Origin of the sequence: Nocardia suismassiliense, from assembly GCF_900269665.1 — a bacterium.
Lineage (GTDB): Bacteria > Actinomycetota > Actinomycetes > Mycobacteriales > Mycobacteriaceae > Nocardia > Nocardia suismassiliense.
On sequence record NZ_LT985361.1, the window covers coordinates 3,394,994 to 3,452,664 of the forward strand.

Genomic DNA, 57,671 nt, shown 5'->3' on the forward strand with positions numbered 1-57,671 from the left:
GCGAGGGCCGCGAGGTGTGGCCATGCGCCGTCGCCGGTGACCTCGGCGGCAAGGCGGTCGGCCAGGGCATTGGCACCGGTGTCGGCGGAGGCTGCCCCGGTGTGTCCGGCCAGCACTGCCGCGGCTGCCAGTAACACCGCGCCGGTCAGCGCAAAGGGCTTGCGCCGCATGAAAAGTCGGCGGGACAGTTGTGTCATCTGGCAACTCCTGTGTTCTGGTGACTCGGTGTGACAGGCACGGCCGAGGCCGCGCCGAAGGCTTCCGCGAGCGTGAGAATGCGCTCGGGGGTGAACAATTCGCCGCTGTAGCGCCACTGCACCCGGACCCGGTCGGCGACGAGTCTCGGATAGACCTCGATCGCGGCGGGCCTCGGCATATCGGCGGGCCGGTCGCGGCCGACGAGTTCGTTGTCGGCACCGGTCAGCGCACCGTCCCGCTCGTCGGACAGGAAAGCGGGTGTGCCCCAGAAGGAGAACAGCACGTCCGGTGTCGGGATCTGATCCAGTGCGGTGCGCACGGCGGCCTCGGGGTGGAACCTGCGCAGGGGTTCGAAGTCGAAACCGCGTCCGGGCACCGAGCGCAGCTGTGCCGCGACGAAGGCGGCGTGGTCGGCCGGGGTGCGGCGGCCCGGTAGGCCGAGGGCGAAGGGATAGGTCGTGTTGAAGAAGCCGACGGTGCGGCCGAGATCGAGGTCGTCGAACAGCTCTTCGCGGCCGTGGCCGACCAGTTGGACGGCGATCTCGCCGCCGCGCACGTCGAGCCAGTGCTGCATCGCGACGCCGAGTGCGGCCAGCAGGTGTTCCGAGCGGCTGAGGCCGGAAACCGGTCCGGGGGCAGGGAATTCGGTGACCAGCTCGCCGGTGTTGCCCTCGATACCGAACGAGTCGCCGGTCACGGGGCGTAGTTGCATGCCGTCGCCCCAGGTGCGGTCCAGCCAGTAGCCGGCCTCCAGGGTGTCCGGGCGGGTACGGACCAGTTCGGCGAGTCGGCGTGCCCACTCGAAGTAGCTCGCGCTGGGCGTGGGCAGTTCGGCGGTGCTGGTTCCGGCGAGGAGGGCCGAAAGGTCTTCGGTCAGTACGTTCCACGAGTAGAGATCGACCATCGTGTGGTGAATTACCAGCACGAGCTGGTCGTCGTATCCCGCCGGGGTGTGGAACATGCCCGCTCGGCATACCGGGCCGTCGGACAGGCTCAAGGTGCTGTGCAGGTCGGTGGCCGTGTGGTGGATCTGGAGCTCGAGATCGACGGGATCGGCTGCGGTGAGGTCGAATTCGGTGATTGCCGGGGGTGCTCCGGTAGTCAGAAGTTGCCATTTGGCTTCGACCGAGCGCAGTTGGGCGTGGAGGACGGGGTGTCGGTCCGCTAGGGCCTGCACTGCGCGTTCGACGGTGGCGGTGTCGATGTCGCGGCGCAAGGTGTAGCGCACGCCGTGGTTCCAATAGTCCGGGTTGGGCACGCCGCGGCCGAGGAACTCGAGCTGCGGTGGGGTCGGGTCGACCTTGGTGTGCGCTTGCACTTCGGCCGGGGCCGGTGCGGTTGTGACGGAACCGGTTTCGCGCTCGGGGATGGTCTCGGCCACCGCGGCGACCGTTCTGAGCCGGAGAATGGCCCGGGGCCGCAGGGGTATTCCGGTGGTGCCTGCCTCGGCGGCGATGGCGATCGCGGAGATCGAGTCCCCGCCGAGATCGAAGAAGTCGTCCTCGATGCCGACTCGGTCGCGCCGTAGGTAGCGTGACCACAGCTCGCAGAGCTGTTCTTGCAGAGCAGTATTCGGTGCGACGTGTGCGGTGGCCGTCGACGTGTCGGTGCCCTGTGCTGTGGCAGGAAGCTGTCGTGCTGGTGGTGCGATACCGATCGACAGCGTGTGCACCGGCGTGTTCGGATCCAGCGCCGCCAGACGGTCCAGCAGTGCGTGGTACGAGTCGAACCAGGCGTGGATCGTGTCGGCGCGGAACATTGTCGGGTCGTACTGCACCCGGCATCGGAGCTGACTGCCGTACTCCAGCACGGTGACGGCGATGGGGAACGCCGCGCCGCCTTGTCCGACATCGAGTAGCTCCACCGCCGGACCACCGGTGCCCAGCTGTCGCAGTGGCTCGACGCCGCTGGTGACGGTGAACATGGTGGCCGCGAGCGGGTCCGCGGAGTTGGGGCGCGCTATTCGTCGGAGTCGGTCGGTGGGCAGGTCCTGGTGGTCGAGGGCTTGCAGCGAGGCGGTGCGGACCGCGGTGAGCAAGGCGGTGATCGACTGTTCGGGCTGCACTGTCGCCCGTACGACGAGGGTGGTGGCGTAGTTGCCCACCACCGGCTCATCGATCGGCTTGCGCCCGGCTGCGGGCACCGCCACGCAGACATCCTGCTCGCCGGTGAGCTGCCCGAGCAGTGTCATCCAGGCCGTCAGCAGCACCGTGTGCAGGGTGCAGCGCTCGCGTCGGGCGAGTTCGCGCAGCCGGGTGGCGCGGTCGCTGTCGATGGGCAGCGCTGATTCTTTCGTGCCGCCCGAGGTTTCGCCGGCATTCTGATCGACCGGCAAAGGGATGTAGCGCGTGCCGGACAGGTACTCCGACCAGAAGGTGGTGAGCTCGGCTCCGGCCGGACCGTCCAGGAGCGCTTGCTGATCGGTGACGTAATCGAGGTAGCGGCGCTCCGGTATGGGCAATGTGGCTGGCTCGCCGCTCAATTCGGCGAACAGCAGACGCCACGACCAACCGTCGACGAACAGATGATGGAAAGTGAGGAGCAGGATCTGTTGGTCGCCGTCCCGGAACCGGGCTCGCACCAGCTGATATCGGCCAGGTGGACCATCGGGAGGTAGCGGCTCGGCGACCAGCTCTCGTAGTCGGTCCAGCAGTTCCGGCCGGGCCTCGGCCGCGGGGTGATCGGTCAGCTCGAGCACCGTCTCGGCGAGCGTTACGCGGGTTTCGTCCGCAGGAGTGACTATCTGGCGTGGGCCGGTGGGGGAGTTGATGATCCGGGTGCGCAGCATCGGATGCCTTGCCACGACAGCCTGTAGACGCGCGGTAAGCGCTTCGGTGTCGACCGCTCCGTCGAGTAGTAGGGCGGCGGGCACGTTGTAAGCGCCGGTGTCGGGGTCGAGCTGATCGGCGGCCCAGATCGCCAGCTGCTGTCCGGACAGTGGTCCTTCGTCGGGCGGCGGAGCGTTGTCGGTGAGCGGAATGCTGGTTTCGGGGACGGCCGTCGCCTCGTTATCCGTTGGGGTGGAGGCAGTCTCGCCCACCAGCTCAGCGACGGCGGCTGCGGTTCCGGCCAGGTCCGGGTAGTCGTAGAGGTCGAGCACCCCGAGATCCGTGCCGAACCGTTCGTTGATCCGGGCCACCAGCTGTGCCCCGTTGAGCGAAGTGCCGCCGATGTCGAAGAAGTCGTCCGACGAAACCACTTCAGGCTCCTTGAGTACCTCTCTGGCCAGGGCGAGCACGATGTCGGCAACGGATTCGACAGGGGCGGAGTCCAGTGGCGTCGGTGCGGCAGCAATCGAGGTTGCCGATGCGGTGGTTGGGGCTACTGGCGCGGCGGATGTGGTAGTCGTCGATGCGCCTGATACCGCGGCCATCGAGGTGTCGGCAGTCGGCGTGCCGCCAGGGGCGGTAGGTTCGGCGATGGTCGGCCAGCAGTGCACTTCGGACAGCGGTGCGACAGGGAGTTCGAGCCGACGACGCGGCGCTCGCCCGAGCACTCGCCGCCAATCTACTTGGTGCCCCGCAAGGTACAGCTGACAGAGTGCGTGCGCCGGAGTCGATGCGACCGTGGCGGCGGGTTCGGCGGCTAGCAATGCCGACAACGCGCTGCCGGGCGCGAGATCTACGATCACCGGGTCGGTCAGACCGGCCAGGACCGTGCGCAGCGTCTCGGCGTTCGGCGGCGTCGGTGTGCCGGGATCGGCTGCCAGTGCGGCAGACAGGTCGTCGTCACCACGAAGGACCCGAGCTGCTGTCGCACCGGCGCCGTGGGACAGCAGCAGATCGGCCGTGATCCCAGCGTCGGTGAGGATTCGATGCGCACCGAGCAGCCAGACCAGTCCACGCTGCGCGGGCGTCCAATCCTGCGCTGCCACCTGGCTTTCGGCCTCGGTGACGACGTCGGCGAATCCAGGGAACGCGGTGGCGACGGTCAGCAGGTCCTCGGCCGACACGCCAGTTGGGTCGCCGAGCGCGACAACCACCGGAGCCGGGTCCGGCGGTGCCGACCGGTCCTCGGGCGGCGCGGCCAAGCTGTCCGTGAGCCGGTCGAGCAGCTCCTTCGCATCGTGCACCAGCCAGGCGTGCCGGTGCGCGAAATGCGCACGCCCGACCGACAACACCGCCGCGGCGGCGGCCAGATCGAAGCCGGCCGGATCCGCCGCCACCTGATCGTGCAGACGTTGAACCTGAGCACGCAAGCCCGCACTGTCACGTGCCGACAGCACGATGACCTGAGCACCAGGCGCCGCAACGTCCATGTCCGGCAACGAATCCGGGGCCGCGACGATGACATGCGCGTTGGTGCCGCTCAGCCCGAAACTGCTGACGGCGGCGTAGCGCGGGCTCGTCGACGGCCACGGCTCGCGACGATCGGCGAGCCGCAACGGCGCTGAAGCGAGGTCCAGCAACGGATTCGGCTGCTCGAAGTGCGCTGTCGGGAATATCTCTTCTGCCCGGAACTGGGCGATGATGCGGACCAGTCCCGCGAACCCGGCCATACAACCGAGGTGGCCGACGTTCGCCTTGACCGAGGAGACCGCAGGACCACGGCCCTCGATCCCGGCATACGCATCGATCAGCCCCTGGATCTCGATCGGATCCCCGATCTTCGTGCCGGTGCCGTGCGCCTCGACGTAACCGATTGCCCCAGCGGCGATTCCGGCATCGCGCAGTGCCGCGGTGATGACCTCGGTCTGCGCCTGCGGGCTGGGCGCGGTGAGTCCGGCACCGCGTCGCGCGTCCTGGTTGACCGCGCTACCGCGCAGCACCGCATACACGGTGTCTCCGTCACGCAGGGCGTCGTCGAGCCGTTTGAGCAGAACGAACCCGCCGCCCTCGCCGTAGGTGGTGCCATCGGCGCTCGCGTCGAACGGTCGGCACCGATCCACCGCGGACAGCACACCCATGCCGTCGCTACCGTGCTGCGGGAGTGCGCCGAGCACCAGTTCATATCCGCCGACCAGGGCCGAATCGCATTCTCCGCGTGCGATTTTCCAGCGCGCTTCGTGCAGTGCGACCAGGAACGACGAGCAAGCGGTGTCCACCACCTGCGCCGCGCCACGCAGATCCAGGTGGTAGGCGATCCGCCCGGCGGCGTAGGCGTGCAGGCTGCCGGTGGTAGCCGGACCGAGCCTGCGGTCCGCGGCGGGCAGCAGATCGGACAGGCTCGGGTGCGGCCCGCCGTAGCCGCCGACCACCACTGCGGTATTCGTCCCGGCCAGTTCAGCCTGCGCATAACCCGCATGCCCGATGGCGCGGCACGCCAGCTGGAGCATGCGCCGCTGCCTCGGATCTATCAGTTCGGCTTCGGCTTTGGACAGGCCGAAGTAGCGGTAGTCGAATCCGGTGATGTCGTCGAGCCAGCCGCCGTCGCGGTCGGTCGCCGACCGGGTCACGCCGGTGGCCGCGGCCCGCGTCTCCGGGAAGCGGCGCATGGCGTCGCGACCGTGCCGCAGCAGGGCGGTCAGCGATTCCCAGTCGGCGCAGCCGGGTAGCTCGAAGGCGACGCCGATCACGGCGACCGCCGGGGTATCCTCGCCGGTTCTCATAGCCGTGTCACCTCTTTCTCGGTGGTCATCGCCCGGACGTCGGGCAGCGCGATAATCGCCAGGTTCACCACCGCGACCAGGACAGCCATGGTCAGCAGGGGTACGGCGTTGCCGGTCACCGCGGCGATCGGGGCGGCGACGGCCATGCCGAGCGGGCGGGCGGCGAAGGAGAGCAGCGCGTCGTAGGAATCGGCGCGGGCCAGGGCCTCCGGTGGGAACTGTTGCTGCATCGTGGTCTGCCACAGCGTGTTCAGCAGCCCGACCCCGAGCATGGCGGCACCGTAGGCGAGCGCGTCGACCCAGCCCGGCGCCAGCGCGGCGAAACTGATCATCGGCAAGGCGAACAGCGCGCCGCACGCCGAGGTCACCACCAGCGGACGCCGCACCCGCAGCCGCGGCGCGACCAGCGCGCCGATCACCAGCCCGGCCATGCCTGCCTGATAGATCAGCACCCAGGACAACTCGCCGCCCAGTGAATGCACGGCGATCAGCGGGCCGAGCGTCATGAGCACGCCCGCAGTGAGATTCGAGACGCCGTGCCCGATCAGGTTGGACCAGAACCACGGTCGGCTGCGCACCTCGAGCCAGCCGTCGGCGAGCTGCCGGAAGAAGGTCACCGGATGCTCGACCACCGGGCGCGGCGCGATCCGGAGCCGGCCGAGGGTGCAGGCGGCCACCACGAACAACGCGGCCGTGACGACGAATGTCCAACCGGGACCGACGGTTACCGCGAGCACACCGGCTACACCGGGCCCGGCGACCAGGGTGACGCCGCGCACCACGCCGAGGTAACCGTTGGCGCGCAACCGATGTTCCTGCGGAACCGTCGCGATGACGAGCGGCGACATCGTCGGGGTACCGAAGGCGACGCCGATGCCGGTGATCGCCGAGAGAATCACCAGATCGGTGATTCGCACGATCCCGCACAGCAATTCGATGCCGATGACCAGTTGGGCCAGCCCCCGCGTCATGTCCGCGGCGAAGGCCACCTTCTGCGGCGCGAACCGGTCGGCGAGCACTCCGCCGATCGGCAGCAGCAGCAACTGCGGCGCCAGCTCGGCGGCGAGCACGAGGCCGAGATCGCCCGCCCGGCCGGTGGCGTCGAGCACCGCGAGGGTGAGCGCCATCGGCACCAGCGCGGTGGCCAGGAACGACAGCGTGCGCCCGAGCAGTAACCGGCCGAAGCCGGGTATCTGCGCCATGGTCTTCCTCATTCGCACGCTCCGCGCTGCGCCGCGAACGGCTCGGAAAGGTGCCGTAGCAACGCCTCCGGTGCGCTGAGGAAGTCGTAGTGGCCGCCCGCGACCACCGGGAACCGGACATCGGCGCCGTAGTGCTGCCAACCGCGCAGCTCGTCCGGGGTGACCTCGGGGTCGTCGGACCAGTGCAGCACGGTGATGGGGAACGGCACCTCGATGGGTGTCGCTCTGCGATAGACCCGATTGGCCGCCAGGTCCTCGCGCAGAATGGCTAGACCGAGCTCGATCAACTGCGGCTGCACCTGTCCGCCGCGGGTGAGGGTGAGGAACTCCAGTTCCGCGCGCAGTTCGTCATCGGACATGTCCAGGAAGCGATCGTGCGGGCAGTCGTGCGGCGCCACCTGGGCGGAGACGAAGAGCCGCTGCGGAATCGGCAGCCCGCGCTCGGCGAGCAGCCGCGCGGTTTCGAAGGCGGGTAACGCCCCGGCGCAATGCCCGAAGAAGGCGAACGGCCGATCCAGATGCGGCAGTAGCGATTCCGCGAGCGCCTCGGCCAGCGCCGCATAGGTGCCGTAATGCCCTTCGCGCAGCCGGTTTTCCCGGCCCGGTAGCTGGATGGCGCAGATCTCGATGCCACCGATGCGCCGCGGCCACTGGTTGAACATGGATCCGCCGACCCCCGAGTACGGGAAGCAGAAAATTCGCGCCGTCGCGTCCTGGTCGGGTAGGCGGAGCAGCCAGCGGGTCATGGGTGCGGCATCGTGCAGGGTGGTCTCGGACGTCACTGAGTTACATCCCTTCGTCGTGGCACTGAGGGTTTTGTTGTGGCGCTATGGTTTTCGCCGGACCGCTCATCCGGTCCGGATCAGGAAATGCGTCATACCGGCGATGAAAACCGACGCCAGGTGCTGCGGTGGTGCCACCGGCTCGATAGTGGTGAACCGCCCGGCCAGTTCTTCGAACAGCACCCGGAAGGTCAACCGTGCCAACGGTGCGCCGAGACAATAGTGCGGTCCGTGGCCGAACGCGATGTGCCGGTTGTCCGTGCGGGTGATGTCGAACCGGTACGGCTCGGCGAAGACCGATTCGTCCCGGTTGGCCGAGCCGATCCAGACCGCGACGGCCTCACCCGCCTCGACCAGCCCGCCGCTCAGCTCGGTGTCGGCGCTCGCGTACCGCAGGAAGCTGTTGGCGGGCGAGGTCCAGCGCAGCCCCTCCTCGACCAGCCGGGGAACCAGGGCTGAATCGGAACGCACTGCGCGCCATTGGTCTTCGTGTTCGGCGAGCGCGAGCATGGTGCCGCTGACGGTGTGCGGTGTGGTGGCATTGGCGCCGAGCAGCAGGCTGTAGCAGTTGTAGACGACCTCGTTGTCGGTGAGTGGCGCGCCGCCGGCCTGCATGCTCATCAGATGTCCGATGAGGTCGGCGCGCGGCTGGTCGCCGCGGTGGCGTTTGACCAGCGCGCCGAAGTAGTCGAACAGCTGATGATGGGCGATGGCCAGGGTGGCCGATCCGCTGCGGACCCGGAACTCGGGATCCTCGGGTGCGGCGGCCATGGCCGTCCACCGCACCAGGTTGTCCCAGTCGGCCTCCGGAATGCCCAGTAGCGCACCGGCCACCGTCATCGGGAGTTCGTACGCCTGCTGCGCGACATCCCAGCTGCCGCCGTCTAGTGCGGGGGCCAGAAACCGTTGCACCGCAGTGCGAATGGACTCCTGCCATGCGGCGACCGTGCGCACCGACAGCTGCGGTTGGATCGGGCGCCGAAGCTCGGAATGTCGTGGCGGATCGGTGGATACGAGCATCTTGCCCGCGGAGATGTCGCCGTGCCCGAGTTGGGTGAGCACGCTGCCGCGTTCGGAGGTGAAAGCACGATGGTCACCGAGTACCCGGCAGGCGTCCGCGTGCCGGGTGACCGAACGGAAAGACCGTCCATCCGGCAGCATTTGGCGGTGCAGCGGGGCATGGGCACGCATGGCCGCCCAGACCGGATGTGGGTCGCCGGTGGCGAAGAAGTGTGGATCGAAGAGGTCGATTCCGTCCAGATCGGGGGCCGCGCGGACGTCGGTCGTGATCTTCACGCGCTCTGCCGCCCTTGCTCGACGGCGGCGGCCAGGCCTGCCGGAGTGGGATCGAGGTAGAAGGTGACCGGCGAAACGGTCACGCCGTACTCGCGCTCGAGGTCGGCGGTGATGCGCACGCCGAGCAGCGAATGCCCGCCGAGTTCGAAGAAATCGTCGTCGGCGCCGATGCCCGTAATGCCGAAATAATCGGTCCACAAGGTGGTTACGGCTGTCTCCAGCGCGGTGCACGGCTCGCGGTAGGCACTGGTCAGTTGCGGGCGTTCGGTCGGCTGGGCTGCGGCGAGTGCTCGCCGGTCGATCTTGCCGTTGGCGGTCAACGGCAGGGCGTCGACGATTCGGATCAGCGTAGGTACCGCATAGGAGGGCAGGGTTTCGGCGAGCGCGCGCCGGACGTCCAGGGTGGACAGTTCGGCGTTCGATTCGCCGACGAGCCAGGCGGCCAAGCGTTTTCCGCCGCCGCGCTGGTCCTGCGGGACGACCGCGAGGGTCGCGACGCCGGGCAGGGCGGCGATCGCGGCTTCTACCTCGCCGATCTCGATGCGGAATCCGCGGATCTTCACCTGGTGGTCGATCCGGCCCAGATAGTCCAGGGCGCCGCTCTGTTGCCGACGGACGAGATCGCCTGTGCGATACATGCGGTCGCCCGGGAGGTGGGCGGCCGGATCGGCGACGAAGGTTGCTGCGGTCAGGCTCGGGTCGTCCCAATATCCGTGCGCCAGACCGGTTCCCGTCGCATACAGCTCACCGGCCGCATCATCCGGTACCAGAGTGAGCCGGGCATCGAGTACGTGCACGCCGGTGCCGCGGATCGGGTGGCCGATCGGTACCGGCCCGGTCGGGGTAGCGGTCACGGCGTAGCAGCACGTGAAAGTTGTGTTCTCCGTTGGCCCGTAGCCGTTGATCACCGTCGTATCGGTCAGCGTGGTCACGGCCCGGTGCACGTGTGCGGGGGACAGCACGTCGCCGCCGGCCAGCAGATAGCGCAGGCTGCGCAGTTCGTCGAGGCCGCCCTCGGTGACCTGCTGGAACAGGCCCGCGGTCAACCAGAGCACGGTCACCCGATGGTGACCGACGAGTTTGGTCAGCTCGCTGATCGAGAGCTCGGTGTCGGGTGCGAGGACGAGTTGCGCGCCGTTGAGCAGCGCTCCCCAGATTTCCAGGGTCGAGGCGTCGAAGGCGATCGGCGCGAATTGCAGAAAGACGTCATCCGTTGTGACGGAAAGGAAGTCGGAGTCGACCACCAGTCGCGACACCGCGCGGTGCGGCACGCACACACCCTTGGGCGTGCCGGTGGAGCCCGAGGTGTAGGCCAGGTAAGCCGGGTGCAGATCGGTAATGGTGACCGGTGTGGGCGACTGCGCGGAGCGGTCCGCGTCCAGTGATACCGCACGACAGTTCGCGGGCAGTTGCGGTGCTGAATCCTCGTGTACCAACACGATTCGCACGCCCGAGCGGCGCAGCACGAGCTCACGGCGTTGCCTCGGCGATCGCTCGTCGAGCGCGAGGTACCCGGCGCCCGTTTTCAGGATGGCGAGCAGGCCGACAATGGTGGCGATCCGGCGGCGGGCGGCCAATGCCACGATGTCGCCCGGGCGTACGCCGCAGTCCTGCAGATGCCGGGCCAGACCGTCGGATCGACGATCGAGTTCGGAATAGGTCAGTTGTCCACCATCGCCGATCACTGCCACCCGTTCGGGGTGCTGTTTTGCCAGCAGCGTAAATCGTTCGCCGATGACCGACGGGCATGCCAGAGCGTATTCGTCCACAATCAGCCTCACGGTCTCGAGGGTCGCCCGAGACTTTCGTACAGAGAGATCTCACCGGGTCTGGAATTCGGTAATACACCCGGTGCTGGATATTTGCGGAAAGTGTGATCGCGGATGATGATCGCGGCTTTCCGGGAAATGCGCCTCCGCCGGACTCGACTGCTCGAGGACGACGTCAGCGCTGGGTGAGGTCGGTATCGCCGCTGGTCACGCGAGCCGACCCCGAGTTACGGTTCCGACGGTCGCAACCGTGATAGCGCGTGAATGCGCGAAGCGGAAATAGTAGACATATCATGACCCCCTTTGAGTATGTAGCTTCCCCTAGTTCCGGCTGGAATCATTAGAATCGATCCTATGAATATGCGACACAAGAACGATATGTGACCTGTGTCACATAACCCCCAATTCGGGGGTAATCTGTTCCGCCACTGCCGATTTCGAACTAAGCCCTTATAAGAGTTCGTATATCCATTACAAGCCCACAGTTCTTGGGGGAGGTAATGATTATCGTTCCGAATCTTTGAAGACCGGTTGGTTCTTTCGAGGCGCGAGTCATCGGTCGAGCGCGGCGGGAGCGTCCAGGCTCATCGCGCGCCGGGTCTCGTCCGGAACGTACGGGTCGAACTGGATGACGGTGAATCCGACAGTGCGCCAAGCGTTGTCGCGGCGCTCGGCGGCGTCAGCCTGTGGTCACTCGGGACGGTCGGCGGGTTGGAAGAGTTCGATCAGGTTGCCTGCTGGGTCGGCGAGCAGGATCTGGCTGCCGCCGGGGCCGGTGACCACCTCGCTGCGGAATTCGACGCTGCTCGCGCGGAGGCGGGCGATCTCGGCCGCGAGGTCATCGACGGTGAGGTGGATGCGGTTGCCGCCGGGGCCGGTGCCTGCGGGGGTGGCGCGGGCGCCGGAACTCGTTGGGCCGGAGAGTAATAGGCGCAGCGGTCCGCGGACTACATCCGCGAAGGCGGGTGCCGCGCTCATGTTGACGGTGAAGCCCAGGTGGCTGGTGTAGAACTCGATGGCGGCTTGCACGTCATCGACGAGGTAGCGGACGCTGGCGTAATCGCGGGTCATGGTCAATTCCTTTGCGCTGGACTGCCGACGGTGAGGGTCGGTAGCAGGTAGCGGATGCGGGTGTCGATCTCGGCGGCGGTGGCCTGGAAGATCGGGTAGCTGTCGGCGACCTTCGATGCCGCCGGGTCGGGAATGCTCCAGTGGATCGACCGGGGGTTGTTGTCGAACTCGGGGCATACTTCACGGGCCTTGTCGCACAACGTGATCACCGCGTCGAACCGGTGTCCGGCGAGGTCGTCGAGGTGGCGCGGCGACTGGTCGGCGATGTCGAGCCCGTACTCCTCCCGCAGCACCCGCACGGTGTCGGGGTGCATCGCGGGTTTGGGCCGACTACCGGCGCTGGCCACTTCGATGCGGCCGCCGGTGTACCGGCGCAGCAGTGCCTCCGCGATCGCGGAGCGAGCACTGTTGCCGCTGCAGACGAACAGCACCGCCAGCGGTCCGGTCGGATCGAATGTCGGTGCGGCGGTGGATAACCGAAGTGCCGGGTGCAGGGCCGCGCCCGCGCCGGTGAGCGCCTCGGAGCAGCGGTCGAGGTCCAGATGGTAGTAGCTGTCACGGCCGTCGTGGCTACTCCGGGTGGTGGTTACCAGCCCGCCGCCGCGCAGCAATCGCAGATGGTAGGAGACCAGGTTCTGCGGTTCGCCGACCAGCGTCACCAACTCCCGGACCCGGAAATCGCTGCCGGCCAGTTCGTTCAGCAGTCGCCACCGCAGGGGGTGTGCGGCTAGTTGAACAAATGGCGGTACCGCTTGACGTGACAGCGTCATGCATCGAGGATAGCATCAGATTCATCAAATGGATTTGATCGAATTCATTCCGTGACGGGAGCAGAGTGGCCGAGACACCGCTGACGGGTATGCCGGATGAGCTGCGGCGGAGTTTGGGGCTGTCCGATGCGGTGGTTGTCGGACTCGGTGCGATGATCGGGGCCGGGATCTTCGCCGCGCTGGCTCCGGCGGCGCGGGCGGCCGGGTCGGCGGTGCTGCTCGGGCTGGCGATCGCGGCGCTGGTGGCGTACTGCAATGCGACGTCGTCGGCGAAGTTGGCGGCCCGATATCCGGCTTCGGGCGGCACGTATGTGTATGGGCGCGAACGGCTCGGCGAGTTCTGGGGGTATCTGGCGGGGTGGTGTTTCGTGGTCGGTAAGACGGCGTCGTGTGCGGCGATGGCGTTGACCGCGGGTGTCTATGCCTGGCCGGAGCACGCGCACGCGGTCGCCGCGGCGGCGGTGGTCGCGTTGACGGTGGTGAACTATCGCGGCGTCCAGAAGTCCGCGCTGTTGACCAGGGTGATCGTGGCGGTCGTGCTCGCTGTGCTCGCCGCGGTGGTTGTGGCGGCATTCACCGCCGAGACGGCCGACCTGGCGCGACTGGAATTCGGCTCCGACATAACCGTTTTCGGCGTGTTGCAGGCGGCGGGACTGTTGTTCTTCGCGTTCGCCGGATACGCGCGCATCGCCACTCTCGGCGAGGAGGTCCGCGACCCGGCCCGCACCATTCCGCGCGCGATCCCGCTCGCACTCGGCATCACGTTGCTCGTGTATGCGGTCGTCCTGATCGCGGCCCTGACAATCCTTGGGCCGCAAGGCTTGTCCGAGTCGAGCGCGCCGTTGACGGACGTGGTGCGGTCGACAAACGCGGGCTGGTTGGCGCCGGCGGTTCGGGTCGGCGCGGTCGTCGCCGCGCTGGGCGCGCTGCTGGCGTTGATCCTCGGTGTCTCGCGCACCACGCTGGCGATGGCCCGCGACCGGCACCTGCCGCACGCGCTTGCGGCGGTGCATCCCCGGTTCGCGGTGCCGCACCGCGCGGAGATCGCCGTCGGGGCGGTCGTGGCCGTCGCCGCGGCAACCGTCGATGTGCGTGCCGCTATCGGGTTCTCGTCGTTCGGCGTCCTGCTCTACTACGCCGTCGCCAATGCGGCCGCCTGGACATTGACCCCGGCCGAGGGGCGGCCGTGGCGGGTGATTCCCGCGGTCGGCGTGCTCGGCTGCCTGATCCTCGCCTGCACCTTGCCGATGGCATCGGTGCTGACCGGTGCGGCGGTCGTTGCCATCGGCGCGGCGATCTTCGTTGTGCGCAGGCAAGTCCTCCGCCGTCCGCAGCCCGGCAGGAATGAATCAGGCGGTGCGGCGGGAGCGAATCAGGCCGAGCCCGCCCAGGACCGAGCTGGCCAGCCCGACCAGCAAGCCGACGAAGGCGCCGCCCAACCCGTTGCCGGTGCCGAGACCACCGTCCGAGGTGGCCACGACCAGCCCGCCGATGACCATGGCGATCAGCCCCGCCAGTAGGGCGATCAGGGGGGCGCTGCCCAGGCGGAGGCGGCCGGTCAGCGCAAGCCCGCCGATGAGCACGCCGGTCAGTCCGATCAGCGCGGCCACGATGGCGCCGACTCGCCCGGAGCTCATGGTGGTCACGCTGGCGGCCATCGGCTGGGCCGAGGCCTGCGCGACCGCCGGGACAGCGAGCGTCGAAGCGGTGAGGATCGCGGTGGCGAACAGGTGACGGATGGACATGGCGTGCTCCTTCGCAGAAATGATGTCGCTCGATCATGTCCGCTTGCACCACCGCCGAACATCGTGCAGGCGTGGGCAATTCGTGCTGCTGCCGCCGCCGTAACCGACTACCGCGGACGGCGTAGCGGGCCACGGAACTACTGCGTGTGCGGTAGTCCGATGATCATCCGTGCGCGGGAGTCGTGCGCGCGCCGCTCCGGCTAGGGTGCACACATGAGCAGGGAACGGATCGCGGACTGGGCGATCGCTGCCGGCGTGGCGGCAGCCCTGCTGGCCACCGGATTATCCAAGCAGCACACCGCCTCCGATCTCGACCCGATCGGTTACGCGCTGTTGATCGTGAGCGGATTGGCGCTGGCCGCCCGCCGCACCGCTCCGCTCGCGGTCTTGGCCGTGACCGGGTTGTGCGCGCTGGGTTATCAAGCCGTCGGCTTCGACGTGCCGGCGGTCGCGTTTCTGTTCGCCGTGTACGCCGCCGTGCGCGCAGGCCATCGCTGGATCACGGTGGCGGCCTCGGTGACCTTGCTCGCCGCGCTGCCGCTCGCGGCCCTGGCCTCGCTGCACGACACCGGCGCCGCCTTCGCGCAGGCCCGGGACGCGCTCGAGATCGCCTGGTTGATCGCGGCGGGTGCGGCGGGTGAGGCTTTGCGGCAGGCCGAGCAGCGAGCCGACGAAGCCGAGCGCACTCGCGAAGAGACCGCGCGACGCCGGGCCGACGAAGAGCGACTGCATATCGCACGGGAGCTGCATGATTCGCTCACCCACCAGATCTCGGTGATCAAGGTGCAATCCGAGGCCGCCGTGCACGTGGCCCGGAAACGCGGTGAAGAGGTACCCGAAGCGTTGCTCGCGATCCGGCAGGCCGGTCGCGAGGCAGCCAGGGAACTGCGCGCGACCCTGGAGGCGCTGCGCGACGACAGCACCTCGCCGCCACAAGGACTCGCGCACGTCCCAGAACTCGTGGCACGGGCCCGGACTACCGGCTTGGACGCGAGCCTGACGATCGAAGGTCAGCGCCAGGACGTGCCTGCCGCGGTGGACCGGACCGTCTACCGGATCGTTCAGGAGTCGCTCACCAACGTCGCCAGGCACGCCGCGGCCGCGACGGCGTCGGTCCGGATCGACTACCGGCCCGACACTCTGGTCGTCCGAGTCGACGACGACGGCACAGCCACCACGAACACCGCGTCGGCGCCCGGCGTCGGGCTGCTCGGGATGCGCGAACGAGTCACCGCCCTCGGCGGGTACCTGCGCGCGGCACCGCGCAGCGAAGGCGGCTTCTCCGTGCACGCCGAACTCCCCGTGGACCGGACCTCATGATTCGGGTCCTGCTGGTCGACGACCAGCCGCTGATCCGCAGCGGATTCCGCGCACTGCTCGAGCTCGAGGACGACATCGAGGTGGTGGCCGAAGCCGCCGACGGGAGCCAAGGCCTCGTGCTGGCCCGGGAGCACCTGCCCGACATCGCCCTCATCGACATCCAGATGCCGGTGATGGACGGCATCGAGGCGACCAGGCGCATCGCCGCGGACCCGGCCCTGGCCGGGGTGCACGTCGTCATCCTCACCAATTACGGCATGGACGAATACGTTTTCGACGCGCTGCGGGCCGGGGCGGCCGGCTTCCTCGTCAAGGACATCGAGCCGGAAGACTTCCTGCATGCCATCCGCGTCGCCGCGCGCGGTGACGCCCTGCTCGCACCGTCGATCACTCGCCGGCTGATCGACCGGTACGTCAGCCAGCCGCTCGACCCGGGTGTCAGCGCGGCACTGAACGAACTCACCAACCGTGAGCGGGAAGCGGTTGCCCTTGTGGCGCAGGGCCTTTCGAACGACGAGATCGCGGACCGGATGGTGATCAGCCCGCTCACCGCGAAGACCCACATCAATCGAGCGATGACCAAGCTCGATGTCCGGGACCGAGCCCAACTCGTCGTTCTCGCTTATGAATCCGGCTTGGTGGTCCGGCGCAACTCCTGACCGGAGATCAGCGCGGCGGTCGGCTCATGTCCCGATTCATCTGGGGGAGTTCGATACTGATCGGCATGCGCAGTTCGGCCAGGTAGATCAGCGCGGCCTGGCGGAGGAATTCGTCGAAGAGCCAGTACACATCCGGGGCCAGCGGGACGACGGGCAGCAGGCCCTCGCGGACCGCGATGAAGGGGCCCCAGCTCACGCGCAACAGCGGGTCCCAGAGCGGTTCCCTGGGGATGGCCAGGCCGTCGGCGATCTTGTCACCGAGCAGGAAGCGGGTGAACGCGCCGAGGACCGGCTTGCTGAGGATGGCGAGGTCGAGGTTCACGCCGAGCCGCAGCAGCCGGTCGGCCAGCGCGGTGCCCTCGGGCGTCGGCATCAGTATCGGGTCGAGCACCTGTGCGGCTTGGGAATTCGCCTCGGCCCACGAGTTCGGGATGTACTCGTCCCGGACGCCGAGCATGTGCGCGCATACCTGCCAGGAGTGCAGGAACGCGGCCGACTCGTGCGCCGGGATGGGCACCCGCCATGCGGTCAGATGTTTCATGACGGTCGTCGGCAGGCTGTGCCAGGTGACCATGATGTCGTTCTGGCTGATCGGAATGTCCTCCTCGGCGGAGTGCACCCAGTGCGGCGACTGCGGCAGCAGGTGGCGCACGGCGGCATGCACCAGCCGGGTCTTGACGCACGTGACGACCATTTCGCCATCGGGCGCATAGGCATTCGCCGTGCCGATGTCGTAGCCGAGTTTCGCGGTCTTGGAGATGCGGTCCTTCAGATCATGACCGCCCTTGGAGTAGTAGACCGCCCGCGCCTCCTTGGGAATGACGGTGCTCATCATGCCGCTGGCCAAGCCGTACAGCACGCCGAGGTAGAGACCGCGCTTCTTGTTGAACTCGACCGCGGTGCCCAGCTTGCCGTGGTCGGTCCACTGCGGTAGCTGGCGGGCGTACTCCATGAAATCTCTTAGTTCCGTGGGCAATCCGGCGGGCAAGGGCTGGCCGTTTCTGGTCCACGTGCGCAGCAGCGCGTTCACCGCGGGTACTTCGCCCCGGTCGAGCAGCCCGGCGACCACGGGATCCGCCTCGGCATCCCACACGGTCAGCGGGTCGGCTCCGGTGCCGCTGCCCGCCACCGAGCCGTCGGGTGACCAGGTCCACGGTTCCGCTCGGGCGGGCGTCACCATTGCCAAGGCGCCCAACGCGCCCAATGCACCGCTTGCCTTCAGTGCGTTGCGTCTACTGAGTCCATCCATGTCGCCACTCCTCGCCGAGTCCAGCCGCCACCGAGTCGACGCGGCGCACTCGGGTAGCGCTGGTCCGCGCCTTTCAGTGGAAGAATGGTTATTAACTTATCAAGGTTGTGAACGGCTTGTCCCGGCTTTGGAAAACAAGTCGCCGCGCGGGTTGTTGCCTGGGCTGTTGCTCGTCAAAGATGCTATGTGCTGGACACTTTCAGGCATATTTGATCTTGACGGCGCCGCGTTGTCGAGCGGGCTCGGCGGTAACCGCAGTTGCGATACTTCGGTATGTCGAATCGTGAGTATCGATAACCATCAGTCACTTTGTGGTTCTGTTGGTCGATTCCCCAATGGTCCGAGCGGGGTCAACTGGGGACGAAGTGGCATTGTCGCGACGCACCCGTGGCGATAGTGTGCGGCTATGAGCGTCTCTCGGTCCCGCCGTGGTATCGCGCAACCGCTGATCCTGTCCGCCGCCGTGATGTGCGTGCTGTTCCTCGCCTCGGCGGCCTGCGGCGGTGTCGGTGAAACGCAGCCGGGCACAGACTCTTCCGGGGTGGCCAGCGTCGAGGTGAACCAGACCGGCGGCTTCGCCGGGGTCAACGAGTTCTACACCGTCGACGACAAGGTCGAGAGTCCGCGGCGCAGTGAGTTGTTCGACATGGTCGCCGGGCTACCGTTCCGGTCCCTGCAGGAGTTCTACACCGGGCCGAACGGCTGCCGCGACGGGTTCTCCTACACCGTGACCGTGACCTACCGCGACGGCACCAGCAAACGCGTCGACGCCGAGGAATGCGGTGAACCGCCGCGCGAGCTGACCGATGTCATCGCGCTGACCAAGGAGATCGGGTACCGCGGCAACTGACCCTCGACGCCCACCGGCTCGCGCTCAGCGCGCTGGTCGCCCTTCACGCACGGTTCCGCGTGGTTGAATGATGCCCAACCGTACCCAGTGTGTCCCGATGGACTGCTGAGCGAGGCCAAGGACCGGGTTGTTGCCCCGATTCAGGAGGTCGTCGTGGGTGAAAGATTCGAAGTTCTGCTGCACGGGCCCGTCGAGGCCGTTTTCGACTTGATCACGCAGGCGAGATTCTGGCCGCAGTGGCATCCGTACACGCGCTCGGTCGGCGGTGTGACCGAGCGGCCGTTGCGGTTGGGTGACACCGTCTATGAGCACGGTGTCACCGACGGCGTCGACTTCCATTTGTATTGGGAGGTGCGCGAGTACGAGCGTCCCTACCGGATGACGCTGTATGACAGCGGGTACGACGCCACCCTGACCTACACCTTTCAGGAGCGTGACGAGCAGACCCTGTTCAGCCGCGAGCAGTGGATCGACCCCGAGTGGGCCCGTGGCGTCGCCGAGCGACCGGCGTCGTTCAACGATCGCCTCACCGAGGCGTCGGAAGCCGCCGTCAGCTGGCTGGCCGATCACATCAATGGACTGCTCGCGGCTGAACGGACTAGCATTCCGCCGCGTTGAGATCGGTTGGCGCAGTGCGAAGCTCAGGTCAGGTGGTCGAATTCTCCACTGACCCAACCGATGTAGCGGTCGGCGGAGCTGCGGACGACGGCACGGGCGTCACCGTCGATGGTGCGGCCGAAATTGTCGTAGATGCGGTCGAATTCGAACTCCTCGACGGTGTGCGCGATGCGGGCGACGACGTTGGCGGACAACGGGATCCGGTTGGGATAGCTGCGCATGAAGGCGACCGACGTGCGGTCCGGATTCGCCTGCACGGTGTCCGCGCTGAACAGCACACCCTTGCCCCCGGCGCCCGCCGCCCAGTGCAGGACCGCGCTGCCCGGGAAATGCCCGCCCAGCTGGCGCAGGGTGACACCGGGCAGCGGCTCGAGCCGGCCGGACCACGGTCGGATCACCGGATCCGGGCGGGCGATCCACTCCAGGTCGGGCTCGGCGACGAGCACCGGCACCCCGCCGAGCGCCCGGCTCCACTCCACCTGCACGCCGTAATGGTGCGGGTGACTCGGCACGATCGCGACGACCTCGCCGAGCTCACGGACCCGCCGCGCGGCATCCTCGTCGACGTAACCGGTCACGTCCCACAGCAGATTGCCCGCCGGCGTCCGCAGCAGATGGGATTCCTGTCCGATGCCGAACTCCGGTTCGGTCGTCAAGCCGAACAGGTCCGGCTCCAGCTCACGCAGCGCCACCTTGTGGCCGTCCGCGGCGAGCTCGTCGAGGGTGGTCCACTGCTGGCCCTCAGCGGGCACCCACTGTCGCTCGTCGGCGCAGATGCGGCACAGCTGCGCCGCGCCCTCGTGCTCGACCGCGCAGGTCCGACAGATCTTCCACATATTCACCTCGTCTGTTCGGTACACCCATCACTGTTTGTACACGGCGGATCAACCCTGCGCAGTTGAACGGGCCCGAGCGGCGACCGGCCGTCGCCAGCGGACTGGCGACGGCCGGAACGCGGTGCCGCCCTGCGGGATCCGGTCGTCACCGACCGGCTCATGGCCAGCAGCGGCGACAACCTGATGGCCAACCCTGCGCAGCCTCGCGCCGGTGCTTCGAGGTGCGAGCGAACTCGGCACCGCACCTGTCAGGGCGTGCCGAACCAGCCGACGAGTGCTTCGCGCAATGCGGCCGCTGCGGTGTCGGCGGATTCGTCGATCGTTGCGGCCCAGGCGATGTGGGCGTCCGGGCGGATCAGCAGGGCATCGGCCGGGCGGTCGTCGGTCTTGGCCGTGCGGATGTCGATCCGGTCCGCCCACTCTCGGGCGATCTCACGCAGCTCCGCTCGGTCGGCGAGGTCGAGCAGGACCGGTCGTGCGGTGCGCATGAGTTCCGCGACGCTGGTAACACCCTGGTCGGTGTGCAGGGTCAGGTCGGGCGCGAAGGTGCCCGCGAGGGCGTGCGCGTCACCCGGCACCGGATAGCGGATGTCGTTGTGGCCGACCAGGTTTCCCATCCGGCGCAAGGCGGGCTCGTCGGCGAGCAGTTCCCGGAGGACCTGCCGGAGCGCCTCGGCGGCCGCATCGTCGCCGCGGCGCACGGCCACCTGGGCGCGGGTCTGGACCAGTGCCCGCGCGCCGGCGAGGTGGCGCTCGTCGTGGTAGGTGTCCAGCAGTCCGGTCGGTGCCCAGCCGTGGATGTCGGCGCCCAGCTTCCAGGCCAGGTTGACCGTGTCGAGCATGCCGACGTTGAGCGCCGTGCCGGTGGCGGGGAACAGGTGGGCCGCGTCGCCGGCCACCATGATCCGTCCGGCGCGGTACTGCTCGGCCTGCCGATCCTTGAAGGTGTAGCGCGACAGTCGAATCGGCTCTCCCATCGGCAGCTCCCCGCCGAGTACCCGGCGCGCACTGTCGGCGAGTTCGGTCAGGGTCAGCGGCTCGTCGTCGTCGTATTCGGCGGACTCGTCCTCGGTGGTCTGCATGAACAGCACCCCATCGGAGACGGCGAACGCGAACACACCGTTGTCGGTGTGGGTGAAACCCGCGTGGATCGTGCCCAGTCCCGGGACCTCGATGTCGCCGTTGTCGAGCACCGTGACCGAATCGGGCACGGTGACCTGGCCCAGCCGGTTGACCTCCGGATAGGTGGTGCCGGGGAAGGAGATACCCGCCATGTCACGGATTCGGCTGCGTCCGCCGTCGCAACCGACCAGGTAGCGCGCGGTCACCTGATACGTCCCGTCCGGCCCGCGCACCTGCGCGGTCACCGTGGCGTCGTCCTGACTCACGCCGACCACCTCGTGGCCGCGGCGGATCTCGGCGCCTAGTTCGCCCGCGCGATCGTCGAGCAGCCGCTCGATGTCGCGCTGCGGGATCGGCAACGCCCGCATCGGCGGCTCCGCCATCTGGGTGAAGTCCAAATAGATGTTGCCGAACGGGAATCGGGGAGCCAGGTGCGGATCGCTGCTGGCCGCCTCGAATCGGTCCAGCAGGCCGCGGTAGCGCAGCAGGTCCAGGATCCGGCCGCCGATACCGCTGGCCTTCGGGGTGTCACGGATGTGCGGCTGCCGTTCCAGCACCAGCGATCGGACTCCGGCCAGGCGCAGCTCACCGGCCAGCATCAGGCCGCTCGGTCCCGCGCCCACGATGATTACGTCGATGTCCGTCACTCATTACTCCATTTCCGCAGGTTCTAGCTTCGGCCGAGGAGTATGCCGGACAAACGGGGCCTTGCCGCAAGCCCAGGGGTCCGCTATAAGTTAGGAGTGGAAAGGGGTAAGTTCACTTCTTTTCTCGAGTGGTTCAGGCTTTCAGTCCGTGCCTGGTGACGTAGAAGTTGTGGAAGATCATGACGGCGGCCAGGACGACCAGCCATTGCACGGTGCTCACCAGCGGAATCGCATCGATCGGCAGGGTGTAGGCCAGTAACACTCGCACCAGTGCGTCCAGCGCGAAGACCGTGCCCCAGACCGCCGTCAGTACCCGCAGGTGGTGACGGAACCGGGAGTCGCTGTCCCAGCGTGCATCCCACTCCCGATAGCCCTGCTCGCCGATCTTCGCCGTGACGATCGCGCGGGACGCGGTGCGCATGAAGGGGCGCTGGGTCGCCAAGGTGCCCAGTATCCACAGGCCCAGCACGCCGAAAACCCAGCTGTCGCGCACCATGAGCGTGCGGGGGTCGCCGGTCACCAAGGTCATCACCGTGCCGACCACGATCAGCGTGAGGGTGAACAGTGCGATCGTGTCGAGGCGACGCTGCCGTATCGCGCCGTAGGCGAGAAACCCGCCGATGAGTAATGCGGGCGCGATCAATGCCAGCCACGGGTTCACCCCGGCGGCGCGCAGGGCGTAGTAGCCGCCGAGGGGGAGTGCCAGCTCCACGATCAACTGGCGGAAGAGGTGGCGGCGCACGGCAGCTCGTTTGTGCTCCGCGGTGTGGTCGGCGGTGAGCGTCTGCGGTGAGTTCATGTCAGCTCCGGATCACGTTTATGCGCGGGTGGCGCGTTCGAAGAGTTCGGCTAGTTCACGGGCGCAGGCCGCGGCGTCGAAGTCGGGATCGTCGGCCGCGCGGGCGACGGCCGCGTCGCGGGCGGCACGAATGGCGAGTGCCATCACCGCGGGGTCGAAGTCGCGAAACGCCCCCGCCCGCTGCGCTTCCCGGATCCATTCCTCCTGGCCGCGGGCGATGTCGGCGACGTGTTCCAGTAAGCCGAACGCCTGGTTGTCATCGGGGCGGACGTTGGCGACGATGCTGGCCAAAGCCCGCTGATGATGGGGGTACTCGTCGAGCAAGGCGAGGTTGGCTGCGAAGTAGGCACGCAGCCTTGCGTGGTATCCGGCCTCGGGTTCGAGCTTGGCAACGACGAATTCCGTGTTCACCCGCACGATTTCGGCGGTGACCTCACGGATCAGATCGTCCTTGCCTCGGAAGTGGTAAGAGATCATGCCGGTGCTGCTCAACCCCGCCTGCTGCGCGATCTTCGCGAACGAAGTATTCGGTAGGCCGTGCTCCGCGATCACCTCGATCGCGGCATTCACGATCTGTGCCCGCCGAGCGGCCTCGGTGAACGTACGCCCGCCTTGCTTGCCCGAGCCACTGTTTGCTTGCATGAGCAAAACGGTAATCGCTCTTGCTCGCGTAAGCAAGAGTTGAGTTAGGCGAGCAAACTATGCTCGGTCGGGCATCGACTTCGGTGCCAGAAACTCAGGTCCGAGGGCGACGCTCTCGGTCGGTCTGGTCAGGACACGAAAGTGGCGGAGGTGACGGCGACATCGGCGTAGCTGAGGTACCAGCCATTCCAGGTATCGGCGACGTTGATCTGGATTCCGTGGCCGCTGGCCGGACCGTCGGTGATCAACCACAGGCCATTGCCGTAACCGGTTGCCCTGCTGACGCTTCCGTCGGACCAGGCGAATTCGGCCGCACTGACCGCACCGGGTGCGCTCCACGGAATCGTGGCGGTGAACCGGCCGGAGGCGATACCCGGCAGCAGCGGGCTGGCGCACTGGTGCAGCATGGCCTCGCGGCGGATGGACTGTCGCGCGCTGCCGCTGCCGGGTATCAATCGGCCGGTCATCACGCTGCCCTGCTGGCAGGCCGGATAGCTGTCGCTCGACGGCTCCGCCAGACTTTGCGGCGCACTCAGCGCTGGTATCGCGCACAGAACCGCTACCAGCACGCTTCGACGAATAAGCACGACGCCACCTCCTGCGACGGGCAGACCGGCGCGGCCAGGCAAGTCGAATACCGATGGCCTCGCCACGCACAGCACTACTGACTCGATCAGCAGCTTAGCGGCCAGCGTGCTGCGCTCGACCGGTTTCGGCCGCCGGCCTCTCGGCGGGCAGTGGGGGAATCGGTCATATCGGTCGGCTAAGGTGCGACCCTCTGAAGGAGGGGAAATATGAAGACTTGGCGCGACCTGGACTCTGCTACGCGGAAGGCATTGCTGCGTGGTGAGCCCGCTACCGATCCCGAGATCGATCGAATTGCGGTAGCGCATGCGGAGAAGTCATTGAGGCGCTTTCAGCTTCGGCTGGGTTTGATTGCTCTGCCCCTCGGTGTGGTCGGGGGTTGGTTCGCGGGCACTCTTGCCGTCATGTTCGACCTACCGTTGGTGGTGTTCCTATATGTGGTGCTCGTCGTCATCATCGGCGCTGTCTTCGTCGTGAGTCGCCGCAAGCTCGCACTGATCCGGATGTTGAACGTCAGCCGCAGCACGGTTCGCGAGCTCGTTACGCCCGGCTCCGCCGAGGAACTGGAGATCCGGGTAACCGTCGCCGGCGTCGTGCGCGTGATGGGTCCTTACCTGTTCCTCGTGGCTGTCCTGCTCCTCATCGGAGTGATGTGGACGAATCCATTGTTGATCGGAACCGGCGTGGTCGTGTGCGTCCCGGTGCTCGCATACATCGTCTATCTGCTGACGTGGGCGTTGCCGAAACACCCGGCGACCGTTCTCGATGCGAACGGCGTGCACACACCCAGGATGGGACTCAGTGTCGACTGGGCATCCTTCAGCGAGATCAGAGTCGTCCCCGTGCGCGCCTCATCGCGTGACACCCGGCAGGTGATCTCCTTCATGCTGCACGACGATCAGGTCTACCTCCGCCAACTTCCGAGCTGGCAAGCATTCATCGCCAAATTGAACAAGAAGACCTACCTGTCACCTCTGGTCATCACGGAACCCATGGTCGATAAGCCGGTCGCCGAGATCGCCGCCACAGCAGCTGCCCTTTCCGGACTTCCCGTTTCCGAAGTCACCCAAGGTGTTCGACAGGTCGGCTGATCGAAATCCTGACCTATCGGCGAGCCGTAACCAACCAGGCGCGCGAGTCGAACCACACACCATCGGCAGTGTGGTGCTCGGCCATGGTGGTGCGCAGACGGTCGAGTGCGCGCTGGGTTTCGGCGGCGTCGAGTCGATTGAGCAGATCGGTCGTCATGTGCAATACGCGGACGGCGTCGACGCCGGCGTCCGGGTCGGCGCCGTAATAGATGGGCTCGCGCAGGTCGGTGATGGAGATGTCTTTGAATCCGGCAGCGGTAAGAATCTCCTCCACTCGCGCTGGATCACCCAGCGAGAAGGCACCGGTACTGGTGGCGGGCGTGGCATTGCCGGTGAGGGCCTGGTGGATCGCACCCACCCACTCTTGTTGGGCGCTGTCCTGCCACACCAGTTGCACCAGTCGCGCTCCGGGCTGCAATGCGCGCCCGATGTTGATGAACGCCGCGACCGGATCGGCGAAGAACATCGTGCCGAAGCGGCTGGCGGCGCGGGTGAAGTGCTCGGGTGGGAACGGATAGACCTGTGCGTCCGCCTGCTCGAAGCGCAGGTTGGGCAACTCTTCGGCGGCGGTGAGCCGGCGGGCGGGCGCCAGCATCACCGGTGATATGTCGACCCCGAGGGCACTGCCCTGATGTGCGAGCTTGGCACTGTCGCGGGTGAGCTGCCCTGTGCCGCAACCGATGTCGAGCACGTGGTCGCTCGGCCCCACGTCGAGGGCTTCGCTCAGCCACCGGTGGTAGCGGCGCAGCTCGGCGTCGTAGTCGAACATGGTGTTCGATGCCGGTTCCGGTTGATTCCCGTGGTCGATCATGGAGCCATCATGACAGCAGCGGGGCTTCAGTGAACGGTACTCAGGCGTCGCGACGAGCGCGCGGGAATTCGTCGAGCGGAGCTGGACCGTGCGGGATTACGCCGAGGCCGACTGACGCCGTAGCCGCGCCGCCAACCACAGCACGACACCGTAACCGAACGCCGCGTCGGCGTTGGATACGAGCGCGCCGGTCGGAAAGACGATGGCGTGCCGCAATCCCGCATCGGCCAGCGCCCGGATGCGCGCCAAAACCTCTCGGGGCGTGCCGATCACGAGCCAATCGTGCAGCACCTCGTCGGGCACCTCGGCGATCGCCGCCTGCACTTCGGCTTTGGTCAGCTGGTGCGGCATCAGCTCGATCAGACCCCGGAAGCCTTCTCCGAAGGGATGTTTCGCGCCGTGGCGCGCCCACACCGCGTCCGGTGCGAGCAAGCCGAGATAGCGCACAGCGGGCGCGCGCAGCAGGCGCCGGATACCGGACGGTGTTCGTGCGGTGAGCATGGAGATCATTTGGGCGGGCACGATCGCTTCGGGGTCGCGACCTGCGGCGCGAGCGGCGGTGTGTACTACCTTCAGCCGGCGCTGGTATTCGTCCGGTGACAAGGCTTCCCACGGATACCACCCGTCGGCGTAGCGTCCGGTCAGTTCGAGCATCCGTGGTCCGTGCGCGCCGATCCAGATCTGCGGTATCCGGTCGGCGGGTGCGGTCAAATCCATTGGCGCGCTGTCGAGTTTGTAGTGCCGGCCGGTGAACTCGATGGGTTCCGCCGCCAGTGCCGCGCGCAGCACCTGGAGGGCCTCCTCCAGGCGATCGACCGGGCGGTTCCAGCTGAACCCGTACGGATCGAGGTTCTCCCGCTCGCCGGAGCCGAGGCCGAGGATGGGTGGCGCCTTCGTCATGTGCGCCAAGGTGAGAAACGTCTGCGCGAGCAGCACCGGATGCCTGCGATGCGGATCCGTCACCCCGACCCCCAACTGCACCTTTCCCGCCCCGGCGGCCAGATGGGCAAGCAACGGAGCGTAATCGAACTGCTCGTCGGGGCTGCGGACTACTTTCGCCTGCGGGGTGAAGTCGGTATCCCAGATGGCCCGGGGAAAGACGCTGATCAGATGGTCCGGCGCCAGCACCGAGTCCAGCTTGCCCAGCCTGGCTATCCGCACGACAAACCGTGCGGCGCTCAATGGCGGATTCACCCCGGCGAGCGTGCCCACTGCGAACGAATTGTGCGAGTCCGGCACTTCGGTCCCCTCTCGACCAGCATGCCCCCACCAGGCACCCCACCGATTATCCCGGCGCACCCCGCCCGCGTCCGGTGATTCAACCCGGTAGATCGCAACTCCCGCCGGACTTGACTGTGCCGCGACGGCATGGTTTCGACTGGTGTCGATGGCGCGCGCAGGTGCCGGTGGATGCGGTTCCTGCGGCCTCGAACCAGGTGGAAGGACAGATATGGCGTTACCGGAATTGCTCACGGTGGAAGACCTTTTCAGCCCACCCGTTCGGTCGGCGGCGTCGATCTCGCCGGACGGAACTCGGCTCGCCTACCTGGCTCCCTGGCAGAACCGGCTCAATGTGTGGGTGCAGGACCTCGACTCGGCCGAAGAACCGCGGTGCGTGACGGCCGATGGCAACCGCAGCATTCACGATTACCGCTGGACCGACGATCCGCGGTGGCTGCTCTACACCCAGGACGACAATGGCGACGAGAACTGGCATCTGTACCGCGTCGACCTGTCGCATCCGGCGGCCGCGGCGGTCGATCTCACGCCGTTCCCCGGTGCGCGGCTGTTCGGTCTAGAGCTGCCACGGGGGAGGCCCGGCGCCGCGATCGTCACGCTGAACGCCAGGAAGGTCGAAGAGTTCGATGTATACGAACTCGACATCGCCACCGGCGAACTCACGACGCTCGCGCAGAACCCGGGTCGCGTTTCCGGCTGGAAGGTGAGTCATCGCGGTGACCTGTTCGCCACGTCGATGACCGACGATGGTGATGTCGAACTATCCCGATACGACAGTGCCGCAGGCAGATTGAGTCGAGTCGCGGTGTGGGACGGCGCCGACTACCCGGTGGGTGTCTCGCCGATCGAGATCACTGCGGACGGTGCGGGGGCGTGGGTGGGATCCAACCGGGGCACCGATCGGACCCGCCTGGTTCGGCTCGATCTGACCACCGGGCAGGAGACCGAGATCGACAGTCACCCCAGCTTCGATCTCGATACGCGCGCAGGCGCGAGTCCCGGGTTTCCGTCGCCTCTCATCCTCAGCCGGCGGACCGGAAAGCTCATCGGGGCAAGGTATCTCGGTGAACGGCAGGTGATCCACGCCCTCGATTCGCACTTCGCCGAGGTGCTGGCGAACGTGACGAAGTTGTCCGACGGCGACATCAGCGCACTGTCCTCGGATGACAGCGAGCAGCGGTGGGTCGTCGGTTTCGAGCACGATCGGGAGCCCGGTGTCACCTACTTCTACGACCACGCGACGGGCGAGAGTCGGCTGCTGTTCCGGCCGTATCCCCACTTGGATCCGGCAGCGCTCGCGCCGATGACGCCGGTCACTATCACTGCACGCGACGGCCTCAGTCTCCCTTCGTATCTCACGCTGCCGGTCGGTGTGCCGCCGACCGGGTTGCCGTTGGTGCTCCTGGTGCACGGTGGCCCGTGGACGCGGGACAGCTGGGGTTTCGACGGGGCGGCGCAGTTGCTGGCCAATCGGGGATATGCCGTGCTGCAGATGAACTTTCGCGGGTCGACCGGGTACGGCAAGGCGTTCGTCAAGGCCGCCATCGGCGAGTTCGCGGGCAAGATGCACGACGACCTCATCGACGGCGTGACGTGGGCGGTCGAGCAGGGGTATGCCGATCCGGCACGCGTCGCCATCTTCGGCGGTTCCTACGGCGGCTACTCGGCGCTGGTCGGTGTCACCTTCACCCCGGAGGTCTTCGCCGCCGCCGTCGACTACTGCGGTATCTCGAACCTGGCGAACTTCCTGCGGACCATGCCGGTGTTCTCCCGGCCCTTCATGGCCAACAACTGGTATCTGTTCGTCGGGGATCCCGAGGTGCCGGAGCAGGCGGCGGACATGGCGGCACGTTCGCCGATCACCCGGGTGGATCAGATCCGCACGCCGCTGCTGGTTGCCCAGGGGGCCAACGATGTTCGGGTGGTACAAGCCGAATCCGACATCCTCGTCGCGGCGCTGCGTGCGCGCGGGGTCGAGGTCGAGTACATCGTGAAGGACGACGAGGGGCACGGTTTCGTGAACCCGGAGAACACCATCGAACTGTTCCAGGCGATCGACCGTTTCCTGGCGCGGTACCTGGGTGGGCGGACCGAATAACCGGACCATCCGGTGGCCGCTGACCGAGAGCACTGCTTGACTATGCCGTAAGGGCACAGTGTGTAGTGGGGGAGGACGAAAGGAGCGAGGGTCGTGGGGTGGAGCACTCGTGAACTGGCCGAGCTCGCGGGCACGAGCCTGCGCACCGTGCGGCACTACCACGATGTCGGACTGCTCGATGAGCCCGAACGCCGTGCGAATGGCTACAAGAGCTACGGCGTGGCCCATCTGGTCCGGGTGCTGCGGATCAAACGCCTTTCGGGGCTCGGCTTTTCGCTGGCGCAGATCGCCGAGATGGACAATCTCGATGAGCATCCGCAGGAGGCGCTGCGGACGCTGGACGCCGAACTCGCCGAAACCATCGACCGGCTCCAGCGGATCCGCGCCGAGGTCGCCCGGATCCTGGACCACCAGGAGTCGACCGACCTGCCACCCGAATTCGCCGCGGTGGAGCGGCCGGATATGTCCGACGCGGACCGCTCGCTCGCGTTCGTGCTCTCCCGGGTGATCGGTCCGGCGGGGCGGCAGGCGGTGGCACGGATGCTGGAAGACCCCGAGGTCAGCGCCTTTTCGACCGAATTCGACAACCTGCCCGCCGACGCGGATGAGCAGCAGCGCCAAGACGTCGCACAACGCATGATCCAAGGCGGCCGCGAGTTGTATGCCGCGCACCCGCGGGTCCTGAGCTGGTTCGACGATGCGCCGCGCGGCACCCGCTTCGCCGCGAGCACCACCGCGGCAGCCGTGCTGGAGGTGTACAACGCCGCGCAGCTCGACGTGCTTGCTCGCGTCGGCCGGGAGATCTCGCCGCCGAGCTGAACCCGCGGGTCAGTAGTACTGGACCAGGCAGAATTCATGCCCTTCCGGGTCGGCGAGTACGACCACCACGCCCTCGTCGTAGTCGTGCCGTTCGCCGGTGTCGCGGCCGCCGAGGGCGATGACCTGGGCGATGCCCTGATCGATGTCGTCCACCGCGACGTCCAGATGCAGGCGTACCTTGCCGTGCTTCGGCTCGGTCACGGGCTGGAAGACGAGGCGGGGGTGCGGGGCGTCGAGTTCGCCGAGATAGATCCAACCGGGCTGGGACGGGCCTTGCGGACGGTCCAGCAGTGCGCTCCAGAAGTCCGCGACTCGTTGCACGTCGACGCAGTCGATGGTCACGCCGACCCAGCGGTTCGTCATTTCGTCAGGTCTCCTGTGCGGTCGCCGATCTCGCCGGTCAGGCACGCCTCGCTGTTCGCGAACTCCGCCGTGTATGTGAGCATGCCGACCATGTCACCGGGAAACGGTCGCCTCGGCAAGTCGGCGGACACCGTGCCGTTTGCTGGGGCGCGGGCGGCTACGTTTCGACACCGGTGCACCGGGTAGCTCGGACGGCGAGGAGGTTAACGATGACGTTCGAAGAACTGCCTTTACCGGACTACGACCAACTCGCGCTCGGCGACATACGGCACCGCGTGCGCTCGCTCGACGAGGGCCAACTGCGCGCGTTGATCGAGCATGAGCACGCGCACGGTGATCGCGTGCCGGTACTCGAGGTACTACAGGCCCGGCTGAACGAGCTGGAAAACGGAGCCGAACCCTCGCCGGGTGACCCGACTCGGGCCCCCGACGTGTCGGGTGGGCACGGCGGCTCGACGGTGCAGCCGACCACGGCGGCCGAACCCAGCACGCCACTGCGGCACGGAGTCGCCGAGCAGACTCCCGCCCGTGGCCGACCTTGACGTTTGCTCTGCGAAGGAGAAGGCGATGACCGACGCGAAGGACACCTGGGACCCGCCGCAGGACACCGGCGCCCCTGACGCGGTGGAGACCGACCCGGCGGCGCTGAACAGCGCCGAAGACCTGGACGAAGACAGCCTCCGGGTGGATCCGTTCGAGGAAGGCATGGACCCGCCGGAGCACTGGTCCGGGGTGAACAAATACGGCATGACGCCGCGTGAGGAGGCCGAGGCGCGGCCGCTCGCCGAACGCCTCGAAGAGGAGCAGCCCGATCTGGTCCCGGAGCCGCCGCCGGAATCCGGGCCGTCCGAAGCCGCGGCGATCACCGTCGTCGACGAGATCGCGTCCGATGCCGACGACGTTGTCGCGCCGCACAGTTACGAGGAAGATCTGGGCATCGAGGCCGATATCGCGGGCGGGTCCGTCGCGAACGAGATCCGTCGGCCGGAACCGCCGGAGTAAGTGCTGCTCGCCTAGCGGCCTCCCTTGTGATTCGGTCCGAGTTCGGTCGGCGGGGCGCGCTGCCAGATGGGTTGTCTCGGTGATCCTTTCGGTAGCGCGCCTTACGCCTACGGTTGCGCATACGGGACCGATGAGTTTTCGATGCGGGCACCGTCAGTATCGATATGACGACAACACACACCCTCGATACCGCCGACTTCGCCATCGTCTACGACGTGCACGGACCGCTGCCCACTGCGGACGGACGCCCGCCGCTGGTCATGGTCGGCCTGCCCATGGACGCCACCGGCTTCACGACGCTGACGTCGTATTTTCCCGATCGCACCGTGGTCACCTACGACCCGCGCGGTATCGGGCGCAGCACCCGCAAGGACGGTCGGGTCGACAATGTGCCCGAGGTCCACGCCGCCGACCTGCATACCCTGATCGAGGCGCTCGGCGCCGGGCCGGTCGAGATGTTCGCCAGCAGCGGTGGCGCGGTCGTTTCGCTCGCACTCGTGACCGCCTACCCCGACGACGTGAGCACACTGGTGGCGCACGAGCCGCCGCTCATCTCCGTGGTCCCCGACTCCGCCGCAGCCGAGCGCGCCCGCGCCGGTTACCGAGATGCGTACGAGGCCAAGGGATTCGGCGCGGGCATGGCGGGCTTCATCGCCATGACCTCCTGGCAAGGCGAATTCACCGACGAGTACTTCGCCCAGCCCCCAGCCGATCCCGCGATGTTCGGCCTGCCGACCGAAGACGACGGCTCCCGCGACGACCCGCTGCTGACCGACCGCTCCTGGGCCGTCAGCAGCTACCGCCCCGACTTCGCCGCCCTCACCGCAAGCCCCACCCGAATCGTCATCGCCGTCGGCGAGGAGTCCCTCAACACCTTCACCGGCCGCGCCCCCGTAGCCGCCGCCGAACTGCTTGGCCAGCAAGCCACCGTATTCCCCAGCCACCACGGAGGTTTCGCCGGCGACGAATACGGTTACCCCGGCCAGCCCGAAGCTTTCGCCCGGAAACTCCGTGAGGTTCTGGAGAGCGCTGAGTAGTCGCTAGGGAACTCGCGTCGTTTGTATGCTTCGCGCTGTGGCGACGGTCGATCAGGTGATGGCATCGTTCTGGAGTGACTCCGACTACGGTGTGCTCGCGCCGCTGACGGATGCGGCGGTTCGGGATGCCGAAGAGCAGTTGCGGGTAACGCTGCCTCCCTCGTTGGTGCGGCTCTTGCGGGTGCGCAACGGTGGGACCGTCGCCGAACGATGGAATGCGTCGCCACTTCCGGTGCCGTCGTTCGCTCGAAGCGACTATGCACGGTTCGACATGGTCATGGGGGTCGGCCGTTCCGACGACTTCCAGACGATGCTGGACACGCCATACCTGGTGTCGGAGTGGGGTCTTCCGTCGCCGATCGTGCTGCTGGATGGTGACGGGCACAGCTGGGTCGGGCTCGACTATCGCATTTGCGGGCCTCGCGGCGAACCCGCCGTGACGTACTTCGATGCGGACCAAGAGGATTCGTTGATCCTGGCGGCAGACTTCGAGACGTTCCTGGCGGGTTTGGCTGCGGCCGAGTCCTTCTGAAACCGGGCGGGGCATGATGGCCGGATGCAGTCGAATCAGCGTAGTGAACCAGCTCAGGTTGCCGGAGAGTACGAGACGCTTACCGGGTTCCTGCGATTTCAACGGGAGACGTTGGCGTGGAAGTGTTCCGGGCTTACCACGGAACAGCTTCGGCGGCGGGCGGTGCCGCCTTCGACGCTTTCGCTGCTCGGTCTGGTTCGTCATCTGACCGACGTGGAACGGACCTGGTTCACGCGGGTCTTGGAGGGGGAAGACGCGCCGTTTCTGTATTGGGGGGAGGATTCAGCTGACGATACCGACTTCGAGGTCGAGGAGGCTGATGCTGAGGAGTCGATTCGGTTGTGGGAGAAGGAATGTGCTCGGTCCAGTGAGATTGTCGAGGCGAGCGGGTCGCTTGATAGGGTCGGTACGCGTCGGCCATCTGGTGACACCTACAGCTTGCGATGGATTCTTACGCACATGATCGAGGAGTACGCGCGCCACAACGGGCATGCTGATCTGCTTCGTGAAGTCATCGACGGTCAGACCGGGGAATAGCAGCGGGTTGCCGGTCTCTGGAAGCGGCAACAGGACCGCGCGTTCTTGAGCGCCGATCCGCTGAATCCATGGTGGTTGTAAGGTGGCACCGCAACCTTCGCGCACGATTCGCCGTAGCGGCGTGCCGTTATGCCTATAACGCTGGCGCTACTCGCATTTCTCCGCCACCGTGCCCCGCTCGCCCGCGGGTCCCGTGTCGAGTGGGACATGACGCTGGCGCTACTCGGACTTCTCCGCCACTACGTCCCGCTCGCCCCCAGGTCCCGTGTCGAGCGGGACATGGTGCGGGAGAGGGCAACTCGCGCTGGTGTCGTCGGTCGGCGCGCAAGTCTGTCGGTGGTCGGTGGGATGCTCGCGATGTGACTGTTTGGAATCTGCTCGATATCGATCGGGCGCTGCGTGCGAGTTGGGCGGCCGACACCTGCTCAGCTGATGATGTGGCTCGCGCCGGCTGGCAATCCGACAATCCTGCCTGGGGGCATTGCGACATCACGGCCTTGATCGTCTACGACATCTTCGGCGGCGAGTTGATGGTGGGGGAGGTGTGGCTCGGTGCGGAGCAGCAGGGGTTTCACTGTTGGAATCGTTTGCCGAGCGGTATCGAACTCGACCTGACGCGCGAGCAGTTCCGGCTCGGTCAAATCATCACTGCCGCAAGAGTTGTCGAGCGCCCACAGGACCGATTGCCTCGGCGGTGGGACGAGTACCTGCTGCTACGTCAACGCGTCACCACCCATCTCGGCCGTCTGCCCGAACCTGCGGCGTCCGCAATGGTCCAGGAGCGTGATCGATCTGGAGCGTGCCGCGACTGAATCACCCCGGCAACGACCAGTTGGCCAAAGATGTTGTAGCAGTATCGGATCGTTCGATGTCGCGCGCCGAAGGAGTTGCAGCGGACGTTCAGGCGTTGGGTTCGCCGCGGCCGGTCAGGGCGTGGTCCAGTCGATAGCTCAACGAACGGACAACACCTCACGCCGCTTGGCCTGCAACACCTCTCGACGCTTCTCATCCTTGATCCACGTCAACGAACCAGGCTTGCGCGCCTCGTCCGCCAGATGTTTCAGGGCGTGCCGGCACACGAATTCTTTGAGCTTCGCGGCAGGTCCGCCGGCGAGGTGGAACGTGGTGGCGGTGTCGTCGTGGGCGGCGACTTGGAAGAGCCCGGCGCGCCGGCCCAGGCTGAGGCACTGACCTGCGAAACCCAGGTTGATGGGTGCCGGTTGCTGACCGGCGATCCGGCTGAGCACCGTGTCGGCGGCGTGTGCGCCGATCCGCGTGGCGCTCTGGCAGCTCATCCGGAACGGCAGGTTCGACGGTGCCGCCGAATCGCCTGCGGCGATGATGTGCACGTCGTCCACGCTGGTCAGCGTCTCGTCGGTGAGCAGCCTGCCCACCGCGTCGGTGCTCAGCCCGCTGCGTGCGGCCAGGTCTGGGACGCCGAATCCGGCGGTCCAGATGGTCACCGCGCTGCGCAGCGTGTGGCCGCCGCTGAGCCGCACCAAGTCGGGCGTGACGGCGGTAACCGCCGCGGCAGGGCCTTCGAGCACGGTCACCCCGAGCTTCGCCATCCGCTTGGCCACCGAGCGCCGACCTCGCGGATGCAGATACGGGCCGAGCACCGAACCGCACACCAGCGTCACCTTGCGACCTTGCTCGGCCAGTTCGGCTGCGACCTCGAGGCCGGTCGGACCGGCGCCGACCACCGTCACCGCGGCCGTCGCGGGCGCAACATCGAGGACCGGCCGCAACCGCTGCGCCTCTTCCAATGTGCCGACGGGATAGGCGAATTCGGCCGCCCCGGGCACTTGCGGCTCGGCGCTTCCGCTACCCACCGCGTAGATCAGATAGTCGTAGCCGACCATTGCACCGCTGGCCAAACCCACACTGCGCGCGGCAGCGTCGATCTCTGTCACGGTGTCTACGACCAGCTGAACACCCTCGGCCAGGATCTCCCGGTAGTCGACCACCGCGTCGCCGGACCCAGCCACCAACTGATGCAGGCGGATCCGCTCGACAAAGTGCGAACGCGGGTTGATCAGCGTCACGGTCACGTCGTCGCGCTGCGTCAGTCGGTTGGCCGCCAGCACACCGGCGTATCCGCCGCCGATCACGACCACATCGGTGTTCCCAGTCATGGTGTCTCCTTAGTTCCCGGGGTTCGGGAATAGGACACCGTGCGACCGGCTTTTGTGACATGTGTGAGGCAGACCACGCTCGGGAGCGTGGACCGCGACCTGTCGGCATCAGTGCCACGCCGTCGACTCGTACGATGGCGACATGCCCGTCGAGTCGGTTCGTGTTGCTGGGGCCGAGGTGGATGTCGCTGTCCCAGCACGGCCGGGGCGGGTGGCGGGGGTCAGCATGGCCGGGTTTCGTAGTCGGGCAAAGAGTCCGGTTGAGTTGCCGATGGTCCCGTACCCGGCCCTGACGGTGTTCATCGATTTCGGTGACGTGTTTCTCGTTGATGCGGCCAGTGGTGTGCGAATGCCAGGCGGTGGTGTCGTCGGTCTCGGGCCTGCTGGTGTGCGCGGGTGCGGGCAGGAGGTCGACCTGCTGCAGGTGCGGTTGTCGCCGGTGGTCGCGCATGCGGTGCTGGGGGCGTCGTCGGAGTTGGATGGGACGGTGGTCGCCCTCGAGGAGCTCTGGCAACGTGACGCCGCACGCCTTCGGGAGCAACTGCACGCCACCCGATCCTGGGATGAACGATTCGCGATCGCGGAGACCACGCTCGGTCGACGACTGGGGGAGGGGCGGGTGGTTCATCCGGAGGTCGCCTTCGCTTGGGCACGAATCATGAAGAGCCGGGGGCAGATTCGGGTGGAGCGATTGGCGGAGGAGGTGGGCTGGAGCCGCAAACAGTTGTGGTCGCGGTTCCGCTCGCAGATCGGTCTGACGCCCAAGCGCGCCGCACAGCTGGTTCGGTTCGACTATGCGGCGCACCGGCTCGCAAGAGGCGACAGTGCCGCGTCGGTGTCGGCCGAGAGCGGTTATGTCGACCAGTCCCACCTGCATCGAGACGCAAGGAACTTTGCCGGGCTGACACCGACGGCGCTGGCGGTCGCGCCATGGTTCGCAGTCGATCCCGTCGCGTGGGCTGCCCCCGGTCCAAGCGAGGCCTTGACGCCGCGTCGAGTGCGTAACGCCCGACGATAGAACTCCGGGACGGGGAACATTTTTCCAATACAACCGGTCGGATTCCGTCGATGCTGACTCTCATGTCCGCAAACACGCGCTCGACACCGGCTGTCCGGTCGGCCGACGCGGTGCCGTCGAGGAGGAATGACATGAACGCCGTACCTGGCATCGAACGCCCGCCGCTCGGTTTCCGGCTGCTGCACAAGGTGCAGAAGGAACCGGACTGGTCGACGATCACCGACGAAGAGCTGATCACCTACCGCGACGCGGCGAACCGTAAGGCTGCTGCTCGCTTCAGTCGAGTGATCACCGGGTTCCCGGATCGTCGTGCCACGATCCGTTGGCAGGAGGTGACCTTGCCCGATCGGACGATCCGGGTCAGGGTGTACCGCCCCACCGCCGAGCATGCCACCGCGCTGCCGCTCGTCCTGCACGTGCACGGCGGTGGATTCGTGGGTACGGCACCGCAATGTGATTGGGCGAACAGTTATTTCGCCGCACGACTGCCCGCGATCGTCGTCTCGGTCGAGCACCGCCTGCTCGCTCCGGGGAGCCCACTGTCGGCGGCCGTCGACGACGGCTGGGACGTGCTGTGTCACCTGGTGCAGCACGCCGCGGAATGGGGGATCGATCCGGCAAGGATCGCCGTCGCCGGGGAGAGTACCGGCGCATTGATCGCCGCACTCACCGCGATCCGAGCCAAAGCCGCCGGCCTGCCGCTACGGGCCCAGGTATTGACCAATCCTGTTGCCGACGTGACGGATTCGATGTTCGACTACCCGTCCATGGTCGAGCACGCGAACAGTCCGGGCCTGACCGTCGTGAGATTGCGGCTGTTCCGCAAACTGGCAGTCCCCGAGGCAGCGGATGCCCACGCGGTGTCACCCCTGCACACCACCGACCTGAGCGGACTGGCGCCAGCCCTCGTCGTGGTGCCGACCATCGATCCGGTAGCCGACCACGGCCGCCGCTATGCCCAGCGACTGGGCGAGTTCGGCACGCCCGCAAGACGTTCCGAACATCGCGGAGCTCCACACGCCTTCCTAGCCCTGCCCGGCGTGGTCCCACAGGCCAAGGCCGCACGCGCCGAGATCACCGAGTTCCTCGACGGTCACCTCGCCGAATCACAGTCGACCGCGCGTCCATCGAAGGCGACGGCACGATAGTCCCCGACTCCGCGCGACCGGCTGATCGGGGTGGTTCGTCGACCCGGTTCGCCGAAGCCCGTCAGTCGGCGGCGTCCGTCAGTGCGGCTGCGGTCAGCGTGAGGTGATGGGTCAGGGTGGCCGCTGCGGTGTCGGGATCGCGGGCCAAGGCGGCCTCCTCCAGCTTGCGGTGTTCCTCGGCGCCGTCCCGATCGGGGTTGCGGCGGGAGGACCAGCGGCGGGCGAGTTCGCTTGCGGTCCACAGGCGATCGAAGGTTTCCAGGAGGACGGGGTTGCCGCAGCCTTCCAGCAGGGTGCGGTGGAAAACGCGGTGGGCTTCGGACCAGGCGTCGCTGTAGTGCTCGCCCTCGTCCGGCACGTACGGCGGGGTGCGGGACAGGCGGTGGTGGGCCGCTCGCACACGCGACTCCCAGTCGAGGTCGCCGCGCTGGATGGACATGCGCAACAGGACCGGCTCGATGGTCCGGCGGGCCTCCGCGATCTCCTGCCAGCGGCGGTCGGAGAAGGTCGGGACGGCGAAGCCACGGTTGGGGAGCCGGTCGGCGAGGCCTTCGCCGACCAACCGGACGAGCGCCTCGCGCACGACGGCCAGGCTCACGCCCTCTTCCTTGGCCAGGTCTTGCGGTTTGAGCGCATCACCGGGCGCGAACTTTCCGCGCATGATCGCGTCCCGCAGGTGGGTGTAGATCTGCTCGCTGAGCATCTGCTTCCCCGATGAGGTCGAGGAGTGGGCCGTCCGGGTCATTGGCCAAGCATAGACGATCTGAGAGATAATCGATTATCTGTGTTAGGGTCGATCTTGTGGCGGCGTCCCGATCGGGAGATCCCGCCACTCCACAGCACGGCCTGAAAGGAACGACGCGATGAGCGCCAACGACCCCTTCGCTCGCCTCCCCGAGGCGGCCTCCTTCACTGTCACCAGCGCCAACGTCACCGACGGCGCCTCCTGGTCGCTCGAGCAGATGTCCGCCGGCGTCCCCGGCGGCAAGGACCTCTCTCCACACCTGTCTTGGCGCGGCGCACCGGACGGCACCAAGAGCTACGCCGTCACCGTGTACGACCCGGACGCTCCCACCGGGTCCGGGTTCTGGCACTGGGCGGTCGCCGACATCCCCGCCACCGTCACCGAACTGCCCGAGGGTGCGGGCGACGACACCGGCTCGGGCCTGCCCGAGGGCGCGATCCAACTGCCCAACGACGCCCGCGCCGCCCGCTACTTCGGCGCGGCCCCGCCCGCCGGGCACGGCCCACACCGCTACTTCGTCGTAGTGCACGCCCTCGATGTCGAGTCCATCGGCGTCCCCGCCGACGCGACCCCAGCACTGCTCGGCTTCACCATGGCCGGCCACATCCTCGGTCGCGCGGTGTTGACCGCCACAGCGGAGACCCTGCCCGAGGGCGAGACCGCTAGGGCCGTAGGCGAATCCGCCGTGCCCGAGGGGCGAACCGCCAAGTCCGCAGGCGAAAGTACTACGGCCGTAGGTAATTCCACCGAACGAGTCGAAGTCTCCCGCCTCATCCCGGCCCCCGCCGCCACCATCTTCGCGGTCCTCACCGACCCGAAAGGCCACGTGGACATCGACGCCTCCGGAATGCTGCTCGACGCCGAAGGCGAACCGGTCCGACAACCCGGCGACCGCTTCCTCGTCCACATGGACCGCGAAGCCCTCGGCGATTTCCCTTTGGGCAAGTACGACGTCGAAGTCGTCATCACCGAACTCACTCCGGACAAGGAGATTGCCTGGACGGTAGAGGGCCAGATCCGGCCCCCCGTCCGGCACATCTACGGCTACCGACTTGCGCCCGCCGAGGGCGGCACCCTCGTCACCTCGTACTACGACTGGTCACAAATCAGCGAGCAGTGGAAGTCGCGCCTGACTTTCCCGGTGGTCCCCGAGTCCGCCCTCAAAGCCACCCTCGGCATCCTCGAACGCACTGTCCGCCGCCGGACAGCCGCCTGACCAGGGCCTAACTGCCTCGCACGAGACACTGCTCGGGTCGCAACCGGCGTACCGGACCGCGCCCCGAGCATGCTCGACCCGGAACCCGAAGCCCCCAGCAACATCTCGTGGCCGGTTTATCCAAGCATTCCCCACCACCTATGCCGGATCATGAAGGTTGGAGTGGGGAGTACAAATGACCAATAGACATACCGCAGAACAACTGCGGGAGCTGCTCGAACGCGGCACCGACGTAACCAACTCGATCACCGATCGCATAGCGATTCATGTGCTGCACCGTGCCGGCTTGCTCGGAAAACGATTCCTGGACAACCACATCAGCATCGAGACCGTCGCCATGGGCGGCGATCAAGTGCACCTGGCGTTCATCCGCGATTGGTCCGTCCTCGCGCGCCAGGACGAGCGCCTCAGCCGCGCCGAGCGACGCTGCCTGGAGCTGGCCGCCTGCATCGCCCTGAGCGTGCCGCACCCTGCCACCACCGGCAAGGTCGCTCCGGCAACGCCGCTGAAGATGCACGTCTGCACCCAGTACTGAAAATGGCACACCATGATGCGGGAGACCCGCACCATGGTGTGCCACTCGACAATCAGGCGGGCAGCCCAGCTTCGATCGTCTGGATGATGCGCGGGCGCAGCTCAGCGGTGCTGATCACGGCATCGACCGAACCGACCTCGACAGCGCGCTGAATGTTGTGCACGCGGTCGAACTCGGCGGCGACGTTGCCCAGTTTCTCGGTGCGCACCGCGGACCGGGCTTCGTCGAGTTCCGCGGTCAGCGTCGCCCGATCGGTGCCGGAGGCGTTCGCGGCGCGCGCCGCGAGGTCCCGGACCCGAGGATCGGCGGCGGTGCGTGCGTTGACCTCACCGGCGAACACCACCGCAGCGGCCGGCGCACCGCCCAGCACGGAGGCGAACGATCCTTCCAGCGCGAGCACGGTCATATTCGGGTTGAGCGCCTTGGAGAACACCACGAACGCGCCACCGTGATACCGCGAGATCACGCAGAACACAATGGGCCCTTGGAAGTTCACGATGGCCCGGCCGATCTCGGCGCCGTACTCCAGCTGGAGTTTGCGCATCGACTCCGGCGACCCGTCGAAGCCGGACAGGTTCGCCAGCACCACCAGCGGCCGGTTGCCGCTGGCCGCGTTGATCGCCCGCGCGGCCTTCTTCGACGACTGCGGGAACAGGGTGCCCGCGGTGTAGGTGTCCGGGCCGTCGGTGGACGGGTACCCGCGTCGCGGCACGCCGCGGGACTCGATACCGAGCAGGCACACCGGGATTCCGCCGAGGTGCGCGTCCTGCACCACCGCCGTTTCCGCGTCGGCCATGCCGGCCCAGCGTTCCAGCACCGGGTGGTCCTGGTCGGCGAGCGCCCGCATGACGGTCCGGATGTCGAAGGGCTTCTTACGATCCGGATTGGCCGCTGCGGAGAAGATCTGACCGACGGTGGTGAAGTCGCTGTCGGCCAGCAGATGCGGGAAGTCGGAGACGTCGCGGTCCACCGGATCGCTGGTCTGCGAACGCCGCGGCGTCTGCTCACCGGGCGCGATGTAGGTGTGGTCGTAGTGCGACATCAGCACATCGCGGGCCGCGGCCAGGTCCGGCGCCCAGTACTGCGCCTGGCCGTTCGGGCCCATCACCCGGTCGTAGCCGCCGATACCGAAGTTGTCCTCGGCCGACACGCCACCGGAGAAGTCCAGCGCCTGCTTGCCGGTGAGCACCATCGCGGAGTCCGGCGTCATCACCAGGATGCCCTTGGTGTGCATGAGCATCGTGGCTTCGGCGTTCCAGTACGGCTGCGCGCCGACGTTGATGCCGGAGACCACGATGTTGATTTCGCCGCCGTCCTGGGTGAATTCGACGATCCGCTTGAGCGCGGCCGCCACCCAGTCCATGTTCTCGGTACCGGACTCCATCGAGATCCGGGCACCGGAGGACAGCGCGTACCACTCCAGCGGCACCTGCAGCCGGTCGGCCAGATCCAGCGCGGCGATCACTCGGCGGCATTCCGGTTCCGACAGTGCACCAAGGGATTTCGTCGGATCACCGAGCAGGACCACCCGAGTGACACCCTGCGGATGCTGCGGCGTCGGCGTGCTGACCACACCCGCGACGATCGCCGCGGTGTTGCGGCCCTTGGGCCGGTCGACCGGCACCAGCACATGGTCGGCGTCGAGGTCGTACTCGGTGAACTCACCGAGCAGCCCGGTGAGCTCGTACGGGTACACGGTGTTGCGGCTGCTGGCGCGCAGCACCTTCTGCCGGTACGCGTCGAGCGGCTCGATCACGTCGTCGGCCCGCTCGCCGATGGTCACCTCGGTGGCGTCGAAGCCGATGCGCACGGCGACCTTGGTCAGCTCGCCGGTCTTCGGATCACGCTGCCGCGCGATGAGCAGGATCTCTTCGAGTCCGGCACCGGCGGTGGTCGGCCGCACGTGCTTGACGACCGTCTCCAGCTCTTCCGGCGTGACATCGATCGGCGGCCAGATGTACATCACGATGCGGTTGGTATTGAACCGGTTGGCCGACGGCCGCAGCGACTGCGCCCGGCGGATCGAGTCGAGGCAGGTGGCGATGGCGATCTCGGCGGTCGGCAGCGCGAGCAGCCTGCCGTCCTGCTCGCGCAGTGCGGCCAGGTCCCGGACCTGCGCGAACGCCATGAGGCGCTCGTCGGACGGGTTGTCCTTGGCGACACAGCGGAACAGGTACACCTCTTCGTCGTCCGAGGACGGCAGCCGGGTGAGATCGAACTTGCGCAGCCGCTGCATCTGCATCCGCTGTGCGATGTACGGGTGCAGACCGCGGATCAGGCGCTCTTCGGCCATGCCGGTGGCCGACGGGCGGAAGGTGAAGTGGTGGTGCATGACCGCGCCGCCGCTGCCCGCCACCGCGACGGTGATCCGGTGCACCTGGCTGGGCAGCTGATGCGCGCCGAGCACCTCGTGCAGTGCCGCCGCCATCGCGTCGAAGTCGGCGGGCTGCTTCTCCCAGCTGAGGTAGATGTCGGCGTCGATGGACGCGGAGCCGCGGGCCAGTTCGGTGAGCCCGCGCAGCGTGTCCGCCAGCGCGTCGAAGCGCACGGCCGCCGAGACCAGGCTCAGGCCGCGGCGCTCGGCGATCACGAAGGTGCAGCCGCCCACCTCGTGGGTGCGCACCCCCTCGAGACCCTTGTTGCCGTAGTACCGGCGGGTCAGCACCTCCAGCATGACGGTGTTGTCCTGGTTGCCGCGCACCAGCCGCTGGCCGAGCAGCCGCACCAGCGGCTCGGTGCTGCGCACCATGTCGGAGATGCGCTCGGCGCGATCCGGCGAGTCCGGGTGTGCGTCCAAGTGGCGCAGGTGCTTTCGGATGTTGGTGTAGACCCGGGCCCGGTTGCGCCGCAGCAGCGGCTGGCCGTACCAGGCGTACACCACGCCGCGCGCGAGGTCGGCGATCACCGGGAAACGCACCTGTGTCGCGGCTACCAGCCGCTCCAGCGCCAGACCGACGGGCTCACGCAGGGCCCGATCCGGCATCGGCTCGCGCAGCCACTCGCGCAGCAGCGTAGTGATCACGGTGACGGTGTCGGACGGGCGTTGCTGGGCGAGGAAGATCCGGAAGACCGCCGCTTCGAGCTCGGGGGTGCGCTCCAGTTCGGTGACCCCGTAGTGCCCGAGCGCGTTGGCGAGCTTGGCCTGGAACGACTCCGGCAGCCCGGCCCGCTCGACATCGAGGCTCTGCAGGTAGGTGTGGAAGTACTCGCGCGCGCTGTGCACGTGGCTGTACTGGCCGTCCTCACCCGAGGAGCGGTTGTGGCTCAGCTCGGCGAGGTCGGCGAACACCTCCATCAGTTCGAGTTCCTCGGCGAGCGGCCTGCGACCGTCCGCGAGCGCCGCTTGGCGCGTGGTGAGGTAGTCGTCGAGCACACGGCGATCGTCGTGCGGGTCGACGTCGTAGCCGAGCAGCAGGCTGCGCAGATCCTCTTGGCCGCGGGTGGTCAGCTCGTGCGGCTGGATCCGCGCGGACCCGACGGGCAGGTCGAGTTCGACCGTGCCGACCGCGGCTGCCTCCTCCGCCTCGTCCCCGTCGCCGAGCGGCTCGAGCCACAGCAGCGGCGCGCCGGTCTCCACCTGGCTACCGACGGATACGACGCATTCCTTGAGCCGCGCCTTGAACGGCGCGCGCAGCACCGTCTCCATCTTCATGCTCTCCAGCACCAGGACCGGGCCACCGGCCTCGACCTCGGCGCCGACCGCGAGCGGGGTGGCGACGACCAGTGCGGGGGCAGGGGAGCGGACCACGCCGCCCTCGTCCCGGCTGATCCGGTGGGTCACCCCGTCGACGTCGACGAGATGCACCGGACCGTGCGTGCCGGTGGTCAGCCGGTAGCGGGTGCCGTTCACCATGATCTGCCCGGTGTGCCGGTCGAAACGTTCGAGATCGACGTCGGCGGTGCGGATGTCACCGGCCGCCTCGATGCCGATGCGGAACCGGTGGGCGCCGATGCGCGCGACCCGCACGCGGTAGCTCGCGCCACGCAGCTTGAGGTCGAGCGGTCGTCCGCTCTCGTGCTGGACCTGCGGACGCCCGCCGGACGCGGTGGACAGCAGCCGGTGCCGTTCGGCCCGCTCCTCTTCCTCGTACGCGTCGATGGCCGCGGCGGCCAGCGCGATGGCGGAGTGCCGGTGCGAGACGAGGCGGCCCTCGCCGCGGACGCGGTCGATCCAGCCGGTGTCCGCGCTGGCGTCGATCACCTCGGGCTGGTTCAGCAGGTCGAGCACGAAGCTCTTGTTCGTCGCGCCGCCCTCGATGATGACCCTGGTCTGCGCGACGGCCCGGCGCAGCCTGCCGAGCGCTTCTTCGCGGTCCCGGCCGTAGGCGATGATCTTGGCGATCATCGAGTCGAAGTCGGCGGGGATGGTGTCGCCCTCGCTGACGCCGGTGTCGACCCGGATGCCGGGCCCGGCGGGCAGATTCAGCCGCGCGATGCGTCCGGGGGCGGGGGCGAAGTCGCGGTCGGGATCCTCGGCGTTGAGCCGGGCCTCGATGGCGTGGCCGCGCTCGATGGGCATGTCGCCCTCGAGCTTGCCGCCGGAGGCCACATGCAATTGGGCCCGCACGAGGTCGAAACCGGTGGTGTACTCGGTGATCGGGTGCTCGACCTGGAGTCGGGTGTTGACCTCGAGGAAGGCGAACAGCTGGTCGCCGGGGTGGTAGAGGAACTCGACGGTCGCCGCGCCGCGGTAACCGACGGCGATCGCCAGCCGCTCGGCCGACGCCTTGAGCTCGGCCGCCTGCTCGGGGCGCAGCACCGGCGAGGCCGACTCCTCGATCACCTTCTGGTTGCGCCGCTGCACCGAGCAGTCGCGGACGCCGAGCGCCCACGCGGTGCCCTGACCGTCCGCGATCACCTGCACCTCGACGTGCCGGGCACCGGTGACCAGACGCTCCAGGAACACCACGCCACTGCCGAACGCGCGCGCGGCTTCCTGCCGGGTGCGCTCGTAGGCGTCGACGAGGTCGGCGTCGTTGGTGACGACCCGGATGCCGCGCCCGCCGCCACCGGCGGTCGCCTTCAGCATCAACGGGTAGCCGATCTCGGCGGCGGCCGTCATGGCGGCCTCTACGGTCTCGACCGCGCCACGGCTCCACGGCGCGACCGGCACGCCGACCTCCTCGGCGATCAGCTTCGCGCCGATCTTGTCACCGAGCTTGCGCATGGCGTCCGGGCTCGGGCCGATGAAGGTGACACCGATCTGTTCACACAGTTCCGCGAACGCCGGGTCCTCGGCGACGAAACCCCAACCGACCCAAGCGGAGTCGGCCCCGGTCTCCACCAGCGCCTTTTCCAGCGCCTTCAGATCCAGGTAGGGGCGGGCGGCGGCCGGACCGAGGTCGTAGGCGATATCGGCTTCGCGCACGAACGTCGCGTTCCGGTCGACATCGGTGTACAAAGCTACGGTTTCGATCGGTCGCGCGGTCGCCGCGGCCAAGTCTCGGACGGCGTGGATGAGGCGCATGGCGGCCTCTCCCCGGTTCACGATGGCGATGCGGCTGAACACTCGCCGACTCCTTCCTCTCCTGAAAGCTGACCCGTTGAACGGGTGAGGTTTGCAACTCTCGGTCCCGCGTAGTGTGCACCTCTCAGACAAATATGTGCACACCCGATCGGGTGTTACCGGTCCGTAGGTTGTGGGAACCCACCATATTCGGCTCGATCAGGCCGATTCCGGTGTACGGGGCGGCCCGGAATCACCCTCGCACAACGATCATTCACCTCGCTCGGGGATTCGGCGCAACGCTGTGGGATTCCCCTGGATCCGGTGTGCAATTCGCCTCGGATGCCGCCGGCCGGGTTCCGGCACCGGGCCTAGGCTTGGCTGGTGGTGTTCGACTCGCCTGATTTCGATCTCGCGCGGTACGCGGACTTCGACATGCCGGCGTATGTGCGGCGCACCTATTGCAGTTGGCACGACGCGAGCTGGCGGTCGTTGCTGGTGCAGTGCTTCGACCATGTTCGCCAGGCGGACGACCTGCCGATGCCCGGCGCGGCCGATCTGCATCTGGTGCTCTACGTGGCAGGCGACGTGGCGATGCGCACTCGTGCCGACGGGAAACCGGTACGCAGGCGCTGGGTTCCTGGCGATCTGGAGCTCATCGTGCCCGAGTCGCCGAGCTTGCGCGCCTATCGGGCGGCCACGGCGATGCGCACCGTTCAGGTGCACATTCCGTCCGGGACCGTCGAACGGGTGGCCGCCGAGCTCGACGGCGGAAAGCCGGACTTCGAGGCGCTGGCGGCCACGCTGCACGCGGGTGATCCGGTGGTCGAACAGCTGATCTGAGCACTGCCCGCCGCCGACGGCACCAGCGACATGTACGCGGAATCCGCGGCGACGTTCCTCGTGACGCACCTGCTCACCCGAGGTCGGCACGCGCCGCCGCCGGGCCCGGAACACGCGGCGGTCCGCGCGAGCGTCGCGGTCATGCGGGAACGGCTGGCCGAGCCGCTGACCCTGGCCGATATCGCCGCCGAAGTGCATCTGAGCGTCTATCACTTCATCCGGGTCTTCCGGGAAGCGATCGGCGAGACACCGCATCGATTCCTGACTCGTCTGCGCATCGAGCGGGCGCAGCGGCTGCTGACCACCACCGACCTCACCGTCGGGCAGATCGCCGATCGGTGCGGTTTCGCCAGTCCTGGTGCGCTGTCGTCGGCGTTCCTGAGTCAGGTCGGCGTCCGGCCGTCGGTGTACCGCAACATCTGATCGATACGCGGCAATTCGGCGCATCGCTGCGGGGCGGGCCCGTCGTTTAGTTTCGAAGCAGGCCGGCAACCTGTGAGCGAAAGGACGGCGGATCATGCACAGTTACGACGCGACCGCGACCTCGGCGGCATCGCCTGCCATTGTCTGGCGCCTGCTGCTCGATGCCCGGACGTGGCCGGTCTGGTCGACCGTCGACGCCCTGGTGCCGGAACGTTCCAGCGGGCTCGATCCGAACGGCCGCGACGGCGTCGGTGCGGTGCGCGCGTTCCGGACCGGGCGCACGGTGACCGGAGAGCGACTGACCGGACTCGTCGAGGAGAAACAACTCACCTACGAGGACGCGTTCAACTGGAGCCTGCGCAACTACCAGGCGGTCATCGATCTCGTGCCCGCCGCGGGCGGGGGCACGGTCATTCACTGGTACGGAACGTATTCCGCGCGATGGGGGATGGGCTGGCTGATGGAGCGTGTCATGCGGCGCGTCATGCAGCAAATGGCGGATGGCCTTGCCGCGCACGCGGCGGCAGCGGTAGTAAAAGAATGAACTGATTCCGGCGCCGACCAGTGTTTGCCCCTTCGCTGGTGTGTGCGCGAACCCCTATCAACCCCTACCCGTAGGTGTGCGCGCACGCGCACGGCGGCGCCGACCGGCTCTAGCCGACCACGCGCGACCTGCGTGATTCCGCAGATGTGTTCCCGCGCAGTATCTTTCAGTCATGTAGCAACCCCTATCCGACGCCGACGGCCGGCCGAAATCGTGTGGCAGGGTGATCGGGTATGAAGACGATCCTGATCACCGGGGCGACATCGGGTATCGGCCTCGCGGCCGCACAACAGTGCGCCGCGCAGGGGCATCGGCTGGTTCTCGTCGGACGAAATCCGCGGAAACTGGCCGATGCGGCGACCGCCGTCCGGGCCGCCGGTGCGTGCGGCGTGGACACCCTCGAATGTGACTTCGCCTCGCAGGCGTCGATTCGTCAGCTCGCCAAAAGTGTGCTGGCGCAATACGACCGGCTGGATGTGCTCGCCAACAACGCGGGCGGCTACCAGAAGGATCGCGTCGAGACCGAGGACGGCATCGAGGCCACGTTCGCCGTCAACTACCTCGGCGGCTTCCTGCTGACCGAACTGCTCATCGATCTGATGGTGCGCAGCGCTCCCTCGCGCATCCTGTTCACCTCGTCGGTGCTGCACTTCGGCGCCACACTGGATTTCGACGATCTCGGTCTCGCGCGCGGATACTCCGGCGAGCAGGCCTACAGCCGATCGAAACTCGCCGACATCCTGTACGCCAGGGCGCTGGCGCGCCGGGTCGAGGGAACCGGGGTGACGGTCAACGCTTTTCACCCCGGCGCGGTGGCGACCGGCATCTGGGATTCGATGCCGTGGTTCGGGCAGCCGCTGGTCGCGCTGGCCAAGCGGCTGTTCATGATCACCGCCGAGGAGGGCGGTCGCGCGCTCACCTATCTCGCGACCGATCCCGAGGTAGCCGCGATCACCGGCGCTTATTTCCAGAAGAACCGCATCAAGACTCCGTCGCGTCGTGCGCAGGACGACGCGCTCGGACAGCAGTTGTGCGAGGTGAGCGCGACCCTGGTCGAGTCTGCCGACTAGGCGCAGCGGCTGGGCAGTCCACGACAACGTTGTCGAAAGTTCAAGCGACACACGATGTTTGTCATCGACTGATCTGCAGAAAGCAGGGGCAATGCAGCGTACGCGTTTCGAGTCGATCGGCTCGTACACTCCCGAAACCGTCCGTTCCACCGAGGAATTGATCGACAGTCTGGCGGTGCCCAGGTCGCTCGATCTGGAGCGGATCACCGGGATCAAGAATCGGCGGGTCTACGACTCGCGTCCGGATCACTATGAATCGTCGTTCGACTTGGCATTACAGGCCATAGACGATTGTCTGCGACATTCGGATTACCGCGCGGACGAGCTGGACATCATCATCTCCGCCTCCATCACCCGCACCCGCGGTAAGGACGTCTTCTGCTACGCGCCGGCCTTCGCGCTGATGCTCGGCAACGCGATCGGCGCGACGTCGGCCCGGCATTTCGACGTCTCGAACGCCTGCGCGGGCATGATGACCGGGGTGCTGGTGCTGGACCGGATGATCAAGGCCGGGGTGGTGCGCAACGGTCTGGTGGTCAGTGGTGAACAGATCACCCCGATCGCGGAGACCGCGGTGCGGGAGATCAGCAAACCGTACGATCCGCAGTTCGCGGCACTGACCGGGGGGGACGCGGCGGTGGCGGTCGTGCTCGACGATCGCGGCGACGACCACGACGAAATCCACTACGTCGAATTGATGACCGCCGCGGGCGGGGCCGAGCATTGCCTCGGCATGCCCAGCGACCAGTCCGCGGGCATCGCGCTGTACACCGACAACCGCGCGATGCAGAACGAGGGCAGGTATATGCAGGCGATCAACCGCATGGACGCCTTCCTGAAGGAGACCGGGCGCACCTGGGAGAGCGAGAAATACGACTACTGGATCCATCATCAATTCAGCGGACCGGTCATCGAGTATCTCGGGCACCTGACCGAGCAGCACTTCGGTACCCCGATGCCGCAGGCCCTGAATGTATTGCACGAGTACGGCAATACCGCCTCGACCTCGCATTTCCTGGTGCTGCACGAGTATCTCGCGCAGCAGAAGATTCCGAAGGGGTCGAAGGTTCTGATGATTCCCGAGGCGTCCGGCATCGTGTCCGGTCATCTCGCCGCGACTATTTCGCGTCTGGAGGCCTGAGCCATGGGTACCACGATTGTCGCCGCCGCGACGAACACCGATCTCGACACCGGCAGCTATTTCGAACTGGCCACCCGCGCGGCCCGCGCCTGCCTGGCCGGTTCGGATGTCTCGGTCGACGAGATCGGCATGCTGATCAATGTGGGAGTTTTCCGGGACGACAATATTTCCGAGCCCGCCGTGTCCGCGCTCATTCAGAAACGGATCGGCATCGGCCTGGAATACCAGCCCGGACGGGTGCCCGCGTTCTCCTTCGACCTGATGCACGGCGCCACCGGCCTGCTGCATGCCATCAGCACCGCGGAGTGCTTCCTGACCACCGGTGACGTGGAGTATGCGCTGCTGGTGGCGGGGGATACCCATCCGTCGACGCAGCGCTACGTCGCGGGGTTCCCGTACACCACCGGGGCCGCCGCGGTACTGCTCGGAAGCACGCCCACCGCGGGCGGATTCGGCCGCCTGCATACTCAGCAGACCGCCGGGACGGCTGAGCCGTCGGCCTGGGTGTCGCTGGCAGAGGCCGGTGTGCACGGACGTTCGGCCATGCGCGTACGGCACGGCGCGGAGGATCCGATCACGCTCGCGGCGGCGGTCGTTCGTGACTGCGTGGCCGAGGAGGGCCTCGACAGCGACGATTTCGCCGAGGGGCGAGCGGTTCTGCTCGCTCCTGCTCCTGCACTGGGCTTCCGGGCCCGCCTCGCCGAAACGTTGGGGCTGCGACCGGAATCGGTCGTCGGTGTCGCACCGGCGATCGGCGATCCCTACACCGCGGCGCCGGTCCATGCGTATCTGAACGCGCGGGAATCCGGTGCGCTCGGCACCGCGGGCACGGTGCTGTTCCTGGCCGCCGACGACGCCGCGGCGGCCTGTCTCGCCTACCATCCGCAGCCGACGGTGGTGGCGACCGGGCGAGAGGTCAGCGTCGCGGCGAGCGAAAGATGTTGATGTAACTAACATTCCGCCATATTGTTCGACGTCGTTCCGTGATCTTGTTGCCGCGATTCGAGGACAGGTCGCGGTTCGGCGACCTACGCTAGTGGCACCGGCTGGATCAATGGGGCGTCCAGGTATGCCCCCGCTGCGACGATGCCGCGTCTTCAGCGCACCCGAGTTGTCTCTTCGATGGTGCCTCCCCCAGTCGGGCACGCCTCATCGACGAAGGGGACTCGGGTATGTACCGGCAGATTGCGCGCGAAAAGTGGTCGCTACTCCACAGATCCGAGGTGGGTCAGGCCATGGCCGTGCTGGGCAACGCCAGCACGGTCGGCTTGGTCGCCGAACTGCTCGCCGCCGACGAGGCGGCGGTGCGCACGGCCGTGCGCCAGCTTGCCGCGGGCTCGTCCGGGCGGGCGCTGTTCGATCTCGACATCGGTGACCGCATTTTGCGCGACACCCCGGCGGAGGTGCGCCGGGAACTGCATCGCCGTGCCGCGAAGCTTTTGCACGACAAAGGATTTCCGGCGGCGGCCGTGGCCGACCACTTGGTCGCGGCCGGTGCCACCGGGCATCCGTGGGCGGCGGGAGTGCTGCTCATCGCCGCTGCGGAGGCGTTGGCGAACGACCAGATCGACCGCGCGGTGCAGCGACTGGAGTTGGCCTATCGGGTGACTCGGGACGCGGCCGAGCGCGCCACGATCGCGATCCGGCTGGTGCGCGCCGAGTGGCGGCTCAGCCCGTCGAATCGGACGCGCAACTACACCCGGGTGCGCGCGGCCATCCGTGCGGGCCGGGTGCCGATGGCCGGACTGCCCGCCGCCGTCATGTTCCTGCTCTGGCACGGGCAGTCGCAGTACGCCGATCAGGCCCTCGGACAACTGGATTGCAGCAGGCTCGACGAGGCGGCGCCGAAGGTCGACTTCCTGTGCGCCTGGCTGCGGGCCACACATCCGCCGCACGCGCAACGTCACCCGCGGTTGCTCGCGGCCCAGGCCCGGCGACGTCCGGCGGTCGCGGCGCGACCGTCACCGCACCTGCTCGGCGCGCAGTTGCTCACCGGACTGTTCGACGGGTGTACGCCGGAGGAAACCGTCACCCGCGCCCAGCGTTTGCTCACCTGTCATCGGCTCGCCGCCAGCACCGTGGAAACCCTTGCGGCAGCTGTGCATTGCCTGATCTACACCGACCGGCTGGACACCGCGACGGCCTGGTGTGACTCGCTGCTGGCCGAGGCCGAGGCGCGGCGGGCACCGACCTGGCAGTCGATCTTCGCCGGCCTGCGCGCGGAAACGATGCTGCGCAAAGGGAATGCGCGGGCCGCGACCGACGACGCCATGCTCGCGCTGAACGTGGTCCCCGCCGAACACCTCGGGGTCTGGATCGGCATCCCGATCGCGGCGCTCATTCGCGCGCACACCCTGGCGGGCAGGCATGACGACGCCGCGGCGCAGCTGCGCAGACCGGTGCCCCGGGCCCTTTTCGAGTCGCGGTTCGGCCTGCTCTACCTGCATGCCCAGGGTCACCATCAGCTTGCCGTCGGCCAGGCCGACGAGGCGCTGCGCACCTTCCGCCGCTGCGGCCACCTGATGCGGCGCTGGCAGATGGACTTTCCCTGGCTGGTGCCGTGGCGCAACGACATCGCCGCCGCGCACCTCGCGCTGGGCGAACACCGGCACGCCCGCGCCGTCGCGAACCGCCATCTCGATCTGCTCGGTGCCGCGGGCCAGCACCGCACCGGCGGGGTATCGCTGCGCCTGCTCGCCGTGGCCGCGGACCGCTACCAGCGGGTCCGCCTGCTCCGGGACGCCGCCGCGATCGCCCGCTCCGGCGGCTGCGACCTCGAATTGGCTACGGTGCTAGGCGAACTCGGCGCCGCACACCGCGCCGTCGGCGACCACGACAAGTCCCGCACGCTGATCCGCGAGGCCACCCGGCTCGCCGACTCCTGCGGTGCTGACCCGCTGCTGCACGACCTGCGCGGCGACCGCCCGCAGCGCACCGCGCCTATTGCCCGATTACGCAAGCACGCCCATGGTCTCGACGCCCTCAGCCCCGCCGAACGCCGTGTCGCCGAACTCGCCGCGCACGGTAAACGCAACCGCGACATCGCCGCCGCCCTCGACATCACCACCAGCACCGTCGAACAACACCTCACCCGCGTCTACCGCAAACTGGACGTCGCCCGCCGCACCGAACTGACCTTCGTGCTCGGCGCGGGCCGGCGACCGGCCACCGGCTCGTCGGTCCCCGTCACCGGATAGGTGCGCCGCTGATCTTGCGTCCCTCGCGCACTTCTGGCAGTTTCGGTAATTGTCTCGGTGCGTAGCTCGACGTGAGTCACCCTCGCCCCTCGTGCGCACGCGGCGAGGCAGGCCGGTGACAGCGATCGGTTCTGTCGGCGGATTCGATCGAATGGTGAGGACACCATGGACTCTGCACTCATCTCCGTGGGCTTGCCGGTGGTTTTGATAATCATCATGTTCGGGCTCGGGCTTTCCCTCACCGTCGAGGACTTCACCCGAATCGCCAAGAGCCCCAAAGCCGCCGCCATCGCGCTGGTGTGCCAGCTGCTGGTGTTGCCGATCGCCGCGTTCGGTCTGGTCAAACTGTTCGATCTGGCGCCATTGCTCGCGGTCGGCGTCATGCTGCTCGCGGCGTCGCCGGGTGGCACCGCGGCGAACCTGTTCAGTCACCTGTTCCACGGAGACGTCGCGCTCAATGTGTCTCTCACGGCGGTCAATTCGATCATCGCGGTGGTCACCGTCCCGCTGGTCACCAACTTCGCCATCGACCACTTCGACCCCGGCGAGTCGGGCACGGTCGGTTTGCAGTTCGGCAAGGTCGTCCAGGTCTTCTCGATCGTATTGATCCCGGTCGTGCTCGGCATGCTGGTGCGCAGGCTCTCGCCGCACTTCGCCCATCGCATGGATCGGCCGGTGCGCATCGGTTCCGCGCTCACCCTGACCCTCGTCATCCTGGCGACCATCGTCGACCAGCGCGCCGACATCGTCCCCTATGTGCAAGCCGTCGGGATCCCGATGATCCTGTTCTGCTTCATCAATCTGACCGTGGGCTACACCGTCCCCCGGCTCCTCGGTGTGCAAGGCCGCCAGGCGATCTCGAGCTCGATGGAGGTCGGCATCCACAACGGCGTCATCGCCATCACCATCGCCGTCAGCGTGCTCGGCAGCATCGAAATGGCGATCCCCGCAGCCGTTTACGGCGTCGCCATCTTCCCGATCGCGACCGCCTTCGGTTGGCTCGTCACACGGCGCCGGTCACCCGAAACCCCGGCCGAATCCAGCCCAGCAGTAGGGGATTCCGATGCGGCGCTCGGGGATTCTTCCGCACGCTGATCGTCAGCGATGACGGGTGGACGTTTCGTGCGCCTGCGTGTGCACAGTCAGTAGGAGGCGGTCGAAGGTGGTGCGTTGGGGGAGGGGGCCGCCGCCCATCGCGGTGATCGCGGTGACGAGCAGTTCTGCCAGTTGGCGCAGCTTGGTGTTGGTTTCCTGGGAGCGCCATTGCAGGACGCGGAAGGCCTGTTCGGCGTTGATGCCGTACACGAGCATCAGTGCGCCCTTTGCTTGTTCGATCACCTCGCGGGCCTTGATGAGGTCGGGCAGCAGCTCCTCGGCGAATTCCCGCCGTCCCTGTTCGACGGAGTCGCTCACATCGACGTAATACCCGGTGGTACCGACCACCGCGCCGTCCTCGTCGAGCAGCCGGTCACCGACCACGATCACCGAATGCACCTCGCCCGCAGTGTCGATGATCCGGTGTTTACTACAGAACGGCTGGCCGGTACCGATCGCCTCGGCCAGCGTGGCGGCGACCTGCGCCCGATCCTCCGGATGTTCGTGCGAGAGCACCAATTCGGTCGTCAACACCACCGCCCCGGGCTCGTACCCATGCATCACCGCCACTTCGTCCGACCACTCCCACCGCTGGTCCGCAAACCAAAAGCGAAAGCTGCCAACACTTTGCGGCCGACCCGCAACCCGCCCGAGCGCATCCGCACACTCCCGACCGCCCTGCCCGAACTCCGTCACAACGCCAACTATCGAAGCGAACCACCCCCTGCCGCGAGGGTCCAAGGTCACCAACAACCGTTGGCGCGGTGCGTCATCGCGGCGGGTCTACCCGTTCGAGCTTCGTCCAGCCCGTCCAACCGCGCTCGCGCAGTAGCTCGATCAGGCGGTGGGCGGGTGGGGCCGTGTCTAGGGCAAGGGTGTCCAGGAGGGTGGCCAGGGCGGGGTCGATGTTGCCGCCGATGTATTCGTCGCCGTGCTGGTCGGCTAGTTGGGTGAGGTAGGTGGATATTTTGTCGACCAGGTGGATGAGGATTGGGTCGTTGTCGGTGTGGTCGAGGGCCTGGCTGAGGGTCAGGTAGAAGTCGATCAGTGGGGCATCGGCGAGTTGGGTTTGTTTGCGGGCCATCAACTCTGGGATTCGGTCGGGGGAGTGGGCGGATAGGGGGATCCAGCCGTCTCGTTCGACCTCGATTATGCGTTCGTCGACACCGAGTGCCCGGAGGTGGTCGAGAAAGTCGACTACCTCCGGCGGTAGAGCCAGGCTTTCTCCGGCGGTGAGGCGGGCGATGCGGTGTCGGTGTTGTTGGCGCAACTCGATTTCCGCTTGTAGGCGCTTATCTATCTCCGCGACTGCTGCTGCGAATTCTTGTTCGCCTGCCTGGAGTAGTTCTCGGACGCGCGCCAGCGGAACGCCGGCCTCGGCGAGGGTTCGGATCTTGATCAGGTCGACTACGGCGGCGGCGTCGTAGCTGCGATAGCCGGAGTGGTCCCGTGCCGGTTCCGGCAGTAGCCCTTTGGCGTGGTAATGGCGGACCGCGCGCACCGTTACGCCGGCGTAAGACGCGAGCTTGCCGATGGTGAGCATCGGACCAGTCTTCCTGAATTACGAAGCCGGTCGAGCGGCGGGAGTATGGGCAGTCCGGATGATGTGGGCGACGTCCTGCGCGTGCGTGACTACCAGTCCGTGGGTGGCGTCGAGCTCGGAGATGGCAATATCCGGTCGCTCCCGGACGAGCCGGTCCATACCCGCTCGCCAGAGCCGATTGTGCCGCGGTACCCGCCCTTCGCTGCTGTCGCCGGCCATCGCGGTCGCCATGATCAGGTGGATGGGGCGGTCGATCTTGCGGTAGAGGTCCAAGATTCCGGCCCCGACCACATCGATCTCGAGGTCTATTCCGGATCGGATCACATCCAGTTCGAGATTGAGGTCGAGGATTTGCTGGGCGGTGAGCAATACCTGATGCGGGGTCCCCTTGATGGTCTCCTGCCGAGTCGCCACGTATTCCCACAGTGCGCGGAATTCCGGCAGGTCGGCCTGGGTGATGAACGGTGCGGGCAGCGGATTCGCTCCGTCGATGATGATGAGCCCGCCGACGGTGCCGGGATATTCGGCGGCGTAATGCAGGATGAGGTCCGCGCCGTACGAGTGGCCCGCGAGCGAGGGGGCGGTGGGCAGGTCCAGGCGTCCTATTGCTGCCATCACGGCCGCGAAGTCGCCGAGGAATGTGTCGAAGGAGTACCGGACCGCGGGCGAGGAATAGCCGTGGCCCCGCAGGTCGAAGGTGAAGACGTCGAAGTCGCGCCGCAACAGTTCGACGAGTTCGCATAGTTCGGCCTGGGTCGAGGTGAGACCAGGGCACAGCACCAGCGGCCGACCTTCGCCGCCCCGGGTCACCGGAATGGTGACACTGTCGTGGCGGACGGTGAATTGTTCGGTTTTCGTAATCATGCCGACCATGGTGGATGGTTGACCCTGGGTCAAGGTCAAGCTGATTTCGGCTCAGGTTCCGGAACGCTCGGCAGGGCGGCGGGCCAGGGCGTGCAGGGTGCCGTCGGTGGTGAGAGCGAACAACCAGTCGCCGGTGACCGACATGGCCGAGGTGACCGCGCTGCCGAAGTTGTACTGGTTCACCAGCTTTCCGGTGGCGCGGTCGAGCGCGACCAGGCGCCCGTCCCAAGTGCCCGCGTAGACAACGGTTTCGGTGGTCAGTACGTGCATGGCGGGGGCGTTCGGCGCGGCGGTGCAGCCTGCGGCGACGCGGGCGGGGTCGTCGAGTGGACCGGTGCCCGGTAGGTAGCCGACTCCGGTTTCCCACACCGGCTTAGCAGGATCAGGTGCCTGTGTGTCGAACGCGCGGACTTTGCCATCGATGGATGCGACATAGACCAGCTGCCCGCGAGTCGCCGGAGCGGTCACCGGAGGAGGTCCGGGTTCGCAAGCGCTGCCGGGGGTTTCGGCGTGCCAGAGTGCTCGTCCGTCGCGCGGGTGGTGGCCGGTCACGCCACCGGCCGTCATGGTGATCACCTGACGATCGTCGTCGGTGAGCGCGGGGGCGGAGTGGCTGAACAGTCCGCCCGCGGTGTCGACGGAGTAGCGCCGGGTACAGGTGGTCAGGTCCATCGCGATAAGGGTTTGGCTGGAGCCCGAGTGGAGGTAGGCCACCTTCGCGTCCTTGCCGCGCACCGCGGTGCTGTGGAACTCGCCCCACCCCGCCGGTGCGGTGAAGCCGCCGCGGAGCCGCTCCCCGGAAGTAGCGTCGCGGCAGACGATTTGGTCGTACTGCTGATACACCGCGACCGTGCGCTGCTCGGGCAGCTCGAAGACGCTCACCGGACCGCCGGCCCTACCGTAACGGCGCACGGTCTGACCGACGCGGTGCTCGTCATCGATCGTCTGCCACGCCACGGAACCGGTTTTCACGTCCAGCGCGTACACCCGGCCGACGCCGGTGGTCAGGTACACGCGACCACCTTGCACGGTCGGGAAGGACTCCGCATCGCCGTCCAGGTAGGTCCGCCACAGTTCGCGACCGGTATCGCGGTCGTAGGCCAGCACCTGGTGATACGGCGAGGCGAAGGCCTGGGACGTCACGACCACGGTGTCACCGACCACGGCGGCCCCATTGAGGTGGAACTGCTCGCCGGTATCGGCCGACCACCGCTGGTCCAGCACGGCACCCGGGTCGCCGGCTGCGGCGGATCCGCCCGATTCGGCACCGCCCTGGCGAGGCCAGTCCGCTCCGGAAGCGGGCGCCGCCTGGTCCGCAACCCCGAAAGTTCCTTGTACGACAGGCCATGGCTGACCCGCGGTATCGATCGAAGTCACCTCGATCCGGTACTTTCCCGGTCGTAGATCCGGGATACTGTCATGTGCCGCAGTCCAATTGGCGCGCACGGATGGGCACGGCTCGGCCTGCCCG

The 57,671-nt window shown here is 67.3% G+C and carries 50 protein-coding genes and 2 pseudogenes (2 of these 52 running past the window's edge); 27 read left to right on the forward strand and 25 right to left on the reverse strand.

What is annotated here, in order from left to right; genetic code table 11:
• The 8 genes from DBO33_RS15350 to DBO33_RS15385 form a co-directional block, all read right to left on the reverse strand.
• Positions 1–197, reverse strand: the 5' end (the start) of a protein-coding gene (locus DBO33_RS15350) for a M28 family peptidase (protein WP_199856628.1). 1,276 nt of this gene lie to the left of the window's left edge; only the first 197 of its 1,473 coding nucleotides appear in the window; the start codon lies at positions 195–197; the stop codon falls past the left edge of the window.
• Complete coding sequence (locus DBO33_RS15355; protein ID WP_107655644.1) at positions 194–5,746, reverse strand: condensation domain-containing protein; 5,553 nt, start codon at positions 5,744–5,746, stop codon at positions 194–196. The genes DBO33_RS15350 and DBO33_RS15355 overlap by 4 nt, the downstream gene beginning before the upstream one ends.
• Entirely contained in the window at positions 5,743–6,960 is a 1,218-nt protein-coding gene (locus DBO33_RS15360; protein ID WP_199856629.1) for an MFS transporter, read from the reverse strand. Before DBO33_RS15360 ends, DBO33_RS15355 begins: the two co-directional genes overlap by 4 nt.
• Positions 6,957–7,730, reverse strand: a complete 774-nt coding sequence (locus tag DBO33_RS15365) for a thioesterase II family protein (protein WP_199856631.1) — start codon at positions 7,728–7,730, stop codon at positions 6,957–6,959. The genes DBO33_RS15360 and DBO33_RS15365 overlap by 4 nt, the downstream gene beginning before the upstream one ends.
• A gap of 66 nt (positions 7,731–7,796) precedes the next feature.
• Positions 7,797–9,026, reverse strand: a complete 1,230-nt coding sequence (locus DBO33_RS15370; RefSeq protein WP_199856637.1) for a cytochrome P450 — start codon at positions 9,024–9,026, stop codon at positions 7,797–7,799.
• Positions 9,023–10,807 (reverse strand): non-ribosomal peptide synthetase, encoded by a 1,785-nt coding sequence (locus DBO33_RS15375; RefSeq protein WP_199856638.1) that lies wholly within the window; start codon positions 10,805–10,807, stop codon positions 9,023–9,025. The genes DBO33_RS15370 and DBO33_RS15375 overlap by 4 nt, the downstream gene beginning before the upstream one ends.
• A gap of 678 nt (positions 10,808–11,485) precedes the next feature.
• Complete coding sequence (locus tag DBO33_RS15380; RefSeq protein ID WP_107655645.1) at positions 11,486–11,866, reverse strand: VOC family protein; 381 nt, start codon at positions 11,864–11,866, stop codon at positions 11,486–11,488.
• A gap of 2 nt (positions 11,867–11,868) precedes the next feature.
• A complete protein-coding gene (locus DBO33_RS15385; RefSeq protein ID WP_107655646.1) occupies positions 11,869–12,636 on the reverse strand; it encodes an arsenate reductase/protein-tyrosine-phosphatase family protein in 768 nt (255 codons plus the stop codon).
• 89 nt (positions 12,637–12,725) lie between these two features.
• Between DBO33_RS15385 and DBO33_RS15390 the strand changes: the two are divergent.
• Positions 12,726–13,985: pseudogene (locus DBO33_RS15390) on the forward strand (APC family permease); the annotation flags it as partial.
• Here the strand turns inward: DBO33_RS15390 and DBO33_RS15395 are convergent.
• Complete coding sequence (locus DBO33_RS15395) at positions 13,986–14,381, reverse strand: DUF6223 family protein (RefSeq protein WP_107655647.1); 396 nt, start codon at positions 14,379–14,381, stop codon at positions 13,986–13,988.
• A gap of 213 nt (positions 14,382–14,594) precedes the next feature.
• Here DBO33_RS15395 and DBO33_RS15400 point away from each other — a divergent pair, with 213 nt between their 5' ends.
• Together DBO33_RS15400 and DBO33_RS15405 are read left to right on the forward strand one after the other, a co-directional pair.
• Positions 14,595–15,701 carry a sensor histidine kinase gene (locus tag DBO33_RS15400; RefSeq protein WP_107655648.1) on the forward strand — a complete coding sequence of 369 codons (1,107 nt, stop codon included), beginning with the start codon at positions 14,595–14,597 and terminating at the stop codon, positions 15,699–15,701.
• Positions 15,698–16,360: a response regulator gene (locus DBO33_RS15405; protein WP_107655649.1), complete on the forward strand. Its 663-nt coding sequence runs from the start codon at positions 15,698–15,700 to the stop codon at positions 16,358–16,360. Before DBO33_RS15400 ends, DBO33_RS15405 begins: the two co-directional genes overlap by 4 nt.
• Before the next feature lie 7 nt (positions 16,361–16,367).
• On the opposite strand, the gene DBO33_RS15410 is transcribed toward DBO33_RS15405, so the two are convergent.
• Positions 16,368–17,609 carry an oxygenase MpaB family protein gene (locus tag DBO33_RS15410; protein WP_107655650.1) on the reverse strand — a complete coding sequence of 414 codons (1,242 nt, stop codon included), beginning with the start codon at positions 17,607–17,609 and terminating at the stop codon, positions 16,368–16,370.
• Between the two features lie 406 nt (positions 17,610–18,015).
• Between DBO33_RS15410 and DBO33_RS15415 the strand changes: the two genes are divergently transcribed.
• On the forward strand, positions 18,016–18,459 hold the full coding sequence (locus DBO33_RS15415) for a protealysin inhibitor emfourin (RefSeq protein ID WP_107655651.1): 444 nt from the start codon (positions 18,016–18,018) through the stop codon (positions 18,457–18,459).
• 153 nt (positions 18,460–18,612) lie between these two features.
• Positions 18,613–19,077, forward strand: a complete 465-nt coding sequence (locus DBO33_RS15420; protein WP_159080281.1) for an SRPBCC family protein — start codon at positions 18,613–18,615, stop codon at positions 19,075–19,077.
• Positions 19,078–19,100: 23 nt separating this feature from the next.
• On the opposite strand, the gene DBO33_RS15425 is transcribed toward DBO33_RS15420, so the two are convergent.
• The 5 genes from DBO33_RS15425 to DBO33_RS15445 form a co-directional block, all read right to left on the reverse strand.
• Entirely contained in the window at positions 19,101–19,913 is an 813-nt protein-coding gene (locus tag DBO33_RS15425) for an MBL fold metallo-hydrolase (protein WP_107655653.1), read from the reverse strand.
• A gap of 248 nt (positions 19,914–20,161) precedes the next feature.
• A complete protein-coding gene (locus DBO33_RS15430; protein ID WP_107655654.1) occupies positions 20,162–21,682 on the reverse strand; it encodes an FAD-dependent monooxygenase in 1,521 nt (506 codons plus the stop codon).
• A gap of 133 nt (positions 21,683–21,815) precedes the next feature.
• Entirely contained in the window at positions 21,816–22,481 is a 666-nt protein-coding gene (locus tag DBO33_RS15435; protein WP_107655655.1) for a VC0807 family protein, read from the reverse strand.
• Positions 22,482–22,499: 18 nt separating this feature from the next.
• Entirely contained in the window at positions 22,500–23,123 is a 624-nt protein-coding gene (locus DBO33_RS15440; RefSeq protein WP_107655656.1) for a TetR family transcriptional regulator, read from the reverse strand.
• 128 nt (positions 23,124–23,251) lie between these two features.
• A complete protein-coding gene (locus tag DBO33_RS15445) occupies positions 23,252–23,710 on the reverse strand; it encodes a hypothetical protein (protein WP_159080282.1) in 459 nt (152 codons plus the stop codon).
• 249 nt (positions 23,711–23,959) lie between these two features.
• Here DBO33_RS15445 and DBO33_RS15450 point away from each other — a divergent pair, with 249 nt between their 5' ends.
• Complete coding sequence (locus DBO33_RS15450; protein WP_159080283.1) at positions 23,960–24,799, forward strand: hypothetical protein; 840 nt, start codon at positions 23,960–23,962, stop codon at positions 24,797–24,799.
• Between the two features lie 13 nt (positions 24,800–24,812).
• Here the strand turns inward: DBO33_RS15450 and DBO33_RS15455 are convergent, their stop codons facing one another.
• Together DBO33_RS15455 and DBO33_RS15460 are read right to left on the reverse strand one after the other, a co-directional pair.
• Positions 24,813–25,610, reverse strand: coding sequence for a class I SAM-dependent methyltransferase (locus DBO33_RS15455; RefSeq protein ID WP_199856642.1), 798 nt, complete (start codon positions 25,608–25,610; stop codon positions 24,813–24,815).
• A 96-nt stretch (positions 25,611–25,706) separates the two neighbouring features.
• Complete coding sequence (locus DBO33_RS15460; RefSeq protein WP_159080284.1) at positions 25,707–26,849, reverse strand: LLM class flavin-dependent oxidoreductase; 1,143 nt, start codon at positions 26,847–26,849, stop codon at positions 25,707–25,709.
• A 211-nt stretch (positions 26,850–27,060) separates the two neighbouring features.
• Between DBO33_RS15460 and DBO33_RS15465 the strand changes: the two genes are divergently transcribed.
• Together DBO33_RS15465 and DBO33_RS15470 are read left to right on the forward strand one after the other, a co-directional pair.
• Positions 27,061–28,947 (forward strand): S9 family peptidase, encoded by a 1,887-nt coding sequence (locus DBO33_RS15465; protein WP_107660299.1) that lies wholly within the window; start codon positions 27,061–27,063, stop codon positions 28,945–28,947.
• Positions 28,948–29,040: 93 nt separating this feature from the next.
• Positions 29,041–29,766, forward strand: coding sequence for a MerR family transcriptional regulator (locus DBO33_RS15470; protein WP_107655660.1), 726 nt, complete (start codon positions 29,041–29,043; stop codon positions 29,764–29,766).
• 9 nt (positions 29,767–29,775) lie between these two features.
• Here the strand turns inward: DBO33_RS15470 and DBO33_RS15475 are convergent, their stop codons facing one another.
• Positions 29,776–30,129 (reverse strand): VOC family protein, encoded by a 354-nt coding sequence (locus tag DBO33_RS15475; RefSeq protein WP_107655661.1) that lies wholly within the window; start codon positions 30,127–30,129, stop codon positions 29,776–29,778.
• 209 nt (positions 30,130–30,338) lie between these two features.
• Between DBO33_RS15475 and DBO33_RS15480 the strand changes: the two genes are divergently transcribed.
• From DBO33_RS15480 to DBO33_RS15510, 6 genes are all read left to right on the forward strand, one after another.
• Positions 30,339–30,671 carry a hypothetical protein gene (locus DBO33_RS15480; RefSeq protein ID WP_107655662.1) on the forward strand — a complete coding sequence of 111 codons (333 nt, stop codon included), beginning with the start codon at positions 30,339–30,341 and terminating at the stop codon, positions 30,669–30,671.
• A gap of 25 nt (positions 30,672–30,696) precedes the next feature.
• The gene (locus DBO33_RS15485) at positions 30,697–31,131 is read left to right on the forward strand and encodes a hypothetical protein (RefSeq protein WP_107655663.1); all 435 of its coding nucleotides are present in this window, start codon (positions 30,697–30,699) and stop codon (positions 31,129–31,131) included.
• Between the two features lie 164 nt (positions 31,132–31,295).
• Positions 31,296–32,168 (forward strand): alpha/beta fold hydrolase, encoded by an 873-nt coding sequence (locus tag DBO33_RS15490; protein WP_107655664.1) that lies wholly within the window; start codon positions 31,296–31,298, stop codon positions 32,166–32,168.
• A gap of 37 nt (positions 32,169–32,205) precedes the next feature.
• Positions 32,206–32,700 (forward strand): SMI1/KNR4 family protein, encoded by a 495-nt coding sequence (locus DBO33_RS15495; protein ID WP_199856643.1) that lies wholly within the window; start codon positions 32,206–32,208, stop codon positions 32,698–32,700.
• Between the two features lie 24 nt (positions 32,701–32,724).
• On the forward strand, positions 32,725–33,237 hold the full coding sequence (locus DBO33_RS15500) for a DinB family protein (RefSeq protein ID WP_107655665.1): 513 nt from the start codon (positions 32,725–32,727) through the stop codon (positions 33,235–33,237).
• Positions 33,238–33,596: 359 nt separating this feature from the next.
• A complete protein-coding gene (locus DBO33_RS15510; protein WP_107655667.1) occupies positions 33,597–34,049 on the forward strand; it encodes a YunG family protein in 453 nt (150 codons plus the stop codon).
• 138 nt (positions 34,050–34,187) lie between these two features.
• Here the strand turns inward: DBO33_RS15510 and DBO33_RS15515 are convergent, their stop codons facing one another.
• On the reverse strand, positions 34,188–35,372 hold the full coding sequence (locus DBO33_RS15515) for an NAD(P)/FAD-dependent oxidoreductase (RefSeq protein WP_107655668.1): 1,185 nt from the start codon (positions 35,370–35,372) through the stop codon (positions 34,188–34,190).
• A 142-nt stretch (positions 35,373–35,514) separates the two neighbouring features.
• Here DBO33_RS15515 and DBO33_RS15520 point away from each other — a divergent pair, with 142 nt between their 5' ends.
• Both DBO33_RS15520 and DBO33_RS15525 read left to right on the forward strand, forming a co-directional pair.
• Complete coding sequence (locus DBO33_RS15520; protein ID WP_199856644.1) at positions 35,515–36,390, forward strand: helix-turn-helix domain-containing protein; 876 nt, start codon at positions 35,515–35,517, stop codon at positions 36,388–36,390.
• Positions 36,391–36,521: 131 nt separating this feature from the next.
• Entirely contained in the window at positions 36,522–37,538 is a 1,017-nt protein-coding gene (locus DBO33_RS15525) for an alpha/beta hydrolase (protein WP_107655669.1), read from the forward strand.
• 61 nt (positions 37,539–37,599) lie between these two features.
• Here DBO33_RS15525 and DBO33_RS15530 read toward each other — a convergent pair whose 3' ends face one another.
• A complete protein-coding gene (locus DBO33_RS15530) occupies positions 37,600–38,283 on the reverse strand; it encodes a GntR family transcriptional regulator (protein ID WP_107655670.1) in 684 nt (227 codons plus the stop codon).
• Positions 38,284–38,401: 118 nt separating this feature from the next.
• Between DBO33_RS15530 and DBO33_RS43975 the strand changes: the two are divergent.
• The 3 genes and pseudogenes from DBO33_RS43975 to DBO33_RS15540 form a co-directional block, all read left to right on the forward strand.
• Positions 38,402–38,923: pseudogene (locus tag DBO33_RS43975) on the forward strand (YbhB/YbcL family Raf kinase inhibitor-like protein); the annotation flags it as partial.
• A 45-nt stretch (positions 38,924–38,968) separates the two neighbouring features.
• A complete protein-coding gene (locus tag DBO33_RS43555; RefSeq protein WP_267897915.1) occupies positions 38,969–39,499 on the forward strand; it encodes an SRPBCC family protein in 531 nt (176 codons plus the stop codon).
• 175 nt (positions 39,500–39,674) lie between these two features.
• Positions 39,675–40,034, forward strand: a complete 360-nt coding sequence (locus DBO33_RS15540; RefSeq protein WP_107655672.1) for a hypothetical protein — start codon at positions 39,675–39,677, stop codon at positions 40,032–40,034.
• A gap of 52 nt (positions 40,035–40,086) precedes the next feature.
• Here DBO33_RS15540 and DBO33_RS15545 read toward each other — a convergent pair whose 3' ends face one another.
• Complete coding sequence (locus DBO33_RS15545; RefSeq protein WP_107655673.1) at positions 40,087–45,543, reverse strand: ATP-binding protein; 5,457 nt, start codon at positions 45,541–45,543, stop codon at positions 40,087–40,089.
• A gap of 321 nt (positions 45,544–45,864) precedes the next feature.
• Here DBO33_RS15545 and DBO33_RS43560 point away from each other — a divergent pair, with 321 nt between their 5' ends.
• The 8 genes from DBO33_RS43560 (at position 45,865) to DBO33_RS15580 (ending at position 53,793) form a co-directional block, all read left to right on the forward strand.
• Positions 45,865–46,323, forward strand: coding sequence for a hypothetical protein (locus tag DBO33_RS43560; RefSeq protein WP_199856645.1), 459 nt, complete (start codon positions 45,865–45,867; stop codon positions 46,321–46,323).
• A gap of 30 nt (positions 46,324–46,353) precedes the next feature.
• Positions 46,354–46,746 (forward strand): helix-turn-helix domain-containing protein, encoded by a 393-nt coding sequence (locus DBO33_RS43565; protein ID WP_199856646.1) that lies wholly within the window; start codon positions 46,354–46,356, stop codon positions 46,744–46,746.
• Positions 46,747–46,840: 94 nt separating this feature from the next.
• Complete coding sequence (locus DBO33_RS15555; protein ID WP_107655674.1) at positions 46,841–47,290, forward strand: SRPBCC family protein; 450 nt, start codon at positions 46,841–46,843, stop codon at positions 47,288–47,290.
• A 233-nt stretch (positions 47,291–47,523) separates the two neighbouring features.
• Positions 47,524–48,360, forward strand: a complete 837-nt coding sequence (locus DBO33_RS15560; RefSeq protein ID WP_107655675.1) for an SDR family oxidoreductase — start codon at positions 47,524–47,526, stop codon at positions 48,358–48,360.
• Between the two features lie 91 nt (positions 48,361–48,451).
• Positions 48,452–49,501, forward strand: coding sequence for a 3-oxoacyl-ACP synthase III family protein (locus tag DBO33_RS15565; RefSeq protein ID WP_107655676.1), 1,050 nt, complete (start codon positions 48,452–48,454; stop codon positions 49,499–49,501).
• Positions 49,502–49,504: 3 nt separating this feature from the next.
• Positions 49,505–50,446 carry a hypothetical protein gene (locus tag DBO33_RS15570; protein ID WP_107655677.1) on the forward strand — a complete coding sequence of 314 codons (942 nt, stop codon included), beginning with the start codon at positions 49,505–49,507 and terminating at the stop codon, positions 50,444–50,446.
• Positions 50,447–50,736: 290 nt separating this feature from the next.
• Positions 50,737–52,698, forward strand: coding sequence for a LuxR family transcriptional regulator (locus tag DBO33_RS15575; protein ID WP_159080285.1), 1,962 nt, complete (start codon positions 50,737–50,739; stop codon positions 52,696–52,698).
• Positions 52,699–52,863: 165 nt separating this feature from the next.
• Positions 52,864–53,793: a bile acid:sodium symporter family protein gene (locus DBO33_RS15580; protein ID WP_107655679.1), complete on the forward strand. Its 930-nt coding sequence runs from the start codon at positions 52,864–52,866 to the stop codon at positions 53,791–53,793.
• Positions 53,794–53,796: 3 nt separating this feature from the next.
• On the opposite strand, the gene DBO33_RS15585 is transcribed toward DBO33_RS15580, so the two are convergent.
• The 4 genes in view from DBO33_RS15585 to DBO33_RS15600 are tightly spaced (at most 51 nt apart) and all read right to left on the reverse strand, a layout consistent with a single transcriptional unit that may run on beyond the window.
• Positions 53,797–54,540, reverse strand: a complete 744-nt coding sequence (locus DBO33_RS15585) for a PAS and ANTAR domain-containing protein (protein WP_407670512.1) — start codon at positions 54,538–54,540, stop codon at positions 53,797–53,799.
• Between the two features lie 22 nt (positions 54,541–54,562).
• Positions 54,563–55,336: a MerR family transcriptional regulator gene (locus tag DBO33_RS15590; RefSeq protein ID WP_107655681.1), complete on the reverse strand. Its 774-nt coding sequence runs from the start codon at positions 55,334–55,336 to the stop codon at positions 54,563–54,565.
• A gap of 18 nt (positions 55,337–55,354) precedes the next feature.
• Positions 55,355–56,200, reverse strand: coding sequence for an alpha/beta hydrolase (locus tag DBO33_RS15595; protein ID WP_199856647.1), 846 nt, complete (start codon positions 56,198–56,200; stop codon positions 55,355–55,357).
• A 51-nt stretch (positions 56,201–56,251) separates the two neighbouring features.
• On the reverse strand, positions 56,252–57,671 hold the 3' portion of the coding sequence (locus DBO33_RS15600) for an outer membrane protein assembly factor BamB family protein (protein ID WP_107660302.1). 1,349 nt of this gene lie beyond the right edge of the window; the window shows 1,420 of its 2,769 coding nt (coding positions 1,350–2,769); its start codon lies beyond the right edge, outside the window; its stop codon occupies positions 56,252–56,254.

Coding starts and splice junctions, on each gene's coding strand:
- DBO33_RS15500 (WP_107655665.1), top strand. CDS start 32,725: ATGCAGTCGAATCAGCGTAGTGAACCAGCTCAGGTTGCCGGAGAGTAC.
- DBO33_RS15540 (WP_107655672.1), top strand. CDS start 39,675: ATGACCAATAGACATACCGCAGAACAACTGCGGGAGCTGCTCGAACGC.
- DBO33_RS15425 (WP_107655653.1), bottom strand. CDS start 19,913: ATGTGGAAGATCTGTCGGACCTGCGCGGTCGAGCACGAGGGCGCGGCG.
- DBO33_RS15590 (WP_107655681.1), bottom strand. CDS start 55,336: ATGCTCACCATCGGCAAGCTCGCGTCTTACGCCGGCGTAACGGTGCGC.
- DBO33_RS15455 (WP_199856642.1), bottom strand. CDS start 25,610: ATGATCGACCACGGGAATCAACCGGAACCGGCATCGAACACCATGTTC.
- DBO33_RS15595 (WP_199856647.1), bottom strand. CDS start 56,200: ATGATTACGAAAACCGAACAATTCACCGTCCGCCACGACAGTGTCACC.
- DBO33_RS15405 (WP_107655649.1), top strand. CDS start 15,698: ATGATTCGGGTCCTGCTGGTCGACGACCAGCCGCTGATCCGCAGCGGA.
- DBO33_RS15570 (WP_107655677.1), top strand. CDS start 49,505: ATGGGTACCACGATTGTCGCCGCCGCGACGAACACCGATCTCGACACC.
- DBO33_RS15385 (WP_107655646.1), bottom strand. CDS start 12,636: ATGACGCTGTCACGTCAAGCGGTACCGCCATTTGTTCAACTAGCCGCA.
- DBO33_RS15490 (WP_107655664.1), top strand. CDS start 31,296: ATGACGACAACACACACCCTCGATACCGCCGACTTCGCCATCGTCTAC.
- DBO33_RS15355 (WP_107655644.1), bottom strand. CDS start 5,746: ATGAGAACCGGCGAGGATACCCCGGCGGTCGCCGTGATCGGCGTCGCC.
- DBO33_RS15575 (WP_159080285.1), top strand. CDS start 50,737: ATGGCCGTGCTGGGCAACGCCAGCACGGTCGGCTTGGTCGCCGAACTG.
- DBO33_RS15520 (WP_199856644.1), top strand. CDS start 35,515: ATGCCCGTCGAGTCGGTTCGTGTTGCTGGGGCCGAGGTGGATGTCGCT.
- DBO33_RS15440 (WP_107655656.1), bottom strand. CDS start 23,123: ATGCAAGCAAACAGTGGCTCGGGCAAGCAAGGCGGGCGTACGTTCACC.
- DBO33_RS15555 (WP_107655674.1), top strand. CDS start 46,841: ATGCACAGTTACGACGCGACCGCGACCTCGGCGGCATCGCCTGCCATT.
- DBO33_RS15480 (WP_107655662.1), top strand. CDS start 30,339: ATGACGTTCGAAGAACTGCCTTTACCGGACTACGACCAACTCGCGCTC.
- DBO33_RS15415 (WP_107655651.1), top strand. CDS start 18,016: ATGAGCGTCTCTCGGTCCCGCCGTGGTATCGCGCAACCGCTGATCCTG.
- DBO33_RS15485 (WP_107655663.1), top strand. CDS start 30,697: ATGACCGACGCGAAGGACACCTGGGACCCGCCGCAGGACACCGGCGCC.
- DBO33_RS15530 (WP_107655670.1), bottom strand. CDS start 38,283: ATGACCCGGACGGCCCACTCCTCGACCTCATCGGGGAAGCAGATGCTC.
- DBO33_RS15400 (WP_107655648.1), top strand. CDS start 14,595: ATGAGCAGGGAACGGATCGCGGACTGGGCGATCGCTGCCGGCGTGGCG.
- DBO33_RS15395 (WP_107655647.1), bottom strand. CDS start 14,381: ATGTCCATCCGTCACCTGTTCGCCACCGCGATCCTCACCGCTTCGACG.
- DBO33_RS15515 (WP_107655668.1), bottom strand. CDS start 35,372: ATGACTGGGAACACCGATGTGGTCGTGATCGGCGGCGGATACGCCGGT.
- DBO33_RS15580 (WP_107655679.1), top strand. CDS start 52,864: ATGGACTCTGCACTCATCTCCGTGGGCTTGCCGGTGGTTTTGATAATC.
- DBO33_RS43565 (WP_199856646.1), top strand. CDS start 46,354: ATGTACGCGGAATCCGCGGCGACGTTCCTCGTGACGCACCTGCTCACC.
- DBO33_RS15380 (WP_107655645.1), bottom strand. CDS start 11,866: ATGACCCGCGATTACGCCAGCGTCCGCTACCTCGTCGATGACGTGCAA.
- DBO33_RS15410 (WP_107655650.1), bottom strand. CDS start 17,609: ATGGATGGACTCAGTAGACGCAACGCACTGAAGGCAAGCGGTGCATTG.
- DBO33_RS15360 (WP_199856629.1), bottom strand. CDS start 6,960: ATGAGGAAGACCATGGCGCAGATACCCGGCTTCGGCCGGTTACTGCTC.
- DBO33_RS15435 (WP_107655655.1), bottom strand. CDS start 22,481: ATGAACTCACCGCAGACGCTCACCGCCGACCACACCGCGGAGCACAAA.
- DBO33_RS15565 (WP_107655676.1), top strand. CDS start 48,452: ATGCAGCGTACGCGTTTCGAGTCGATCGGCTCGTACACTCCCGAAACC.
- DBO33_RS15465 (WP_107660299.1), top strand. CDS start 27,061: ATGGCGTTACCGGAATTGCTCACGGTGGAAGACCTTTTCAGCCCACCC.
- DBO33_RS15475 (WP_107655661.1), bottom strand. CDS start 30,129: ATGACGAACCGCTGGGTCGGCGTGACCATCGACTGCGTCGACGTGCAA.
- DBO33_RS15560 (WP_107655675.1), top strand. CDS start 47,524: ATGAAGACGATCCTGATCACCGGGGCGACATCGGGTATCGGCCTCGCG.
- DBO33_RS15525 (WP_107655669.1), top strand. CDS start 36,522: ATGAACGCCGTACCTGGCATCGAACGCCCGCCGCTCGGTTTCCGGCTG.